Genomic DNA, 56,203 nt, shown 5'->3' on the forward strand with positions numbered 1-56,203 from the left:
GCCCACGCTCTAGCGTCTCCCGAACCACCCGAGGCGAGGAGAGGCATGTGAACTGGCTCATCCATGACTACCGTGAGGACGACCTGGCGGCGGTCGTTCATCTCATCGACACGACCGCGGATCTCGGCCAGGAGTCCGTCTTCTCTCTGGCCGAGTGCATCAGCGCCCTGACGTCCCGCCAGCCCGCGGTGGTCGCCGTCCACCGCGGCGAGCCCATCGGCGCGGCCCTCGCCCAGGTGTCCGAGGGCCGGGCCTGGGTGATGCGGATCGCCATTTCACCGACCTGGCGCGGCCGGGGCCTGGCCAGCGCGCTGTTGATGGAGCTGGAACGCCGGCTGATCGCGGCCCGGGTGCGTCGCATCGCCTACGTCCTGCCGGAGGAGGAACTGCTCGGCGAGGGCCTGCAGAAAGCCGGTTACACGCGGAGGCCGGCCGTCGCCTACTTCGAGAAGACCGAATCGGCCATCGGCGCCGCGGCGAACCTCCTGGAGGAGCTGGGTGGCCGGGTGCTGTCCGGTGATCTGTGGGGCAAGGTCGCCGGTATGGAGGCGGAGAAGAACCTGATCGAGCGTCGCATCGTGCTGCCGCTGGCCGAACCCGAGCGTGCCGCCCGGCACGGGGTCATACCGCCGCGCGCCATCACGCTGTTCGGTCCGCCCGGGACGGGCAAGACCACCTTCGCCCGAGCCATCGCCTCGCGCCTCGGCTGGCCCTTCGTCGAACTGCTGCCGTCCCGGCTGGCGGACGAAGGGAATCTCGCAGCCGCTCTGCGCACGGCCTTCGCCCGGATCGGGGAACTGGAGCGGGTGCTGGTCTTCATCGACGAGGTCGAGGAGATCGCCCCCGAACGCGGCGCACGCCCGGAGCCCGGGATGCACGGCGTCACCAACGAACTTCTCAAGCTCATCCCCGGCTTCCGCGAGCGCGACGAGCGGCTGCTGGTCTGCGCCACCAACTCCATCCGCTCCCTCGACCCGGCCTTCCTGCGTCCCGGACGGTTCGACTACCTGATCCCCATCGGCACCCCGGACCCGGCCGCCCGCGCGGCGATCTGGTCGCGCCACTCCGCCCGGCGTGACGATGTCGACCTGGACGCGCTCGTCGCGGCCAGCGAGCTGTTCACCCCGGCCGACATCGAGCACGCGGCCCGGATCGCGGCCCAGGCTGCCTTCGAACGCGACGTCGCCGAGGCGGGCGCGCACACCGACGACTACCTCGCCGCGCTCCGCCAGTGCCGTCCGACAGTGACCCCCGCCGTCATCGCCGAGTTCACCGCCGACATCACCACGCACGCCCGAGTCTGAACCCGTAGCGCCCCGTCGAAGCGCTTCTGCCGGGAAGAGCGCCTTCCCGGCCCCGCTTCACCGTGCACCGTCGCGGCGTGGCGTGGATCTCCGACCCTGGCGTCCTCAGTACGCGTGCCGGTCCGGCTTGTTCGTCCACGAGTCGTAGGCTTGGGCGCCGATTTCGGGATGGATCTGCTCGATCCTGATCCTTCGCTGGTCGAGCGGCTTCTTGAAGTCCTCGTACTGGTAGACGTCGTCGAAGCCGATCCGGCGTGTGTCGTCCAGGCCGCAGCTGAAGTACACCGCATCGATCCGGGACCAGTAGATGGCGCTCATGCACATCGGGCAGGGAGCGCCGCTGATGTAGATCGAGCAGCCCTGAAGCATCCGGGCCCGCTCGGGCACGGGATCCGGTGACCCGTCAGCACGGGGCACGTATTCCAGAGTGCTCTCGTTCTGGTGCTCTTCGGAGATCGACGGAGCCTCGGGGTTGAGACACTGCACGGCCTTGCGGATCGATTCGACCTCGGCGTGGGCCGTGGGGTCGCCGGTGAGAAGCACTCGGTTCTGTCCGCGGGCGATGATGTCCCCATTGCGGGTGATCACCGCGCCGAAGGGGCCGCCCCAGCCCTTTTCCACCGACTCGGTGGCCAGTCGGACCGCCTCCGTGATGAGCTCCTTGTGTTCCATCACTACGTCTCCGATCGACATCGACAGCCCCCGACGAAACAAGCGTGCGGAAGGGCAATCGACTGTCCGATTTGCCCATAAAATGACGCATCCACTAAACTACTGTCCGTGAGCCTCCGCGCAAGCCGTGAGCCGCCGGCCGAGAACGCAACCGTTGTGACCTCGCAGAAGGTGCGCGCAGGTCGCGCCGAGGAGTACCAGCGCTGGCAGCACAGGATGAACGAAGCGGCCCGTGAATTCGACGGGTTCGAGGGTGCCGAGGTGTACCCGCCCGCAGCCGACGACGAGAATGAATGGGTGGCGGTATTCCGTTTCGCCGGCGTGGACTACTTGACCGCCTGGCTGGATTCGGGCAGACGGCGGGAATTGCTCGACGAAGGGCGGGAATTCTTCGAGGAATCCCCGACGCAGGAGGTTCTTCGTGGCGGCGCCCCTGCCGAACAGGCGCCGGAGATGGTCACGGCCGTCGTCTCCCACGAGGTGAAGCCAGGGCGGGAAGAGGGTTTTCTGCGCTGGCAGGAGAAGGCCTTCAAGGCACAGGCGAAGTCACCCGGATTCATGGGGTCCGAGCTGTTCAAGCCCGTGGAGGGCGTGCAGGAGCACTGGGTCGTCGTCTTCCGGTTCGACTCCCGCGAGCACCTCGACGACTGGCTCGCATCCGATGTCCGCCAGAAACTGCTGGAGGAGGGCCGCACCTATTTCACCTCCTACGACGTACGCAAGGTCGGCTCGGCGTTCAGCGGTTGGTTCCGCTTCGGCGAGGGCGAGCAGGACAACGCACCGCCCAACTGGAAGCAGGCCATGACCGTGATCCTGGCGCTCTATCCCACGGTGACGGTTCTGAACCTGACCGAGGGGCGCTGGCTGGACGGACTCGGTGTCCCCGGATACATCGGCCTCTTCATCGGGAACGTGCTGAGTGTCAGCGTATTGACCTGGCTGCTGATGCCACTGGTGAACAAAGCACTCGCCTTTTGGCTGGTGCCCGGCCGCGCGAGCAACTACCGCGTGCACCTGGCCGGTGCCGCGGTGGTGGTGCTCTGCTATGCGCTGTTCCTCGTCATCTTCGGCCTGACCACCCACTGACCGATCCCACCAGCCGGTTCCAGCCGGGTCATGCGAGGAGGTCGTGATGCCTGAACGGACGCCCGCAGGCCCCATCGAGGGGGCACTGATCCGGCGGGGCGACCCCGGCTACGACCGCGCCCGGACCGACGCGGTGTGGAACGGGCTTCTGCCGGAACGTTTTCCCGAGGTCATCCTGCAGGCCGCCGCCGAAGGGGACATCCCCCCGGCCCTGGCCTGGGCACGCGCCCAGGGGCTGCAGGTCTCCACGCGCTCCGGCGGGCACAACTGGTCCGGCTCCCAACTCCGCGAGGGGGGCATGCTGATCGACCTGTCGCGGCTACGGCACTGCAGCGTCGACCCGGCGTCGGCGACGGCCGAGGTGGGGCCCGCCGTCACCGGGCGGGACCTCGTCGAGGCCCTCGCCCCGCATGACCTGGCCTTTCCCGTGGGGCACTGCTCCTCCGTCGCGGTGGGCGGCTTCCTGCTGAGCGGCGGACTCGGCTGGAACTCCCGTGCGTGGGGACCGGCATGCGCCGATGTCCTGGAGATCCGGGCTGTCACCGCCGACGGCCGGACGGTCATCTGCAGCGAAACCGAGAACGCCGACCTCTTCTGGGCCGCCCGCGGTGCGGGGCCGGGTTTCTTCGCCGTCGTCACCGGCTTCCGGCTCGGTCTGCACCCTCATCCCGCGGCCATCACCACCACCAGCCTCACCTTCCCGTCGGCCGATCTCGAGCGCGTGACGGGATGGGCCGTCCGGACCGCGCGTGACCTGCCGTCGAACGTCGAGACGGCTTTCGTCCTGGCAGCCTCCGGCGAGGCGACGGCCACGGCGTCGCCGGGACCGCGGATCACCGTCGGCGCCACTGCCTTCGCCGCGACGCGGGACGAGGCGCTCGCTGCTCTCGAACCCCTGGACGCCTGCCCGTTCGCCGAGCGGGCCCTCTCCCGGCCACCCGAGCCGACGTCCTTCGCCGCGCTGCACGACGGCGCCGGTCAGCTGTGGCCGCGAGCGCATCGCTATGCGGCGGACACGCTGTGGTCGGCGGAGAGCTACGAGACTCTGATGGCCCGCATCGCCGGCGCCGTCGCCCGGGCCCCCTCCGGCAGATCCCTGGTGCTCGTGCCGGTGCAGCCCGTCTCCACCGAACCGGCGCTGCTGCGGAACATGGCCTTCTCGGCGCTCGGCGAGTCCTACCTCGTCTGTTACGCGATCTGGGACGATCCGGCCGCGGACGGAGCGAACAGCGGGTGGCTGCGCGAGACGATGGCCGCGGCGGACCCGTCGGGGCGCGGTGGCCACTACATCGCCGAAACAGACCTGGAAGCCGATGCCGCCCGGGCCCGGCGCTCGTACGCCCCCGCCGACTGGGACCGCCTGCAGGAACTCAAGCTCACGTGGGACCCGGACAACGTCTTCCACTCCTACCTCGCGCCCGTGACATGAGGTGCCTTGCGCGGGCGCCCTTGATTCCTGTCCGGCCGCCGGGGGCGCGGCCGGGGAAATGACCGGGACGGCGTGTCGGTGGGAGGGGTTCGATGTCCGGGAACACCGGCGATCCTCCATGAGAGCCTCGACAGAGCGACAGAGATCGTCACGGAAGGCGGCCCCGGGGCGCACGGATCGGCCGTGGGCCGGAGACCGCATCCGGTGTGTCGCTGCCCCGGAGCGCGCCTGGCCCCACTGGCCGACCGTCTCGTCGGGCAGGGTGTGTTGCACACAGGGGCACAGAAAAACCGCCCCCGACCTGCTTTCACAGGATCAGAGGCGGTCTTCTGAAGCGGTAGCGGAGGGATTTGAACCCTCGGTGAGTTTCCCCACACTCGCTTTCGAGGCGAGCTCCTTCGGCCGCTCGGACACGCTACCGAGAGAGAGCTTAGACCATCCAGGCCGTGGGTTGAAATCCGATTCTCCCGTGTGCGCGGAAGCCGGGGTGGAGGCCGGGCGCGCCGCCGGGTCAGCGGTCGCGGAAGAAGGCCGTCAACTGGGTGGAACAGGCGTCCTCCAGAACTCCGTGGATCACTTCGGGGCGGTGGTTGAGCCGCCGGTCCCGTACGAGGTCCCACAGCGAACCGGCCGCGCCCGCCTTCTCGTCCCGTGCCCCGTAGACGACCCGGGCCACCCGGGACTGCACGAGTGCGCCCGCGCACATGGTGCACGGCTCCAGGGTGACCACCAGCGTGCAGCCGGTCAGCCGCCATGCGCCGAGCGCCTCGGCTGCCCGGCGGACGGCAAGGATCTCGGCGTGCGCGGTCGGGTCGCCGGTCGCCTCGCGTTCGTTGTGTCCCGTGGCGAGCAGGGTGCCGTCCGGGCCGAGGACGACGGCGCCGACCGGCACATCACCGGCCTGCGCCGCGTGTGCGGCCTCGTCCAGGGCGCGGCGCATGGCCGCCCGCCATGGGTCCCGTACGGGATCGTTCGTCGGGTCGTGGGGTTCGTGCGGTCCGTGCGGGCCCGGTGGTGCGGTCACCCGCGGACCCTAACGGACGGTCTCCAGGACCTCGGCCGCGCCCAGCGCGTCCGCGATCTCCACCAGGGCCTCCGTGCGCAGCATCAGCAGCTCCTTCTCGGGGAGTCCGAGATCGGACAGGATCCCGGTGTCTCCGAGCGGACCCGTCGGTACGGCGTCGGCGTCGAGCCCGTCGTCGTCGTTGTCGTCGTGGTCGGTCTGATTGTCGGTGGCGTGGTCCGGCTCGCCGTCCTCCGTACCGTCGAGGCTGACGAGCTCTTCGAGGGCGGCAATCGAGTCCTCGGCCCCGGGTTCGCGGCCGAGCAGTTCATCGGTGAGCAGGATCTCCCCGTAGGAGGAGCGGGCGGCGGCGGACGCGTCCGAGATGTAGATACGGGGGTCCTCCTCACCGTCCACCCGGATGACGCCGAACCAGGCGTCCTCCTGCTCGATGAAGACGAGCACCGTGTCCTCGTCCACCGAGGCCTCACGGGCCAGATCCGTCAGATCGGACAGGGTTTCCACATCGTCGAGCTCCGTGTCGCTCGCTTCCCACCCGTCTTCGGTGCGCGCGAGCAGTGCGGCGAAGTACACCGTGACTCTCCCACTGGTCATAGGGGTGTCGGTCCGGCGGGAGGGCATCCGGTGATCCGGATGTCCTGCTTCCCGCCCATCGGAATCGTGGCAGAAACCGAGCGTTTGCGAGAGTAGTTCGACCGTTGCGTCGTGGATCAGTTGTCACGGACACCGCTCCGAAGGGGTCGTCCCGCTGCTCGGAGCGCTACCAGCGGAAGGTTCGCATCCGCATGGCTTGGCGCATTCGGGCGGCCCGGGCGCGGCGCGGCTGGACCCGGTCGCGCAGCGCCTTCGCCTCATGAAGCTCGCGGAGGAAGTGGGCGCGCCGTCTGCGGCGCTCCGCTTCGGTCTCGGTCCCCGGCGCGTCCTGCGCGTCCTGCGGGGCCGACTGGTCCCGCTTCTGCTGCTCCCCGTCCGCCATCCGCACATCACCCCAAGGCTGGCTCCGTATGCCCCCACCTTCCCTCCGAACGTGCGATTGATGCCAGCGCACAGGTGCGGGAGAGCCCGGTTACTGTTGAACCCATGCGGATCCACGTCGTCGACCACCCGCTGGTCGCGCACAAACTCACCACTCTGCGCGACAAGCGCACCGACTCCCCGACCTTCCGGCGGCTCGCCGACGAGCTGGTCACCCTGCTCGCGTACGAGGCCACCCGGGACGTGCGCACCGAGCAGGTCGACATCGAGACTCCGGTCACACCGACGACCGGGGTCAAGCTGTCGCACCCGCGGCCCCTGGTCGTGCCGATCCTGCGAGCCGGTCTCGGCATGCTCGACGGCATGGTGCGGCTGCTGCCGACCGCCGAGGTGGGCTTCCTGGGCATGATCCGCGACGAGGAGACGCTTCAGGCGTCCACGTACGCGACGCGCATGCCGGAGGACCTCTCGGGCCGACAGGTCTACGTCCTGGACCCGATGCTGGCCACCGGCGGCACGCTGGTCGCGGCGATTCAGGAGCTGATCAAGCGCGGTGCGGACGATGTCACCGCCGTCGTGCTGCTCGCGGCGCCCGAGGGCGTCGAGGTGATGGAGCGCGAGCTGGCGGGCACGCCGGTGACCGTGGTGACCGCCTCGGTCGACGAGCGGCTGAACGAGAACGGCTACATCGTGCCGGGGCTCGGCGACGCGGGCGACCGGATGTACGGAACCGTCGACTGAGTCCCGGTTCCGACCAGGGCTTTCGGCCTCTGCGCCCCGAGGTCCTGTCGTCGAACCGGCATCTGCTGCGCGGCGTGACGACAGGGCAGCCCTCAGCGGCAGGAGGAGGGCGCCGGGGCCGGCTTGTTGAGGGCGGCGAGGGCCGCGGCGGCGGCCTTCGGTGTGTTCAGCTTCGTGAACGCCGTGCCGAGGATCAGATCGACGTCCGCCGTCCTGCGCGCGTCGGTCTTCGGCGTGGCGCCCGTCAGCTGCGTACCGAGGACCGGGAACGCGCCGTTCATGGCCGTCGGCGCGCCCAGCAGTACCCCGGGCCCCGGGACCTTCTTGTCGTACGCGGCTGAGGCATTGCCCACCTCGCCGATGCGGAAGCCGCGCTTCTTCAGCTCGTCGGCGGCGGCCTTCGCCAGTCCGCCGCGCGGCGTCGCGTTGTAGACGTTGACGGTGATCTTCGCCGGTGCCGGCAGTGCCTTGGCGGGTGTGGACGGCTTGGGCGTGGGGCAGTCGGCCCTGCGGTCCGCGGCGCTGGCCTGCTTGTCGCCGCCCGTGAAGACGTCGATGAGCTGCATCGTGCCCCAACCGGCCAGCCCTAGGGCCACCACGGAGGCAATGGACACGAGGACCAGTGTGCGGCGGTGCCGGGGGCGGCGCATGCGCGGGTACTTGTCGCCCGTGATGCGGTACTTTCCGCCCATGCCGGGGGGAGTGAGCATGCTCATGGGGCGCAGCGTAGTGCGACCCGGTGAAGATGCGTACTAAATGATCAGCGGATGGCGCCCGTCCGGGTGTGAATGCACCCGAAAGCACCCGGCGCGGCGACGTGCACGGACCGTCGGCTCACCGAGCCGCTGGACTGTCAGCCGAGTTCGAGGACGCGGGCGTGCAGCACCTGGCGCTGCTGGAGCGCCGCGCGGACCGCGCGGTGCAGCCCGTCCTCCAGATAGAGGTCGCCCTGCCACTTCACGACGTGGGCGAACAGGTCGCCGTAGAACGTCGAGTCCTCGGCGAGGAGGGTTTCGAGGTCCAGCTGACCCTTGGTCGTCACCAGCTGGTCGAGGCGGACCGGGCGCGGCGCGACATCCGCCCACTGCCGGGTGCTTTCCCGGCCGTGGTCGGGATATGGCCGCCCATTTCCGATGCGCTTGAAGATCACACGGAAAGCCTACCGGTCAAGAGCCTCCGGGCGCAGCCATGGGGCGGTACTGCGATGCTGACCAAAACGGCATGAATGCAGGCATTTCGGAATAGGGGCCGTGATGAGTGACAGCGGCAGCACGGGCGGGGGTACCGAAGCGGGCACGGGAGCCGGCGCCGTCGAGGGTGCCGGCGTAGTGCCGCAACAGGCCCGGGAGATCGCCGACGGGTACGTCGTCGGCGGGGCCGCGCTCGATCTGGGTGCGCTGCTCTGGGCCGGTGCATGTCTGCCCGGCGCGCAGATCCGGATCCCGCTGGGGATGCTCAACCGGCACGGACTCGTCGCGGGTGGTCACCGAACGCGCCGGGCAGGTCGGGCAGCAGTGGGAAGCCAGGGAATTCCCGTGCGAGTTCTACGCGCTCGGCGGCATCGGCCCCGGCATCCCGCTGCGGGCGACGGTGAAGGGGTCCTCGTTGTGCGGGCGTTACGCACGCGGTGGACCGGGAGTCGGCGTACGAGAAGCTCACCGCCGAGCGCGAGGCCGAGCAGCGGGCCGCCGCGGAGGCGGCAACGGTGGATACGGCGGTGAAGGCCGGGAAGCAGCCGAAGGCGGCGAAGGACGACGAGTCGCTGGTGGAGCAGGTGGTGGGTAGCGGGGTGTTCCGGTCGTCGGCACGGTCGGTGGGGACGCAGCTCGGGCGGGAGATCTCGCGATCACTGTTCGGTACGGCACGCCGCGGGCGGTAAGGGGGAGGGAGCGGGCACCGCAGTCGGGTGCCCGCCCCGGCAGGGCTACGGGACAACCCTTAGGCGGTGGCGTCGGAGTGACCCTCGCGCAGACCGCCGACGCTGCCGGTCCGTCCCACGGTGGCGGCGGACATGACCGGGCGGGTGAGGGAGCGCAGGTCGTACGCGTACGTGCCGACCGCGTTCGCGATCACATCGATATTGGCGTCGAAGTACGCCATGTCGATGTTGGCCAGCGTGTCACACGCGGAGTGGTAGCAGGGGTCGAACGCGATCCCCGCCTCACCGCCGAACTTCTTCGCCTGGGCGGGCGACTTGATGACCTCGGCGCCGGTGTCCGTACCACCCGCGGGGATGCCGACGTCGATGAACGGTCCGTAGTCGGAGCGGCCGGTGAAGTCCGTGCCCTCGTGCGGCGTGCCCGTCCGGTCGAGGAAGTCCGTTATGTCGCGCTCCAGTCGGGCGGATCCCTCGGGGCCGGGGCCCGAGCCGCCCCCGTCCGAGTCGTCACCGTCGAAGACGAACTGGGCGCCGTTCGGCGAGGCGATCATGTCGAAGTTGAGGTAGAGCGCGATCTGCTTCTGCTGGGCCGCGTCGAGCTTCGCGACGTATGCCTCCGATCCCTTGAGCCCGTTCTCCTCCGCCGACCACCAGGCGAAACGCACCTTGTTGGTCGGGGTGCGGTGGGTCTTGGCGAGCTCCAGGGCGACTTCGAGGAGACCGGCCGAGCCGGAGCCGTTGTCGTTGATTCCGGGGCCTTCGGTGACCGAGTCCAGGTGCGCGCCGAGCATGACGGTTCTCGCCGCGTTGCCGCCGCGGGTCTCGGCGATCACATTGCGTGTGGTGCGCGGCTCCTGGAACTCCCGGATCTCGAAGGAGACCGTCACCCCGTCCCCCTTGGCCAGGTCGGCGGCGAGCCGCTCGCCGTCGGCCTGGGTGACTCCGCCGGTGGATATCCGCCCGGACGCGACGTCGCCGAGGGTGCCGGAGAGGACTCCGTCGACGTTGTTGTAGATCACCGCGCCGACCGCGCCCGCCGCGCCCGCTGCCTCTTGCTTGATGGCGAAGGAGCAGCCGCCGCGCTTGATCAGCGCGATCTTGCCGGTGAAGGTGGCGGAGGAGTAGTCGGCCGCCTCGCATCCGGTGGTGGCGTCGACGGGCACTGCGGCGAGTGCGGCCGTGATCCCGCCCGTCTTCGTGGACGTGGTGTACGTCATCGCCCTGATCGTGACGTCGCGGGGCGTCGGGGAGACCACGGAGAGCTTCTCGGCGAGCGTCTCGGTGTGGACGAAGTCGAAGGTGTCGTACGCGACCCGGTAACCGGCGTGCCGGAGCTGCTGATAGACGTACGCGGCGGAGGCGTCGTGGCCCGGTGAACCGGCCGCGCGATGTCCGTCGGCGGAGTCGGCTATCGCCTGGAACCGCTGCAGATGGCGGTACGCGTCCTTGCCGGACGACGCCCTCACGAGCTGACGCGACAGCTTGGCCGCGTCCTTCGCGGGGTCGTGCCCGGACGGGAGTCCGTGGTTCGGGGAGGCGGCCAGGAGGAGGGGCGTGGCCAGAACGGTGGTGGCCACAACAGCCGTGGCCCTGCGACGGGTTGCGTGCACAAGAGTCCTTCCGGTGCGAACGGTTGTGCAGGAAAGCCAGCGATCGCATTGACTCTGTGAACAGCTGCGGGCCCCGCTCCGTCATCTCGTCTTCGCCGCGGCCGCCTTGGCGGCCGCCTTCGCTTCCTGCTTGTGCGCGCGGACGAGGGCGAGCGAGTCGGGGCCGGTGATGTCGGCGACCGACCGGTGCGAGCCCGCCTCCCCGTACGGACCCGCCGCGGCGCGCCAGCCGGTCGGCCGGACATTCAGCTGCTTGCCCAGCAGCGCGAGGAAGATCTGCGCCTTCTGGACACCGAACCCCGGCAGAGCCTTCAGCCGTTTCAGCAGTTCGGCACCGGTCCCGACATCACTCCAGACGGCACTCGCGTCCCCGTCGTACTCCGCGACCAGGAATTGGCACAGTTGCTGCACCCGTTTGGCCATGGAGCCGGGATAGCGGTGCAGAGCGGGTTTGGCGGTGAAGAGTTCGGTGAACGCCTCCGGGGCGTAGACGGCGATCTCATGGGCGTCCAGATCGTCGGAGCCCATCCGCTGCGCCAGGGTGTACGGGCCGGAGAACGCCCACTCCATAGGAACCTGCTGGTCGAGCAGCATGCCGACCATGGCGGCGAGCGGACTGCGGCCGAGCAGCTCGTCCGCCTCCGGCTGCTGAGCGATCTGCAGGGCGATCGGCCCGCCCTTGCTGTTCGGTTTGCTCTGTGTCATGCCTCCGATCATCGCGACAGTCACAGGGGACGGCGAGTCCAGGAGCCGCCGATGGCGTACGCGAAGGTGCCTGCCTGCCCGGGCCTGTACACGGAGAGACCGTGCGGTGTCTGTCAGTGGCGCACATCGGGATCGGAGACGTGGACATCGACAACATGGCGCGGTGCGCCAGCCGGCGGACGGCGGCGGGGCTGCGGCCGAGGGTCTCCGCCGTCTCGGTGCGGGCGTAACCGAAGACCTCGTGCAGGACGAAGACCGCGCGCTCCAGCGGGGTGAGCGTCTCCAGGACGACCAGCATCGCCATCGACACGGACTCGGAACGCTCGGCCCGTTCGGCCGCCTCGTCCTCGAGTGGCGGAGGGGTGCCGGTGCCCGGGCCTGCGTCCCGGCCCGGGTCTGCGTCTGCGTCCGGGCCTGCGCCGGTGGCGCGGCCGGTGTCCGGTTCGTCGGCGGGCTCGGACATCAGGCGTCTCCTTCGGCTCATGCACTCCTGGAGCTGTGCAGGCGGTCGGAGTGTGACATCGGCAGCCGCGGCGCGCCTCGCAGCAGGTGGAGGGCCGTACGTACCGGGAGGGTGCCCGAAGAGGCAGCACCGGTTGCCCTTCGCAGGCGGGGCGCGGGCTGGACGGGGCGGGGGCGGTGCGGTGAAGGTGGAAGTCCGAGGCCAGGAGCAGCGACGTCTTCGACCGGTGCGGTCAGGGGAGTTGACGGATGAACGCACACGAGCAGCAGTACGAGTGGGACCACGGTCACGACCACGATCGCGATGACGACCACGGACGGCATGAGCACGACGAGGTGTTCGTCCCCTCGCGGACGGCGGAAGCCCATGAGGCGTCCTCCGGCGCGCCCCACCTCTACCGGGCAGGGGCCACCGGCCGGGCCGACGTGGTCGGGGCGTCCGGCATGGGTGTGCTCCAGCGGACGGTGGGGAACAGCGCCGTGGGGGCGATGGTGCAGCGGGCCGGGAGCGGACCCGAGGAGCACGCCGAAGAGGATGCGCGATCCCCGGTCCACCACGTCGTCTCGTCGGGTGGTGGCAGCCCCCTCGACACCGAGACCCGCTCCGACATGGAAAGCCGGATGGGCGCGGACTTCTCCGACGTACGCATCCATACGGATTCCGCGGCGCACGAGTCGGCGAAGGGTGTCGGCGCGCACGCGTACACCGTCGGCAACAACGTGGTGTTCCAGCGGGACGCGTACGACCCGTCCTCGCCGCAGGGCCGCACCACCCTGGCCCATGAGCTGACGCATGTGATCCAGCAGCGCAACGGGCCGGTGGAGGGCACGGAGGCGCCGGGCGGGATCCGGGTGAGCGACCCCTCGGACCGGTTCGAGCAGGAGGCCGTCGCCAACGCCGACCGGGTGCTGTCGGCTCCCTCCCCGGCCGCCGACCCGGTCCCCGCGGCCGCCCCCGCCCTCACACACACGTCCGCTCCCTCCGTCCAGCGCGCGGAGACGGAGGACGAGGACGAGCAGCCGGCGGACGTGCAGGGCTCCTTCGTCCAACGGGATGCGGAGGCAGGCGCGGAGGAGGAGGAAGAGGCTCCGCAGGCGTGAACGCGCACGCGAAAGGCCCCGCCGATCCGGCGGGGCCTTTCCTTTGCTGCTGCCGGTTCCGCCGCCACCCGTACGGCGGGGCGCCGTTTCAGCTTCCGTCGGCCTGCATCGTGCCGCCGAGCAGCAGCGACTCCGCGCACCGGGAGGGCGCAGGGGCGTTCACCGGCTTGCCGACCTTGCGGCAGTCGACGGTCATGGTGACCTTGCCGCCCGCGGGCACCAGGATCGGGGTGACGAAGTGGTAGTCGGAGTCCCGGAAGTTCTCCAGCGCGAGGCGGAGGATGGGTGAGTCCTGACCCGAGGAGACGGTGATCGTCCCCGCGTCGCCCTGCGGGTTCTGGACGACGATGTCGGTCAGCCGGAAGGTGTGCCCGGACGGCACCTGGAGCGCGGTCCCCGTGTTCGCGCCGCCGCCCAGTGAGTCCCGGACCTGCACATGGGCGCTCGTCGGCTCGGCGGGTCCGGCCGCCCCGGCGGACGGGGAGGGGTTCGGCGAGGCGCTGGGCTGCCCGGACACTCCGGCGTCGGAACCGTTCTCCCCGGACCCGCCGCCCGACGCGGCACCACCGTTCTCCTTGCCGTTCGGCGACTTGCTCTCCTCGGCGGCGGCCGACGCCACCGCCTCCGGCGTGATCGCTTCCCGGGCCGCCGACTTCACGGCCGGCCGCAGCAGCCCGTACCAGAGCCCGACCAGGGCGAGGATCAGTACCGCGGCGAGGATGAGCGCCCGGGGCAGCCAGCGCGGCAGGATCGCTTCCTGCTGGTACGAGCCGTCCAGGACGACCGGTTCGAGCGGCTCCTCACCCTCCGGCACGGCGGGCGTGGCGACCGCCTGGAACGGGTGCGTGACCGGCGTACCGCGCCACAGCCGTTTGGCAGGCCGGACCCGCAGCTTGCCGAACCCGGCGTGGCCCGGTTCGATCCGAAGCTCGGGTTCGGTGAACGAGATCCGGGCACGTTCGGTGCCGGACCGGGCGTCGAGGCGCACGGCGATCGGTGCGTTGCCCCGGTTGTCCACGGCGAGCTGGTGCGCGCCGCGCCTGGCACCGTGCGAACTGCGCGGCACCAGCTCGGCGGTCACCTCGGCGAACGGCAGCACGGTCACCCGGCCCTCGGGCACCACGGCGTCGCCCTGCTCGCTCGTCGGCACCACCCGTACCCCGAAGTGCGTCTCGCCCGCGGGCACGGACGGGTCGCGGGGCGGGGTGAACGTGACCGATACGGCCTCCGAGCTGCCCGGATAGAGGGACAGCACCGGAGGTTCCACGGTCGTCCAGGCGGCACACGCGCCGACCACCTCGAAGCGGTACTCCTCCACGGTGGAGCCGGAGTTGAGGATCTGCAGGGGAAGGCTCGTCCCCTCGCCCGGTACGGCGGTGACGGACGATGCGTCGAGGCTTGCCGTGAGACTCATACCGCGCACCGTAGGATCGCCGCCGCTTCACGACATCGACCGCGAAGGAACACTTTCGGGCAGATTCGGTGCCCCCAACGGCGTTTTAGTTTCCTTGTCGGTAAACACGGGAATCTTTTGACCGCCTCAAGACCTATGAGGTACATGACTGCAGCCGTGATGGTTGCGCCCGCTGTGACGCGACCCGGCTGTTTCCCAGGGGGAGCCTTGCCATGGAGCGCACCACCGTCGCCTTACGTGCCCAGGACCCGATCTCGCAGGCGGGTGTAGCGAGTCAGCTGCGTGCCCGTCCCGAAGTGAGCATGACCGAATGGGGTGCGGAGGATCTCCCGCCCCAGGTCACCGTGGTGGTCGTCGACGCGGTCGACGAGGAGGTGCTGCGGATGCTGCGCAACATCCAGCGCACCAGCACCTCCCGCACCGTACTGGTCACGACCGACATCGACGAACAGAAGCTGGTGAGCGCGGCGGAGTGCGGTGTGGCCGGGGTCGTACGACGCTCCGAGGCGACGCCCGAACACCTGGTGCACGTCATAGGGACGGTGGCGCGCGGCGAAGGTCATCTCCCCTCCGATCTGCTGGGGCGCCTCCTCCAGGAGGTCGGCCGGCTGCAGGGACAGGTACTGGGACCGCGAGGTCTGCACTTCACCGGGCTTGCCGCCCGCGAGGTGGACGTGCTGCGACTGGTGGCGGAGGGATATGACACCGCCGACATCGCGACGAAGCTGGCCTACTCCGAGCGCACGATCAAGAATGTGCTGCATTCGGTCATGACGCGGCTTCAGCTCCGGAACCGGTCGCACGCGGTGGCGTACGCGATGCGGCAGGGGCTGATCTGAGCCGGCACGCCGTACGCCCGGTGACCGCTGCCCGAAAGGGCAGCGGCGGCTTCCCGAGGATGTGACTCGTCTACCGCTGCGCGTCGGCAGCGTGTACGGGACCGTGGGGCCGGTATGCCGGATCGGTAGGCCGGCCGAGGGCGGGGGAGGACTTCCGTGCGCTGGTTCCAGCGACGTGAGCGGGCGCCGTGGTCACGGAAGGGCCGCTCGAACGGGCCCAGGACCCCGGCCTCCCGCCGCGCAGTCACCGCGCTCCGCATCCCGGTTCTGGCTCTCCTCCTCGTGGCCACCGGCATGGCCCCCGGATCGGCCGCCGGTGCGCGCCCCCCGGCCGTAGCGGTGCCCGAACCATGGGTGACGCCCGCCGAGTTCACGGACGCGGTCGACCCCGGCGGCTCCACGGGGGTGGACAAGCAGGTGCGTACACCGGTCATCCCGCCGAGGCCGGACGTGGTCCTGCTGGTGGACGGAACGGCAAGCATGGCGGAGCCGATCAAGAGTGTGCGGGAGAACCTGCCCGACATCACCGCCGCGATCCGGGCCGAGCAGCCGGACTCCCGGTTCGCCGTGGCCACCTTCGGCGACCAGGAAGGCGATGTGAACGCCGGATTCCAGGTGCTGACCGAGCTCACGGACGACGACACCAAGGTGCAGGAGGGCGTCGACAAGCTCGGCACCGGACTGGGCGGTCAGAGCCGTGGTCCGTCCGAGGACTGGATCAACGGACTGTGGCAGATCGCCGACGGCGCCGGTGGGAAGACCGTGTTCCGCGAAGGGGCCAGCCCCGTCATCGTGGTGGTCAGCGACGCCTCCAGCCACTCGCCCAGCAACGGCCACTCCATCGACGACACGATCTTCGCCCTTCAGGACAAGAACGTCCGGGTGATCGGCGTGGACGTGGAGAGCAGGATCGGCGACGGGATGAACGGCAACGGTGACGCCCACAATCCCGACAACCCCGACTACGTGGAGAACCCGCCCACCACGCCCGGTCAGGCGACGCGCATCGTCAACGCCACCAACGGCCGCCTGCTGGAAGGCATCGATGGGAAGCAGGTGTCGGACGCGATCATCGAGGGCTTCCACAACCTGCCCACCAGCGTCGGCTACCGCCTCGACAAGTGCGACCCGCACCTGTCCGTCAGCCTCGACCCGCCCACCCAGCAGGTCACCAGCGGCGACACCGCGCACTTCGCCGAGAACATCGACGTCTCCGCGGACGCACCCCAGGGAACCCGGCTGACCTGCACCGTCCAGTTCCTGCTCGGCACCCAGGTCCCCGGTGCGGACACGCTCGGACCCGCCGCTGCGGCCGATCCGGACTTCCAGGAACAGATCGGCATCGACGTGAACGACATCGACGCCCCTGTTGTCACCGTGGACGATCTGACCGTCCGGACCAAGGACAAGAACGGCGCCCGGGTGGACTACAGCGCGACCGCCGAGGACGCCCACGACGGCCCGCTCCCGGTGACCTGCACCCCGCCCGCCGGCTCCCTCTTCCCGCTGGGCAGCACGACGGTGACCTGTTCGGCGACCGATTCTGCGGGCAACACCGGCACGGACACGGCGGAGATCGTGGTGCTCAAGGCGCCGGTGCCGCCCTCGGCCGACGTGGCGATGAAGGTCAGCGTCACGCCGGACCGCACGTACACGGGGCGTCCGGCCCGCGCCCGCTACATCGTCACCAATGCGGGTCCCGACAAGGCGACGGGTATCGTCATCGGCTCCAGCTGGCCCAAGCCGTCCGCCGCGAAGGACCGCAGCCTGCCCGCGCTGACCCGGTGTACCGCGGCGAAACCGTGCACGATTCCGGCCGGCGGGCGTATCGAGGTGACGCAGACGGCGACGTACCGTGCGGCGATCACCGGTGATGTGCGGGCCACGGTGCGCGGCACGCTGCCCGACCGCCGCACGGCCAACAACAAGGAAACGGACCGGCTGCGCGTCCTGAAGCCCTCGCTCACCGTCACTCCGGCGGTCGTCAAGCCGGGCCAGGTGGTCCTGGCCCGCGGCAAGGACTACCCGCCTGGTCAGACCGTACGTTTCACGTGGAACATCGGGATCACCGCGGATCAGGGCGGCGTGACCGTGGGCCGCGACGGCACCTTCGAGGTTCAGGTCCCAGTTCTGCGCAAGGACCGGCTCGGTCCGAGGAAGCTGCGGGCGGACACGAGAGGCATCGACCGACTGCAGAAGCCGGTTCTCGTCGTCCAACGCAACCTGCAGCCACCGGACTTCGCGGGCCGCGCGTGAACGTCCGAGCTCATGGGAACGTCCGCGCTCATACGGGAGTGATCAGGTGATCCACGAGGTCGACGACGTACTTCGCGCCCTGATCCGGGCGGAGGTGCTCGAAGGCGGCCAGATCACGGTGGTCTTCGACGCCCCGACCAGGGAGTGGGCGGCGAAGGTCAACGCCCCCATGGTCAACCTCTACCTCTACGACATCCGCGAGGACATGCGGCGGCGTGAACGCGGTCTGCACAACGAGTACGACGAGCGTGGCACGATCGTCGCGCGCCGCCGCCCGCCCCGCTTCTTCAAGTTGTCGTACCTGATCACGGCGTGGACGAAGCGCCCGGAGGACGAACATCGCCTGCTGTCCTCGCTCCTGGCCTGCCTCCTCCGCTACGAGGCGCTCCCGCCGGACCGCCTCACCGGTTCGCTCGCCGACATCGGGGCCTCGGTCCCGATGTCGATCGCGCTGCCGCCGCCGGAGGACCGCTCCTTCGCCGACGTATGGAGCGCGCTCGGCGGCGAACTGAAACCGTCACTGGACCTGGTCGTCAGCGTCCCGGTCACCGCCGCGCCCACGTACCCGGCGGGCCCGCCGGTGGAGGACGAGGGCCTGCAGACCCGGTTCGGAGGCGTACCCGCGCGGCCCGAGGGCGAGACACAGCCGCAGCCGGGCCGCAAGGGTCTCCCGGTGTACGGAAGCCGCCCCGGCCGCCCGGCCCGGGACCCGGCACCGCAGTCCTCCGGCAACGGCACGACGGACCGTGGACGCGCGATGTCCTTCCGTATCACCGAAACGCATGGCACCCCACTGGAGGAAACAGACGCATGACGACCCCGGGCGACCCGAACCTGCGGCATCTCCTCGCCCGGGCGGTCGCGGTGGAACAGCGCATCCGTGCCGCGGTGGAGGCACGGCAGCTCACGGACCCGAACCCGGACGACGCCTTCCGGGGCCTGTACCTGACGGACGAGAACATCGCCCGTCTGCTGAACGACGAGACGGCCCGGGCGTTTCCCACCCCGCCCCCTGGGGACGCCGCGCCGGCCGATTCCCGACTGGCGTCACTGACGCGGGAGTTCCAGCTCACCGCGCTCGACATCGAGATCCTGCTGATCGCCCTCGTGCCGGACCTGGACGACCGCTTCGAGGCGTTCTACGGCTACCTCAACGACGACGTCACCCGCCGCCGCCCGTCCATCGGCCTGGCCCTGGGCCTCTGCGGTCTGACCCCCGCCGACCCGGCAGCGCGGTCCCGACTGTCCGCCCGGTCCCCTCTCCGCGAGGGCCGACTCCTCCTGGTAGAGGACCTGGACCGTCCGTTCCTGAGCCGCGCTCTCCGCGTCCCGGACCGGGTCACCGCCCACCTCCTCGGAGACAACACACCGGACCCACGGCTGGCGGACCTCCTGGCTCCTTGGCGAGCGGTACCAGGAGTCGGCGACCCATCCCCTCTCGCCTCCGTCCTGTCCGACGGCGTCCCGCTCGCCTACCTCCGCGAGGACCAGGGCGGTGCGGGCACCGCGCTCGCCGCCTCCGCGCTCACCCTCGCGGGTCGGCAGGTCCTGGGCCTGGACCTGGCAAGGCTGGCCGAGGACCCCGCACCGGCCGAGGCGGTACGTTCCCTGGTCCGCGAGGCCCGCCTCACGAACGCGGGTCTGGTCGGCGCCCCGTTGGACGCGGTGTCTCGGGAGCATCCGGCCCTCCTCCGCCTGCTCACGGCCACCCCGGTCCCGATGATCCTGGTGGGAAGGGCGCCGTGGGACGCGTCCTGGTCCACGGTCCCGCCCCTGCTCCTGCACGCCCCCAGGGTGGAACCGGAGGCCCGCGCCGCCCTCTGGACGGACGCGTACAGACAACTGGCCGCAGCCGCGATCCCGCCCTCCATCGACGCGGACCGTCTGCTCTCCCCGTTCCTCCTGACCCCGGAACAGATCACCGGAGCAGCCCACAGCGCTGCCCAGACGGCCCGGCTGCACGGCGGAACCCTCACCCCCGACCACGTACGCCAAGGCGCCCGCGCCCAGAACGCGGCAGGCCTGGACCGCCTGGCCCGCCGCATCGAACCCACGGTGACCTGGAACGACCTGGTCCTGCCCCCCGACGCCCACGCCCAACTCCGCGAACTCACCGCCCGCGCCCGCCACCGCGACCGCGTCCTGGGGGAGTGGGGCATGCGCCCGGGAGGCGGCAGGGGCCGCGGCGTATCGGCGCTCTTCGCAGGCGACTCGGGTACCGGCAAGACCATGTCCGCGGAGGTCATCGCCGCAGACCTGGGCCTGGACCTCTACACGGTCGACCTGGCCACGGTGATCGACAAATACGTGGGCGAGACGGAGAAGAACCTGGAACGGATCTTCTCCGAAGCAGCGGGTGTGAACGGGGTCCTCCTCTTCGACGAGGCTGACGCGATCTTCGGCAAGCGCTCGGATGTGAAGGACGCCCACGACCGCTACGCGAACGTGGAGAGCGCGTATCTCCTTCAACGCATGGAGTCCTTCGACGGCCTGGCCATCCTGGCCACGAACCTCCGCGCCAACCTGGACGACGCCTTCACCCGCCGCCTGGACCTGGTCATCGACTTCCCGGTCCCGGACCCCGACCAACGCCTGGTCCTCTGGGAACGCTGCCTGGGCCCCCAACTCCCGCGCTCAGCGGACCTGGACCTGGCTTTCTGCGCCGAGAACTTCGAGCTGGCGGGCGGCAACATCCGCTCGATCGCGGTGACGGCTGCGTACCTGGCGGCGGACACGGGGGAGCCGGTGACGATGCCGACGCTGATCCACGCGATTCAGCGCGAGTACCAGAAACTGGGCCGGCTGACGCTGGCGTCGGAGTTCGGGCCGTACCTGGGGCTGCTGGCGTGAGGTGCGGACGCCTCTCAGACCTTGACGATCCGTACCCGGTCACCGCACTTTGCGCGGTCCCTCGTGTGGACCCTTGCGTGGAACGGGAGTTGCCGCCACCGTGGACTGGGTCGGGCCTACGGCCGACCGGGTCATATCCGTACGGTGACGGGAGTCAGCATGACCTCATTGCCTCTTCTGCCCCATGGACTGCACGGCGACGGCCCGCACAAGGTGATCGCGGTGCACGGCTGGTTCGCCGACCGCTCCGCCTATGACCCGGTGCTCCCGGATCTCGACCTCGGTTCGTTCCAGTACGCGGTGGTGGACCTCCGAGGGTACGGGGAGGCCAGGGACGCGAGTGGTACGTACACCACAGCCGAGGGCGCCGCGGACGTGATCGCGCTGGCCGACCGGCTCGGCTGGGACCGGTTCTCGCTGATCGGCCACTCGATGGGCGGCTGCATCGCTCAGCGGACGCTGGCCATCGCCCCACACCGGGTGCGCAGGATCGTCGGTGTGTCGCCGGTACCCGCATCCGGCCTGCCCCTGCCGCCCGAACAATGGGAGCTCTTCTCTGCTGCGGCGCACACCCCGGAGAACCGTCGGATCATCCTCGACATCACCACCGGAGGCCGACGCCCCGCAGGCTGGCTGGACCGCATGGTGCGTCGTTCGCTGGAACGCAGCGATGCGAAGGCGTTCCGGGCCTGGCTGGATTCCTGGGCGGGCGAGGACTTCCACGACCGGATCGACGGTTCGCCCGTGCCGGCCCTGGCTGTCGTGGGCGCGCTGGACCCGGCGCTGTCGGCCGAGTTGCAGCGCGCCACCTGGATGCGCTGGTTCACGCGGGCCGAACTGGTGGAGCTGCCCTCGTGCGGCCACTACGCGATGGACGAGGCCCCTCTCGACCTGATCCGTGTGGTGGAGGATTTCCTACGAGCCGATACGGAGGACGGCGAGGCGAAGGCATGAGGGGGCCCGCCCCCGAGGCACCGGAGCAAGCGCCCGTACCGGACGTCTTCGACCCGAGGCAGTACGCGCAGGGCATCCCCCATGACCGTTACCGCCACCTGCGCGATCACCACCCCGTGGCGTGGCAGGAGGAGCCGGAGGTCCTCGGCTGGCCGGCGGGCCCCGGCTTCTGGGCGGTCACCCGGCATGCGGACGTCGTCCACGTACTGAAGGACTCCGCGACGTACTCCTCGTACCTGGGCGCCACCCAGATCCGCGACCCGGACCCCGCCGACCTGCCGTTCATCCGCCGCATGATGCTCAACCAGGACCCACCGCACCATCGGCGACTGCGCGTGCTCGTCAGCCGTGCGTTCACCCCCAAACGCGTGGATCGTTTCGCCGCGGTCGTACGCGAACGAGCCCGCTCCCTGCTCACCCGGGCGGTCGCCGAGGCGCGGGCCACCGACGGCACCTGCGACCTCGTCGCCCGCGTCACCGACGATTACGCGCTGCTCAATCTCACCGACCTGCTGGGCGTACCGGACAGCGACCGGGGCCTCCTCCTGCACTGGACCCAACGCGTCATCGGCTACCAGGACCCGGACGAGGCGGGCACTGCGGTACTGGGCCCGGACGGCAAGCCGGTCAACCCACGATCACCGGCAGCACTGCGCGACATGTTCGACTACGCGCACGCACTGGCGGCACACAAGCGGCAGCAGCCGGGCGACGACGTGATGACGGCCCTGGCCACGGACCCCGAACTGACCGAGCCCGAACTGGAGATGTTCTTCTTCCTGCTGGTGGTGGCGGGAAACGACACGGTACGCAGTGCGGCCCCCGGCGGCCTGCACCTGCTGGCCCAACACCCTGACGCGTATTGCCGCCTGCGCATCGGCGAGGTGGGGCTCGCCACCGCTGTGGACGAACTGCTCCGCCGCCACCCACCGGTCCTGACCTTCCGACGCACCGCCACCCAGGACACGGAACTGGCGGGCACGCGGATCCGAACCGGCGACAAGGTGGTCGTCTTCCACGCCTCGGCCAACCACGACGAACGGGTCTTCCCCGACCCGTACGCCCTGGACCTCTCCCGCTCCCCGAACCCCCACATCTCCTTCGGCGACGGCCCCCACGTCTGCCTGGGCGCCCACTTCGCGCGGCTGCAACTGCGGGTCCTGTACGACGAGGCGCGCCGCGCTCTGCCCGCCCCATTCCAACTCGCGGCTCCACCACGCCGCTTGGTGTCGAACTTCATCAACGGTCTGAAGTCGGTGACGGTGCGGGTGGCCGGTGCCTGACGTTCGATCTGTCAGCTAGGGGTTGGGAGCCCGATGGGAGACGAAAACTTGTTACACGGAGTTGATCAGGCACGCGGTGGCGATCACGGGCACTTGGTCCACCGACCATCGCCCGCAAGACGAGTGCATGGCGCTCTTCGCCATATACCTCGGGGCATTCGCCCGCAGCGCCTTCTACGTCGGTGGTGCGAACGGCATCCGCTCATGGGCTTTGCTGCGGTTGGCGGACAGCACCTGTGCGGACATCACCGTCGTCGTTCCGGGCACGGTTGCTCAGCAACCGGAAGAGGCTCGGCAGGCCATCTCCCATGCCCGCAACCGCATCAAGGAGATCGTTCAACTCGGAGCTCCTGCCTTCGAGCACCTCGTAGCGCTTGCGCTGAGCCCGCAGTACTCGGTGGAGATGGTGCAAGAAGTCGCGAAGGAGTACGCGTGAACATCAGACAACAGCGGCTGGATTGAGCTGAGTTGGAGCCATTGGCCTGGCGGAAATCCACCTGCAGTGGCGATCAGGATGCCTGCGTGGAGGCCGCCTCGTTGCCAGACGGTCGCAAAGCCGTATCTAACAGCAACCGCATGTAACAGCAACCGCCCCGATGCAGGGGTCGTGTTCACCGGTGCACAGTTACCCCTTCCCTTTTCTCCATCCACAAGTCGGCCGTCACGTGGTGGATACAGGAGAAACGCCGAAGCGCTCACATGGCCGGCGCAATTCGCTCAGTTAGTTCCCAACGTACGCTGATCATGTCCACACGGCCCATGAGGGTGATGGTGGAAACTCCACTCACCCATTCGACCTCTTCTTCCATGTTCTCCGAGGGGGGCCAGTTCGACGGCTCGCCAAGAATTTCGGAAATAATATTATGAACGTCGGTGAAAAGAATTTCACTGGCCCTGATGGACTCCGATGTGGTTGGTCCTTCATTCCTGCCCAGTGTGAAAAATAGGTGTGTGACGTCGTTTTCCTCGCAGGAGAAAATGGCGACGATGCTGCGATAGTCGATCCCGATATTATAGAAGAGTTGATTCGCGGAGTTTTCGGTCCAGGGGGTCCATCCGAAACGTGCCGCAAGGGCCGGCACCTCTTCCTTCGTCCACCCCCAGTCCTCCAGGTGGATTTTGGCCAACAACTCTCTGACGTTGCCTGTTTCGAGGGCGTGCCAGGTCACGATGGGCTCCTAATTCCTAGACTAGTGGCTGCCGGGTAGCTTTATACTGCTTTGCTTGAACCTCTCCTTGTCGAGGATGAAATCGATCGCAGTGACAGAGCCGTCCGCGTTGGCTTTGATCATTCGATAGCGGACGGTTCCATTGTTTCTCAATATGTTCTCCACCTGACTGTACACGCTGGGATCACTCAAGGCGTCCGCTAGCAGTGGATCTATCTCGATCATTTCACGTCCGTACTCGGGGCTCCCTTGTTCTGCGTACTCCTTGGGGTCTCCCACGAGACGTTTTCCTGTCCCTGCCTGAGGTCCCTTGTCCTCCAGCAGGATTAGGGTTGACCCATCAATGAGTATCCTGTCAAACCTGCCGGATTTGCTTGCCGTGTCCAGGGTGAGTCTCGTCGCGGTGCCAAACTCTCTCTTCTCCACGAAGTCCCCGGCCAGCCCTCCCATCTTTTCGCCGATTTTCCCCACCTTGGTTCGTGCGGCGATGTAGGCGTTTCCTGCCCTCATCAGCTTTTCGAGATCCTGTGATGAAGCCTGGTTGTCAAGCGCCTCGATTTTGAATGCGTCAAGCTTTTTGGAGCCGAGAGTGTTCGGGTTTATCTTAATATTGAGGCGGGTTGCGATGGGCTCGAGTTCTTCCTTCCATATCCTGTCGCGCTCCTTTATTGCTTCATTTCTTTTCTTGACTTCCTTTGCCATGTCGGAGCCTTCGGGGGCTGTCTCGCTGCTGGGATGGGTTCTTTCCGTGCTCTGGTCCACGGTGTTTCTGTGCTTCAGTTCATCGCTCACCGGCTTGTTGTCGTCGTATACGAATATGGTGCGCCCGTTGTTCTTCTCGCAGAGCTTCCCTTGAGTGTTCCTGGATGTTCCGACGCGATCGCCCACGAAGTGATGTTTCCCGAGTCGGCACTTGAGCAGCTCCACGCCGTAAATTGTTGCGATAATTCCTGTGGGTGTCAGTTGCTCAGAGGTATAACGATCCGTATTCGAAGCCTGGTTCTGCGGATTCTGTGCAGCTAACCTGTGCGTCTCTCCTTCGATAGCTTGCACATGAACGCTGACGCTCTGCTGTTCGCGGGAATCTACCACCAATGTGAGTGGGACATTGTGTCGCTTCGAAGTGCGGGAAACGCTGTTCCTTGCGTCCTCCTGTGTTCTGCTGTTGTTCAGTATTCGATCCGCTTCCGCAACTGCGGCGCGCTTTCGAGAAGACTTGCTCTGTGGATTTCCGGTACCAGAATGTTTCTTGTCGCCTCCCTTCTGATCCTTATGTTTCTGCTTCGATTTTTCCCAGAGGGCTTTGCCTTTTTTGACGATGAAGCCCACGATCTTGTCGATCGCCCGGTTGACCGGACGGGCCACCGCGTGGAAAACGCTCTTGACCTTGTTGGCAAGGCCGCCGATGCCCAGCAGTGAGGCCAGGAAGCCGATGAGGAGCGGGACGCTGGCCGCCAGGGCCGCTTCGACCATCTTGGGGACGCCCGCCGAACCGCCGTTGGCGATGGCGATGACCGCGTCCAGGACCGCGTTGACGAACTCCACTATCTGGGCGCCCTGGTTCACGATGAACGTGACGATGTCGATGATTCCCTTGACCGCGCGGACGAAGGCGGAGGCGGGGTTGAGGAGCGAGATGATCCAGGTGATGCCCGCGATGATGACCGTGGGGATCAGGTAGCTGGTCAGTTTCTCCAGGATCGTGGCCTTGAGGTCGCCGGCCTCCTCGGTGATTTCCTTGACCGCGCCTGCCGGGCCCTCGCGGGCGAGGGTCTGGGCGACGGGGACGGATTGTTCGACCGCGCTCATGGCCTGCTCGGGGACGCCCTTGCGGGTCACACGGGCCCGGATGTTCGCCCAGGTCAGGCCGAGCAGAGAGCCGATGATCTGGATGATGCCCTTGAGGTCGAACTTCTGGGGAAGGTCCAGGCCCGCCTTGACCGCGGTGCCCAGGAGCCAGGAGACGACGCCCTTCTTCAGGTGGTCGGCGATGTTGGTGATGAAGAGCTGGAGGCCCGCGCCGACCGCCTTGACCAGGTTGCCCAGGAAGCCGATCGGGTCCTTGATGATCTTCATGATCGCGGAGGCGGCCTTGGCGAGGATGCCGAGAAGGAGGTTCTTCAGCTCGTTGATCGTCTTGATCGCGCCGACGATCGCGTCCTTCGCCTTGTCGATCAGGCCCTTGTTGGCTTCCTGGAGCTTCTTGATCTCCTCGTCGATCTTGTTGAGGGCCGCGGTGTACTTCGTCGCCAGGTCCTGGACGAGCTGTTCGGACTTCTCGTTGACCGTGGCTTCCAGGTCGTCGAACTTGCCGGCGAAGTCCTTGGCCGCGTCCTCACCGAACTGGCGCAGGTCGGCGGGGAGTTTGTCCACCTCGGCCTTGAGCTCGGCGCGGCCCTTCGCGATGCGCGCCTTCGCCTTGCCGAGCTCCGTGCCGATGATGTCGGCCACCGAGGAGATGACCGTCTGCATCTGGGCGACGTAGAGCTTGCGGGCCTCCTGGTAGAGGTTGTTGGCCTCCTGCGGCAGGCCGGCGAACTTGTCCTTGACCCAGCGGGCCTTGCCCGTCCAGCCCGAGTAGCGCTTGTCCTTGTAGGCCTTCATGCGGCGCTTGTGGTCCGCGGTGAACGCGTCGCGGGCTGCCTTCTCGCCCGAGGTGAACTTGTCGTCGACCTTCTTGTCCAGGCCGGACAGGGTCTCCTCGACGTCCTTCTTCGTGGAGTCGTAGACCTTCTGCAGTTTTGCCGTGACCTCGGCGCGCTTCTTCTCGTCCTTCGACTTGGTGTCGCCCTTGCCGCCGTCGACCTCCTTGCCCGCCGCGGCGCGGGTCGCGGTCAGGGCGTTCATCGCCTGGGTGCCGGAGGCCGCGGCGGCCGTCTTCGCCGAGGAGAGTTGCTGGGCTTCTGCCGCCTTGCCCTTGGCGGGGGCCTTTGCCGAATCTGTCTCTGCTGTCTTCTTCGCGGAGAGCGCTTCGTTGAACTCCGGTTCGTTGCCCTTGGCGAGCTGGTCCTCGGTGACCTCGGCGTCCGCCATCGCCTTGTCGTTCTGGGCGGGGCCCTCGGAGAAGTCGGTGACAGCAGCGGGTTGTTGGGCCGGGATTGCATCCGCTGCGGAGGGGGCGCCGGGGTTGGCGGGCGGTTGGTCCGGGGTCATCGGGGTGACCTGTTTGTCCTTGGCCGCCGAGGTATCGGGTGCGGCCTTGGTGGTGGTCTCGATGTCCTTGGCCGACTTCTCCTTGCCGTCCGTGACCTTGCCGTCCACCTCGGACTTGATCTTGTCTGCCTTGCCGGACTTGGAGAACTTGTCGGCGTCGTCGAGGTTCTTCGGCGCCTGCGCCTCGATCGCCTTGTTGACGGCGTCGATGAAGGCTTGTTTGTTGAACTCGCCCGGCTTCGCGGCGTTCATTTTTTCGGCGTTCGCCGCCTTGCCCTGGGCTTCCTTGTCGTCGGGGGGAGCGACCGCCGCGTCCTGCGCGGACTTGGACTCGGTCGCGGCGGGGGCGTGGACGGCGATCCTGGTGCGTTTTGCCGCCACGTCCGCCTTCACCCTGCGGAAGCCGGCCGCCTGGGACGGGGACGGTTTCACCGGGGCGGTGTAGCGCTGCGCCACCAGGCGGGCTACCGCCGCGTTGCCCGCCGAGCCCTGCAGGCGCTGGAGGGAGCGGCGATCGGGTACGGGGCGGTCCGGGGCCGGGCGGTCCACCGGGGCTGCTTCGGGACGGGGGGTCGCCGCGCGGGCGGTGTCGGGGGCGGGGTTCTTCTCCGGAACCGCCTTCATCCGCCCTCCCGGTCACCGCTTCCCCAGCCTCGCCAGCCTGGGTGGCGGACAACGGGGATGCGGAGCGCGCATGGGCGGGGGTGGGGGCAGAGTCGGCCTGGTTGGGCGGATCACGCGGATTGCCTCTTCGGGCAGTCTCCCGTGCACTGCAGGGCGACCGAGTATCCGTTCCCCCTGCACGGGCCCGGTGGTGAGAATGGCCCGCGTTCCCCGGTCGAGGAGAGGTCAAGGAGAGACTTACATGCCGTCGTACCTGTCCCCGGGCGTCTACGTCGAAGAGGTCGATTCCGGTTCCCGGCCGATCGAAGGAGTGGGCACCTCGGTCGCCGCTTTCGTCGGCTTCGCCCAGAAGGGCCCGCTCGACGAGCCGACGCTGATCGCGAACTGGAGCCAGTTCGTCAGCCGCTTCGGTGACTTCGTCGAGGGAACCTATCTCGCCTCCTCCGTCTACGGCTTCTTCGCCAACGGCGGCGGAATCTGCTACGTGGTGCGTATCGGTGACGGCACCGAGGCCGCCGAGCCCGAGAGCGTCGGTGGCGGCGGTGAGCCGGGGCAGCTGCCCGCAGGTACGGAGACCCAGCTCGGCCCGTACGCACTCAAGGCACGTCCCGGTGTGAGCGGGGAGATCACCGTCGAGGTGACGGACGTCGAGGGCGACGACCCGCCGCAGGACGTGTTCCAGCTGCTCGTCCGGCGCGACGGGCAAGTCGTCGAGACCTACCCGGCGGTCACGACGAAGCGCAGCAAGGAGAACGTCGCCACCCGTGTCAACGCGAAGTCCGAGCTGATCGAGGTCCGGGAGTCCGGGCGCGGGGCCGCGCCGGCCAGGCCCGAGCCACAGACGGTCACGCTCGCGCCCGCACCCGCTCTGGGCTCGGCCCCCGGGGCGCTGGGCTCGGAAGCGTACGTAGGCGATCCCGACCAGCGGACCGGTTTCGGCGGTCTGGAAGCGGTCGAGGAGATCACGACCGTTGCCGTTCCCGATCTCATGAGCGCGTACGAACGCGGACTGCTGGACCTGGAGTCCGTCATTGCCGTGCAGCAGGCGCTGATCAGCCACTGCGAGCTGATGGGCGACCGCGTCGCCATCCTCGACCCGCCGCCCGGGCTCTCTCCGCAGCAGATCAGGGCCTGGCGCACCGACCGCGCCAATTTCGACTCGAAGTACGCGACGCTCTACTACCCGTGGATCCGGGTCGCCGACCCGTCGTCCGGGCGGGCGCAGCTCGTACCGCCGAGCGGTCACATCGCCGGCATCTGGGCGCGCAACGACGAGTCGCGTGGTGTGCACAAGGCGCCGGCGAACGAGGTCGTACGGGGCGCCGTCGCGTTGCAGACGCAGCTGACGAAGGGCGAGCACGATCTTCTCAATCCGATCGGGCTGAACTGCATTCGTTCCTTCCCCGGGCGTGGAATCCGGGTATGGGGCGCGCGGACTCTGGCATCGGATCCGGCCTGGCGGTATCTGAATGTCCGGCGGCTCTTCAATTACCTGGAGGAGTCGATTCTCGCCGGTACGCAGTGGGTTGTGTTCGAACCGAACGACGATGCGCTGTGGGCCCGTATCCGGCGTACGGTCTCGGCGTTCCTGGTCAACGAGTGGCGCAGGGGCGCGTTGTTCGGGCTGACGCCGGACGAGGCGTTCTACGTCAAGTGTGACCGCGAGACCAACCCGCCGGAGACCATCGAGGCAGGTCAAGTGGTCTGTGAGATCGGTGTGGCACCGGTCAGGCCGGCCGAGTTCGTGGTGTTCCGGCTCTCTCAGCTGACCAGTGGATCGGGTGAGGTCGATGAGTGACCGCCGTTCTCGGTTCCGAGGGTTCCGGGGGCCCCGTGATTCCGAGGGTTCCGTGGTTCCGGAGTTTCCGTGGTTCCGGGGTTCTGTAACAGGTAGAGGAGTTCGCTGTGCCACTTCCCGATCTCGACAGTTCCGTCGGGCATTCCTTCGGTCTTGAATTCGACAGCGTCGTCATCAAGCAGATCACCGAAGTCAGTGGTCTGAAGATGGAGCAGGACGTCATCGAGCTGAAGCAGAACACCGCCGACGGGCGTTATGCCATCAAGAAGCTCCCCGGCCGTCCGAAGGCGGGGGAGGTCACCGTGACGCGTGGTCTCACCGAGGACAACAGCTTCGAACGGTGGATCAAGGACTCGCGGTTCGGCCGCATGACCGCGGCCCGCCGCAACGGCGCCGTCATCGTGTACGACTACGAAGGCATCGCCATCAAGCGCTACAAGCTCATCAACGCCTGGCCGAAATCCCTTGAAATCGGCACGCTCAAGGCCGGTGACACCTCGGTTCTGACGGAGAAGCTGTCGATCACGTACGAGAGCATGGAACTCGACTGATGCGGCGTACGGCCCAGGCGCCGGCTACGGCCCCCGCCTTCGAGGAACGTTCCGAACGGGACACGCTGCGCACCGAGTTCACCTTCGAGCTCCCGCGCGGATACGTCGACGAGTCCGGCACCGTCCACCGCACCGGAGTCATGCGACTGGCGACCGCCCGCGACGAGCTCGTACCGCTGCGGGACGACCGGGTGCGCGAGAACTCCGCCTATCTGTCGGTCGTGCTGATCTCCCGCGTCGTCACCCGGATCGGCACGCTCGACGACATCCACCCGGGCATCATCGAGGACCTGTTCGCCTCCGACCTGGCCTTTCTGCAGGACTTCTACCGGCGGATCAACGCCGAGGGACACACCCGCGCCGCCGTCACCTGTCCGTCCTGCCAGGAGGAGTTCGCGGTGGATCTCGCCGGTGGCCGCCTGGGGGAATCGTGACGTACGCGGCCGACCAGCTCTACGAGGAAGTCGCGTACCTCGCCTATCACTTCCACTGGCCACTCGATGAACTGCTGGACCTGGAACACCCGGAACGCCTGAGGTTCGTCGCGCAGGTCGCCCGCCTCAACGGGCAGTAACGCAGGGGAGGACGAGAGCCATGGGTCTGATGTCCTGGCTGCGCGGCCGCCGGACGGAGGAGGGCGGCGGCGACGCCGGGCTCCCCGCCGACGCAGTGCGGCGGGAGCGGTTCGATCCGTCCAGGCTGCCGCCCCTGCAGCGGACGGTGACCGGTCAGGATCTCGTCATCGACCCGGGCGGTTTCCAGGGAGCGCTCACCACCCGGCAGGACACCGCCCTCGGCATCCCTCTCGGGCACCTGATCAGCCCGGAGGCGCCCTCCGGCCTGGTGCACGGGATCACCCCGACGAGTGCGGCCCCGGTGGGAGGGCCATCAGCGGTGCAGCGGTCGGTGGAGATGCCGCCGCGCTCCGGCCCGCCGTCACGATCGCTCCCTGTTGCCGTGCAGCGGGCGTCCTACGGAGGTGAGGGGCCCGTCCTGACCACGGCGGGAGCAACCGCGGTGGAGGACCTTCCGGTACGGCAACTGATCGGCGAGCAGCCCCTCGTCACCGACACGGCTACGGTGTCTGCCTCTGCGTCCACTCCTGGATCTGCGCCTGGTCCTGTGCCTGCTCCTGCTCCTGGTCCTGCTTCGGCGCCGGGCGTCGCGCCGGCTGTTCAGCGGACCGACGTACCTCGTCCGGCTGCCGACCGGCCCCGGCGTGCCCCCGGGCTCGGTGCGCCGATGCCCGGCCTGCCGCCGACAGCGCAGCGGGAGGCTGCCGCCACGGTGCCGGGGACGGGGAGCGAGCCGGTTCCGGTGTCCCGGAGTGCGGAGGGTACGGGGCCGGAGGAGGTGCAGCGTGGGCCGGAGGAGGACATCGCGCCGCTTCTCGGGGACGACCCGTTGGTCGCCCCGCCGTCGGAGACAGCTGCTCCTCGGGAACAGGCCGGCAGCAGTGCAGAGCCGATGACGCCCACCGCCGCGCCCGTACAGCCCACCGCCCTCGCCCCCGTACAGCGCACCGCCCTCGCTTCCGCGAACGCACCGACCACGCCGTCCCTGCCCGTGGCCCCGCTGCTCGCCGACCGGCCCCTGCCCATCCACGCGGCGCGGACGGAGACCGGACTCCGGGGCGCCACAGCCACCGCCGCCCCCGTGCAGCGCTCGACCGAGGAAGCGGTGTCCCCCGCCGTGGTGCCGGTCCGCTGGACGTCCGCCGCACCGCGAGCAACCGGAAACGGAACGGGAACGGGAACGGGAACGGGAACGGTGCAGCGTACGGCGGTCCCCGTGCGGGAGGCATGGGGCCCGGTACCGGCACCATCACCGCTCCCTCCACCACCACCCGCCGTGCAGCGGCAGTCCGTAAGCGGGCCTCCCGCGCCCCGTTCCGGTAACCCTGTCGCGCCGGCCATCCCGTCTGCCGGTTCGGTCGCGGTGGCCGCCGGTGTGGCGCAGCGGATGGCCGACGGGAGCGTGGTCTTCGGTACTGCGCCGACCGGCTTCTCGCAGCCCGTCGTCCAGCGCGAGACCGAGACCAGCGAGCCGCCGCCCCCGACGCCCGAACCGGAACCGGATCCGGAACCCGAAGCCGGGCCCGCTCCCGAGCCTGGGGGCGAGGGCGCCGGTGCCGGCTCATCGCCCGTGCCGGGGTCCATGGGCCACACCGGCCAGGGCGGGCCACCCGTCACGGACGAACTCGTGCGCGCCCTGTACGGCCCGCTGAGCCGGCTCCTCAAGGCGGACCTTCGGCTGGAACGCGAACGGGCCGGATTCCTCATCCGCACCAGGCACTGAATCCGCACCAGGCACCGAACCGCCCCACCCAGGAATTGAGAGGTACGTGCCATGGCCACCGCCCCCTCGGACAACGACCCCGCCGTCAGCGTCTGCTTCGTCGTCACGATCGACGACATCGAGCTCGGGTCGTTCAACACCTGCGACGGCCTGGGCTGCGAAGTGGTGCTCGAAACACGGGAGGAGGGCGGCAACAACGGCCACCTGTGGCAGCTGCCGACCCGGCTGAAGTACTCCAACGTGAAGCTGTCCCGGCCGCTCACCCGCGAGACCGAGAAGGTGGCCCGCTGGTTCGCCACCATGACGACCGGGTTCAGCCGCAAGACCGCCCACATCGAGGCGCGGACCGGCGACGGGCAGAAGGTGGCGCAGTGGGGGCTGCTGGAGGTGGTGCCCGTGCGGTGGACCGGGCCGTCCTTCTCCCCGGAGTCGCCCAAGGTCGCGATGGAGACGATCGAGATCGCCCACCACGGCTATGTGATGGAGGGCTGACCGACGTGAGCGGTGCGGGACCCATCGCCTTCAGTGCCGCCGGTACGTCCGGTGCGTCGTCGGCCGCGAAAGGGGCCTCGGCCCGGCCCAAGCTGGAGCATGCCTATCTGGAGCTGCGGACCCCGCCGACCGGCGGCGGTCTCACGCCCGGCGGTCCGTGCGGCCGGATCGACTTCCAGTTCAATCCGAAGGAGCTCAGCCTCACCAAGGCGGCGTCGTGGAAGCGGAGTCCGGCCAAGGGGGCGAAGAGTTCCGGGCCGCCGGAGTACCAGGGGTCGCAGCCCAGCAAGCTCACCGTCGAGATGTTCTTCGACGCCAGTGACACCCAGGACACCCGGGTCGTCACCGCCGTGGAGCAGCTGTTCGCGTGCTGCGTCCCGACGAACGAGACCCGGCAGCAGCAGCGGTCATCTCCGCCGTGGGTGGTCTTCCACTGGGGCGGACTGACCGGGTTCCCCGGTTATGTCAGCCAAGTGCAGGCGAAATACACCCTGTTCACCACATCCGGTGTGCCGATCCGGGCGGTCTGCCAGGTCACGATGGAGGAGATCAGCGGGGACACCCCGGGGCAGAACCCGACCTCGGGTGCGCTGGCGGCCCGGCGGGTGCACCGGGTGGGCGCCGGGGACTCGCTGCCGTCGCTCGCCCAGCGCGAGTACGGGGACCCGGCCGCGTGGCGGGTGATCGCCGAGGCGAACGGGATCGACGACCCGATGCGGCTGGTGCCCGGAACACAGCTGCTGCTGCCCGCCCTCGACGAGCTGAGCCGGCTCGCGGAGCCGGAGAATCCGGTACGGGGGCGGGGCTGATGGCGCAGCAGGGCGTCGCCACCGCGCTGGTGGTGGAGTTCGACGGCACACCGCTTCCCCCGAAGTTCGTGAACACCCTGGTCGAGGGATACGTCGACGACAGCCGCACGCTCCCCGACCTCTTCTTCCTCCGCTTCCGCGACCCCGACCGGGTGCTCCTCGAACAGACCGGGCTGAAGATCGGCAGCGAGGCCCGGCTGCTGGCCCGTGCGGGCGGCGACACGGCCCCGAAGCCGCTGCTCGACGGGGTGGTCACCGCACTCGAGGTGGAGCTCGACGAGACGGGGACGTTCACCGTCGTCCGGGGGCTCGACGAGTCGCACCGGCTGTTCCGGGGGCGCAGGGTGGCGAGCTACCAGAACATGACGCTCGCCGACATCTGCGGCCAGGTCGCCCAGCGCGCCGGGCTGAAGCCGGGAAAGGTCGACATCGCCGGACCCGTGCTCGAACACATCGCCCAGCCCAACATCACCGACTGGGAGTTCGTCCTGGGCCTGGCGGAGGAGGCCGGGGCGCAGGCCTACGTACTCGACGGGGCGCTGCACATCACCCGGCCCGCCGAGGCGAGCGGTGCGCCCGACGGTTCGGCGCGCGCCGACCGCAACCCGCTCGTCCTGGAGATGGGCAGCAATCTGTTGCGCTGCCGGGCGGGGGTGTCGTCAGCCGAGCAGGTCTCCGAGGTCGAGGTGCGCGGCTGGGACGTCAAGGCCAAGCAGCCGCTGGTGGGCAAGGCCCCGGCAGGCACGTCGTCGACGCTGGAACTGGGGGTGACGGCCGCCGAGGTGACCGCACCGTTCGGCGAGGCGCGGTTCGTGGTCACGGACGCGGCGTACGGGGAGCAGGCGCAGGTGGACCAGGCGGCGAAGGCGCTCGCCGAGCGGATCGCCGGGTCATTCGCGGAGCTGGAGGCCGTGATCCGCGGAAACCCGGAGGTCAGGGCGGGCAGCGCGGTGGCGCTCAACGCGGTGGGCAAGCCCTTCGAGGGGCGGTACACGGTCACGTCGTCGCGGCATGTCTTCGACGCCGTGCGCGGCTACGAGACGTGGATCACGGTCTCCGGGCAGCAGGAGCGGTCCTTGTTCGGGCTGACGGGCGGGGGTTCCGGTGCGCAGGGGCCGGGCGGCGGCGCTGGTTCGCGGTGCCACGGGCTGGTCAGCGGGACGGTCACGGACACGCACGACCCCGACGGGTCGGGGCGGGTGAAGGTCCGGTTCCCGTGGCTGTCGGACGAGTACGCGAGCGACTGGGCGCGGACCGCGCAGTCCAACGGGACGAGCGGCGGCGAAGCGTTCATCCCGGAGGTCGGAGACGAGGTGCTGGTGGGCTTCGAGCACGGACATCTGGACCGGCCGTACGTGCTGGCCGGTCTGTACAACGGGAAGGACCGACCGTCGCAGGGCGGCGGCGGAGGCGAGGGCGGAGGTTCCGGCACCGGTGATTCGGGCGGGCCGGGCGCCGGCGGTCTCGTCGACCCGACCAGCGGCGCGGTCAACCGCCGTGCCTTCGCCTCCAAGGGCGGGAACCAGCTGGAGCTGCTCGACGCCGCCAACGGCCCGCAGGGCGTGCGCCTGCTCACCGGCGACGGAAAGCTCAAGATCGACCTGGACCGCAAGGGCACCGTGATCGTGATCGACAGCGACGGCAGCGTGACCATCGAGGCGAAGGAGCAGGTCTCCATCAAGGCGGCCGAGGGCGTATCCCTGGACGCCGGCCGGGGATCGCTCGAACTCTCCGGCGACAGCGTCACGCTGACGTCCCGCTCCGGAGTCGCGGTCGACGGCGGCAACGGCAGGGTCACGCTCGCCACGGGCGGCACCGTCGACGTCCAGGGCGGCCAGGTCGCGGTCAACGGAACCCAGCGCACCGACATCAAGGGCGGCAGTTCGTGCTCCATCAACGCGCCGATGGTCAGGATCAATTGAGAGGAGTGGGTCGACGTGTCCGCAACAGCAGCGGCGGCCGCCCGCGTCGGTGACCCCACGAGTCACCCCGGCACGGTCGGCCCGCCCGGTGTCGCGTCCGTTCTCATCGGCGGGAAGCCCGCCGCCACGGTCGGCACCGCACACACCTGTACCTCCCCGGCCGCCCATCCGCCGTCCACGATCGCGCCACCGGGCAGCTCCTCCGTGCTGATCGGCGGGAAGCCCGCCGCCCGGGTCGGGGACCTGGCCGGCTGTGGTTCGCCCGTCGTGTCCGGCTGCGCGACGGTGCTGATCGGGGGCTGAGCGGAGATGGGCCAGCAGTTCATCGGCGCCGGGTGGGCGTTCCCGCCGCGCACGGACGCCACCGGTTCCATCGCCCTGGTGCGCGGCGAGCACGAGCTGGAGGAGTCGATCCGGCTGATCCTGGCGACCTCGCCCGGGGAGCGGCCGATGCGGCCGGAGTTCGGGTGTGCCGTCAACGACTACGTGTTCGCGCCGGCCGACGCGGGAACGGCGGGCCAGCTCGCCTACGAGGTGCGCCTCGCGCTCGACCGCTGGGAGCCCCGGATCGAGGTGACCGAGGTCGTCGTCCGGTTCGACGAGGCGGACGAGGGGGTGCTCTACATCGACATCGGTTACACGGTGCGGGGCGCCAACGACCCCCGGAATCTTGTCTTCCCGTTCTATGTGATCCCGCAGCACGACGACCCGCACGACCGGCCTGATCGGTACGAGGAGGAGAACGGCGCGTGACGCTGCCCAGTCCCCATCTGGACGACCGCCGCTTCCAGGGCCTGGTGGACGAGGCCAAGCGCCTCGTCCAGCAGCGCTGCCCGGAGTGGACCGACCACAATGTGTCGGACCCCGGGGTGACTCTCATCGAGGCGTTCGCGACCATGGTCGATCAGCTCGTCTACCGGGTGAACCGGGTCCCGGAGAAGAGCTACCTGACCTTCCTCGACCTCATCGGGGTCCGGCTCCACCCGCCGACGGCGGCCCGCACCGATGTGACGTTCCGGCTCTCCGCGCCACAGCCCGAGCCGGTGACCGTGCGCGCCGGTACGGAGGTCGCCACCGTGCGTACCGAGACCGAGGACGCAGTCGTCTTCACGACCGTGGGCGACCTGTCCATCGTGCCGTGCGCGTTCGCGTACCTCGCCACCTGGCCGACGTCCGGGGACGCCGTCGACCGTACCGAGGAGCTCGCGCTCGGCCGCGACGTACCGTGCTTCGACTCGACCCCCGCACCCGGGGACGCCGTGTACATCGGGCTGTCCGGCGCCGTCCCCGCCGGAGTCGTCGTCCTCCGGCTGGACTGCAAGGTCGAGGGTGTCGGTGTCGACCCGCTGCGGCCGCCGCTGGTCTGGGAGGCCTGGGACGGAAACGCGTGGACGGCCTGCGAGATCGAGAAGGACGACACCGGCGGCTTCAACAAGTCCGGTGAGCTGATCCTCCACCTGCCGAAGACGCACGCCCCGGCGGTCGTGGTGCGGCGGACCGGCGGCTGGCTGCGCTGCCGCCTGGTGGAGGCCGCCGCAGGCCAGCCGACCTATGTGGCGCCGCCGGTGGTCCGCAGGATCACGGCGTTCACGATCGGCGCGACCGTCGAGGCCGAGCACGCCGAGACCGTGACCGACGAGGTGCTGGGGGCCGCGGAGGGCGTGCCGGGGCAGGCTCTCACCGTGTCCCGTCCGCCGGTCGTCCCCGGGGATTTCGTGGTCGAGGTCGTGGACCCGGCCGGGAACCCGGGGAACGGCTCCGACGGCACGCAGGACTGGAGCCGCGTCGACGACTTCGCGCACTCCGGAGCCGACGACCGGCACATCACCCTGGACCCCAACTCCGGTCGGGTCGAGTTCGGTCCGGCCGTACGGGAACGCGACGGCAGCATCCGCTACTACGGGGCCGTGCCCCCGAAGGGCGCCACCGTCCGGGTCCGCTCCTACCGCACCGGCGGCGGACTGCGCGGCAATGTGGCCCGCTCCACCCTCCGGGTGCTGCGCAGCGCCATCCCGTACGTGGCCCGCGTGGAGAACCGGAACCCGGCGCTCGGCGGCGTCGACGGCGAGACCGTGGAGAGCGCCCGGGTACGCGGCCCGATGACCCTGCGCACCCTTCACCGGGCCGTCGTCCCGCACGACTACGAACTGCTCGCCCGCGAGGTCTCACCGGACGCCGCCAGGGTGCACTGCATCCCGGCCGGGGAGGACGCGGGCGCCGAGGCGGGCGGGGTGCGGCTGCTCGTCGTGCCGGCCGGGCGCAGCGACGAACAGGGTCGCATCCGGTTCAACGAGCTGATCCCGCCCCCGCACACGCTTGCCCTGGTCGCCCGCCATCTCGACGAACGGCGCCCGATCGGCGCCCGGCTCGTCGTCGAACCGCCCTTCTACCAGGGCGTCACCGTCGTCGCCTCGGTACAGGCGAGCAGGGGAGCGGTCGTCGAGCGGGTACGGGAGCAGGCCCTTGCCGCCCTGTACGGGTACTTCAACCCGCTGACCGGCGGACCTTCCGGGCAGGGCTGGCCGTTCGGCCGGCCGATCCAGTCGGGCGAGGCGTTCGCCGTCCTCCAGCAGGTGCCGGGGCTCGACCTGGTGGAGGACGTACGGCTCTTCCCCGCCGACCCGTTCAGCGGGCAGCGCGGCGAGACGGCCACCACGAAGATCACGCTGGACCGGCACGCACTGGTCTTCAGCTACGAGCACCAGCTCCGGGTACGGGAGGGCTGACCCCATGCGCACCGCCGTGACCGGCCTCCCCACCCCGCACCCGCTGATCGAGCAGCTGCCGGCGGTCTACCTGGAGCAGGACTTTCTCCAGCGCTTCCTCGCGGCGCTCGACGACGTACTCGCACCGGTCCTGCTCACCATCGACAACCTGCCCGCCCACCTCGACCCGCGTAGCGCCCCCGACGACTTCCTCGCCTGGCTGGCCCAGTGGGTGGCGGTCGAACCGCACGAGGAGAGCCCGCTCGAACAGCGCCGGGTGGCGGTACGGGGCGCGGTGTCCGGGCACAGCCGGCGCGGGACGCTGCGCGGTCTTGCGGACGCGGTACGGCTGGAGACCGGCATCGAACCGGAGATCGTCGAGAGCGGCGGTACGGCGTGGTCGACGCGCCCGAACACGGCGCTGCCGGGTCAGGCCGGGCCCTGGGTGACGGTCCGGCTCCGGGTGCCGGATCCGGATCGTCTCGACCGGGTACGGCTGCAGGAGCTGATCGGCGCGGAGGTCCCGGCGCACGTCGGCCGCACGGTGGAGATCCTGCCGTCGGCGCCGCAGCCGGGTGGGACGGAAACCGGGGGTGCGGCGTGATCTGCGACAACTGCGGGCACCGGAATGCTCCGGGGACGGCGTTCTGCACATCCTGCGAGGCGTTCCTGAACTGGGAGGAACCGGAGACGCCGCAGGCACCTGTCCCTGTGCCCCCTCCGGCTCCTTCCCCGACGCCTGCCCCCGTACCGGCTCCCGCACCCACCCCCGTCCCCCCGTCGCCACCCCTCACTCCACCCCCCACTGCGCCCCCCGCTCCCGCACCCGCCGTTTCCCCGCGCCGCCCCGACGAGACGATCGAGCCCGTTCCCGGACCCGAGGCACACCCCGTCCCATCCCCGGGACCGCCGACCACTCCGCCCCCGGCACCGCCCGTTGCGACCGTCCGCTGCCCCAACTGCCGTACGGAGAACGCGGCGGACCGCACCCTGTGCATCCACTGCGCCCTGCTCCTGGACCCGGGACCGGCCCCCGAGCTCCCGCCCCCGTGGTGGCGCCGGATCTTCCGCCGCCGCCCCCGCCGGGCGCCCCTCGCCGGGGCCCGGCCGCGCCGCAGACTGTGGCGGCGCCCGAGTCTCGCGCTTCCGCTGACGCTGATCCTGGTGGCGGCCCTGGTCTGGTTCGGGCTGCCGCATCTCTCCGGGCTGCTGGGCTTCGCGAAGAAGGAGACGGGCAGTCCCGAATCGGTGCCGCCCTCGGCCTTCCGCAGCTCCAGCAGGGCGCCCGGCCACCCGGCCGGTGCCGCGTTCGACGGCTTCAACAACCGTTACTGGGCACCGAAGAACGTCGGTGCGGGCGTCGGCGAGTACCTGGAGTGCGACTTCGACCAGCCGGTACGAGTGATGAAGATGATCGTCTTTCCCGGCACGTCGGCGAAGGCGGACGAGTTCCTCACCCAGGCCCGCCCCGAGAAGATCACGGTGGTGCTGACCTCGGCCGACGGCAGGAAGGTCAGCAAGCGGATCAGGCTCAAGGACCAGGCGGGCCCGCAGACGTTCGACGTGGTGGGTGCGGAGACGGTCAGAGCCCGGCTGACGACGGACGAGGTGTACGGAGCCGGGAACGGCCGCCGCCTGGCCATCGCGGAGATCGAGTTCTTCGGCCGCCGGTCCTGACGGCGCACGTCCGGGGACGCCGTCGGGCCAGGCGGCGGTAGTTCCCGGGCGCCAGACCGTACTCGCGCTTGAACGCCTTTCCGGCGGATCTCGTCCCCGACCCCGTAGCCCGGCACTGACCTCTCGGGGCGCAGCCTGATCTGCCTGTCGGCGACGGGGATCCGCCTGTCACGAGGATGTCCCGTCCCGGGTTCAGGATGTGGCAGGCGCGGCCCCGGCTGCCGTGACCGGCCGCTCGAAGAACGTCTCCAGGACCACCGTGGCCTGGGTGCCGCTGACGCCCTCGATCGCGTACAGCCGCCGCAGCACGTCCTGAAGCTGCTCGGTCGTCGCCGTGCGCACCTTGACCAGGACGGACGCGCTGCCCGCGATGACGTGTGCCTCCTGGATCTCGGGGAGGGCCGCGAACGCCTCGGCCGACTCGCCCATCCAGGCCGTCGACTCGACCATCACGAAGGCGAGCACCCCGCACCCCACGGCCGCCGGGTCGACATCGACGGTGGTGCGGCGGATGACGCCGCGCTCGCGCAGCTTGCGCACGCGTTCGTGGGCTGCGCCCGCCGACAGGCCCACGGCCCGGCCCAGAGCCGCATAGGACCGGGTGGCGTCCTGCTGGAGCAGCGTCAGCAGCTCACGGTCGATGTCATCCACGTTCTTCATACGCACACCATATTCTGTCTGGCTCTTACGGTGATACGTTGAATGATGTTCGGTCTCAGGGGAGTGAGGGGGAATCATGTCCGGTGACGTGGTGAACGGGATCTATGAGGTTCTGGACGGCCGGTTCCGCAGCGGGCGGTGCGCCAACGGGGACATGCGCCTGGAGAAGCTGTACGGCGACTGCCGTTGGGCCGAGGGTCCGCTCTACGTGCCGGCCTGGCGCCAGGTCGTGTGGAGCGACATCCCCAATGACCGGATGCTGCGCTGGGACGAGGTCACCGGGACCGTCGGCGTCTTCCGTGCGCCCGCGGGACACAGCAATGGCAACACCCTGGATCCGCAGGGCCGGCTGATCACCTGCGAGCAGGGGAACCGCCGCGTCACCCGCACCGAGTACGACGGCTCGGTCACCGTCCTCGCCGACCGTTTCGAGGGCAAGCTGCTCAACAGCCCGAACGACGCGGTCGTCCGCAGCGACGGCACGGTCTTCTTCTCCGACCCCGACTTCGGGATCACCAGCGACTACGAGGGGTACCGCGCGCAGAGCGAGATCGGCTCCTGCAACGTGTACCGGGTGGATCCGGTCACGGGCGAAGTCCGCCTGGCCGCCGACGGGTTCCGCGGCCCGAACGGGCTGGTCCTCTCCCCCGACGAACGGCAGTTGTACGTCTCCGACACCCGGCTCAACCAGGTCCGGGTCTTCGACGTCGACGAGCGCGGTGACCTGTCCGACGGCAAGGTCTTCGCCGAGTGCCGGCCCGGCAACGGCGTCTTCGACAACATCCGCTTCGACGACGAGGGCCGCCTCTGGGTGGCGGCCTGCGACGACGGCATCCACTGCTACGACCCGGACGGCTCCCTGATCGGCCGCATCCTGGTTCCCGAGACGGTCTCCAACATCGCCTTCGGCGGCCCCAAGAACAACCGGCTCTTCATCACGGCCACGACGTCCCTGTACTCGGCGGTCGTGGCGGTGACGGGGGCGCCCCGGATCAGGCGCTGAGACCCGCCGCAGCTGGTAGGCATGGCCCGTGCATGTCGACAGCGTCCCGATGCCGCCGGCCGTCCGGGCCAGGCCCCGCGATACCCGCGGCTATCCCGTTCCCGCGATCACCCCGTGGGAAGGGGACGAGCCCCGGTTCGCCCTCACCGACTACGGGCGGAGCGCGGACTGTGCGCACGGGCGGCTGTGCTCGGTCTGCAGCACCCTGATACCTCGGGGCCCGGTGTGGCGGGTGGTGGGCGGCACGGAGGCCGCGGCGATCGGCGCGGCACTGGCCGCGGGCCGCCCGTACCGCAATCTCGCCCCGACCATGGAGGGCCCCGGACACCGGGCGTGCATGCTGTACGCCTCGATGGTCTGCCCCTATCTGGCCCGTCCGAACGCGCGGCGGGGGCTGTCGGCGGACGCCCCGGAGGGCATGGCCGCGCATGTCCTCCGGGGGGCCGTCCGGGGCGGGATCGGCGCGGTGGTGGGGTTCGCCGACTACGAATACGCAGTCACCGGGACTCACGTCCTGTTCCGCTTCCTCGACGTGGTCGAGTTCCGGCCGCACGAGACGGCCGATGCGCAGCTCGACGAGCTGCGCGCCGAGCTGGCCCGGCCGGCCGAGGAGCAGCGGTAGGCCGGCGGACCTGTCCGGGTCGGGACCTGCGTGGGGGCGGCGGAACCGTCGATCGGCAGGGTGCAGATGCCCTCAGGGGTGCGGACGGCGATGGTCCTCCCGTCGCGCGAGATGGCCGGCTCGGTGTCGTCCGTGGTCGCGTTCGGTGTGAGGTCCTTCTCGGACTTCTCGTACCCGGTCTTCTCGTACGGTGGTGCCGAAGTCGACGGAAGTGCCGTTCATCAGCACGGTGTTCGAACCGTTGCTGACGGTCAGCCGGTTGGCCACCGACGTCCCGTTCCGCGGGCCGGCAGGTGAAGCGGGACGAACGGCCTCTTGTCCAGGGCGAAGTGATGGGGCATCAGGTGTGTGGCGAGTGGCAGCGGTCAGGGGCGATCTCGGCGAGACCGCCCCTGACATGCCACTATGTCGCCTGACTCGGAGCCTGGCTCCCGGTGGTGGGTGCCCAGGCCCCAAAGGGTCAGAAGCCGCAGTACACGGAGCTTCCGTAGTCGCTCAGGAGGTCGTCACGGACCCACCCGTAGGTACCCGTGCTGTTGTTCCTGAGGTACGTCCAGGTGTAGTCGCCGGCCACCGTGTAGCAGTGGTAGTCCAGCTTGTGCCCGGAGTACGCGATGCCGTTGATCGCACAGCCGGTGCTGGAGCCGCTGCGCTCGTTGGCTCCGTTGGCCGTGGCGTTCCAGGCGCTGCCGTCCTTGTCCGCGACGGTCTTGCCGCAGGCCGCGGACGCCGCTGCCGGAGTGGTGGAGAGCGCGATCGGGATACTCGCGGCCACCGCCACGAGCGCGGGCAGAACGGCGGCGATTCGACGCTTCATTGAAACCCCCATGGTTGTCCTTTGTTTTCCCTGCTCCCATGTGACAGGTGGTGCTGGAAGAGGAGCAGTGGCCGCTGCATCACTTGGGATGCGATGGCGCTAGTACGATTCCGAGCCGAGCATTCTGAAGAAAGGATTCCGATCGCAGATGTCCAAATTTGATTTCAGCGAGTCCGAAAATGACCAGGGCGAAAATAGGTCATGAGCGGTGCCGAACCAGGCCGACTTGCGGCCTTGTGCGCGACCTTCCCCGTCCTCCGTGTTCGGTGGGGGTGGCGTTCGAAGGGGAGAAATCCCTGGCCGAATCCGGCCTGTGGGGTGGAGCCGAAGCTCGACCTCGGACCGTGCCCTCGTGCGGAATGGGTCATGCCATTTCTGATCCGCCCGTGGATGGTTTCATTCCGTATTGAGGCCTGAGCACGACTCATTCGCCCCGCCGATTACCCAAGTACTCTGTGGAATTCCAGCCGGAGGAGTCTCGTTGAGCGCTCGCATTCTGGTCGCCGAGGATGACGTGAAACAGGCGCGACTGATACGGATCTACCTGGAGCGGGAGGGGAACGAGGTCCAGATCGTCGCCGACGGCCGTTCGGCGGTCGACCGGGCCCGATCCTCCCGGCCCGACCTCATCGTGCTCGACGTGATGATGCCGAACGTCGACGGTCTCGACGTATGCCGCATCCTGCGCGCCGAGTCCCAGGTGCCCATCCTGCTGCTCACCGCGCGCGCCACGGAGGAGGACATGCTCCTCGGCCTCGACCTCGGGGCCGACGACTACATGACCAAGCCGTACAGCCCACGGGAGTTGACCGCGCGGGTCAGGGCTCTGCTGCGGAGGGCGAAGGCGGCCGGGCGCACGGAGTCCGCTGTGCTCACGGTCGGGGACCTGGAGGTCGACACCTCCCGCTTCGAAGTTCGCGTGGCGGGGGAGCCGGTGGTGCTGACCGGCAAGGAGTTCGCGATCCTGACCGTGCTCGCGGGGGAGCCGGGGCGGGCGTTCACCAGGGCGCAGATCATCGACCGGGTCTTCGGGTTCGACCAGAACGTCCTGGAGCGCACGGTCGATGCCCATGTGATGAATCTGCGGCGGAAGCTGGAGAAGGGCCGTGCCGGCGCGCGGTATGTGGAGACCGTCTACGGGCGGGGCTACCGGCTGTCGAACGGGGCCGGTGAGGTGCGGTGAGTTTCCGGCTTCGGGTCCTCGGCCTGCTGATGCTGGTCGCCATGGCGGCCACTGCGGCCACGGCATGGCTGACCCTGCGTCAGATAACCAGTCAGGTACGCGAGTCCGATCGTGCGGGGCGGCAGGAGGTGTCCCGGATCACCGAGGAGCTCCATGCGTACGGATTCGAGCACGGCACCTGGGACGGTGTCGCGCCGACGGTGGGTGAGCTGGAGAGGGGCACCGGGCAGCGCATCCGGGTCACCACGGAGTCCGACGTACTGCTGGCCGATTCCGACGCCCTCGCCGGCCGCGAGCCCCGCGCGGTGAGCAGTCGGCCCCCGGTCCTGGTCGACCCGCGCCCCGCGCTGCGGTTGCCCAAGGGGAAGGTGCCGCTGGCCTCGGTCAAGCTCACCGTGGCCGCGATCGGTGAGTACCGTGCCGTGGCGACGTACCAGGCCTGTCTGACCCGGGCGGGCGTCAAGGTGACGGCCCGGTCGAACAGCATCGGCATCCCCCGGATCATCAGCACGGACCGTCGGTCACCCCAGTGCAAGGAGCCGACAGCGGACGTGGATCCGCGTGCCGCCCAGGATCACGACGCCGCCTCCCGGTGCGTGTCCGAGCAGCGTCTCGCCGCGTGTCTGCAGCGCGTTTTCGACGAGCGGACCGTCGCCGTCGCGCCGTCGCGCCTTCAGGTCCGCCTCGGCGTACGGGACGAGTCGCCGCCCACCTTGGCCGCCGCGCCCACGGTGGTCGTCGCGGTGGGCGTCGGCCTTGCCGTCATCCTCGGCGGGCTGCTCCTGAGCAGGGCCGTGCTGCGCCCGATACGTGCCCTGACCCTGGCCGCCCGGGGGTTGGGGGAAGGAGATCTGGAGCGGCGGGTTCCCGTCTCCGGCCGGGACGAGATCGCCGAACTCGGGCGTGCCTTCAACAGGATGGCCGACTCCGTCCAGGCAGGCGAGGAGCGTCAGCGCCGCCTCACCGGCGACATCGCACACGAGCTGCGTACCCCGCTGGCCAATCTGCGTGGCTATCTGGAAGCGCTGCAGGACGGGTTCGTCGAGCCGACCCCCGAACTGCTCGACTCCCTCCACGAGGAGGCGATGCTGCAGCAGCGGATCGTGGACGATCTGCAGGACCTGGCGCTCGCCGAGGCCGGCGCGCTCACCTACCACCACGCTGTTGTCGATCTGCGCGACGTCCTGGAGACCTGTCGTACGGCCCATCGGGCCCAGGCCGAAACAGCCGGTGTGGTCCTGGAGCTGGAGGCGCCGCAGCAGGTGTTCGTGGACGCCGACACGGACCGGCTGCGTCAGGTCGTCGGCAATCTCGTCGGCAACGCGCTACGGGCCACGGCGCCGGGTGGCACCGTGACGCTGGCTGTGGTCCGGCACGGCGACTCGGCGGTCCTTCAGGTGCGGGACACCGGCAAGGGGATACCGGCTGAGCATCTGCCCCATCTCTTCGACCGGTTCTGGCGGGCGGATGCGGCCCGGGGCCGCGCCACCGGCGGCAGCGGCCTGGGGCTCTCCATCGCCCGGCAGATCGTGACCGATCACCGGGGGACGATCGACGTGGAGAGCACGGTGGGTGTCGGGACGACCTTCACCGTCGTGCTCTCCACGGCTCCGGCAGACGCGCACTGACCTGTCCGGCCAGGGGCGCTGCGGACCGGTCAGGACCCCGCGAGCGCCTGTGTGGGCGCCAGGCGCCCGGCCCGCACCGCCGGGTAGAGCCCGGCGATCGCCCCGATCAGCAGTGTGACGGCGATCCCGGCTGCCGCCGCCCACACCGGTACCTCGGTCGGCCATTGCCGTACGTACGCGTACCCGGCGGTGATGACTGTGCCGAGGACCGTACCGCCGAGCCCGCCCAGTGCGGACAACAGCAGCGATTCGGAGACGAACTGGCCGCGGATCTGACCGCTGGTGGCGCCGAGCGCCCTGCGCAGGCCGATCTCCGGGCGGCGTTCGAGCACTGAGATGACCATGGTGTTGCCGACGCCGACCCCGCCCACCAGGAGCGCGACCCCGCCGAGTCCGAGCAGCAGTCCGGTCAGCGCCGACTCCGTGGCCTCCCGTGCGGCCAGCGCGTCGGAGGGCCGGGAGACCAGCACGCCACTCGGCTTCTCGGGGTTCGCCGTCGCCGCGAGCACACCCCGCACCGCCGCCACCTGGTCGTCCCGAGCGCGCACGTAGACGGTCGACGGGTGGCCGTCGAAGCCCAGATACGTCTCTGCGGCCTTCCAGCCGACCAGTGCCGAGCTGTCGACCTCCGGCGCCAGCGGCATCGGTTCGAGCACTCCGACCAGGGAGAACCACTTTCCGCCCAGCCACAGCCGCGTCCCCGGCGTATAGACGTCGAGTCGCCGGGCCGCCTGAGCGCCGAGCACCACGGCCGGATACTCCTCGGTCGCCGACTCGAGCCACCGGCCGGTACGCACCTTTCCGCCGATCGCCGGCAGCAGCTGCGACCCGGCTGCCGCGACCTCGACACTGCTGGTCCGCCCGACCGGCACATGCTCGTTGCGGTAGACCGCGGCGCCCTTGACCGTGCCGGTCGCCGCCACCTGCTGTACCGGGCCGATACGCCCGATCATGGGCACCGCTTCCTTGGGAAGGCGGGTCGTTTCGCCCTCGGGGGTCTGGCCCGGGGCGACGCGCAGCATGTTGGTGCCCAACTGGTCGAGCTTGCGGTCGACCTCGGCGCGGCTGGAGCTGGAAATGCCGACGACGGCGACCATCGCCGCCACACCGATCGCGATGCCCAGCGCGGACAGGAACACACGCAGCGGCCGGGTCCGCAGCCCGGTCCCGCCGAGCCGGACGATGTCGGCTGGGCGCAGCCGGGCGGGGCGCAGCACGGCTGCCCGGCGCCTGCGGCTCATGTCAGAACTCCCGTGCCGACCACCGGGGGAAGACCGCTGTCGGCCACGATCCGGCCGTCGCGCATTTCCACCTTCCGGTCGAACGCCTCGGCCATCTCCCGGTCGTGCGTGATGACCACCACCGTGGTGCCGGCCGCATGCAACTCCCGCAGCAGCTCCAGGACCGCCGCGCCGGAGGCCGAGTCGAGGTTGCCGGTGGGCTCGTCGGCGAGCAGCAGGGCCGGTTCACCGATCACCGCGCGGGCGACCGCGGCCCGTTGCCGTTCGCCTCCGGAGAGCTGGTGGGGGAGGTGGTCGAGCCGGTGGTCGAGCCCGACCCGGGCCAGTGCCCGTGCGGCCCTGCGCCGGCGTTCCCGCAGGGGCACGCCCGCGTACAGCAGGCCGTCGGCGACCGTGTCCAGCACCGGTACCCCCACGGCCAGGTGGAACTGCTGGAAGACAAAGCCGATCCGCTGTGCACGGAGCGCGGAGACCTCACGGTCGGACAGCTCGGCGATCTCGTGACCGTCTATGGCGATCCGGCCGCTGGACGGCCTGTCCAGGGTGCCCATCAGATGCAGCATCGTCGACTTGCCCGACCCGGAAGGGCCGACGACACAGGCCAGCTCTCCGTACGGGATGGCCAGGTCCACCCCGCTGACCGCTGCGACACGGCCGGGGTAGGTCTTGGACACGGCGGTGAACTCGACGACGGGGGTATCGGGCATGCCGGGAGGCGAGATCACTTGGGGATCCTCACCTTCATGCCTTCGTGGACCCGGGGGCCGCTCACCTCGACCTTGCCTCCCGCGTACAGACCGGTCTTCGCTGGCACGAAGCGGCTGGGCCCGCTGTCTCCGCCACCACCGTTCTCACTTCCTCCGGCGAGCTCCAGGCCGTAGCCGCCCTCGGCCAGAGCCACCAGGGCAGCGACCGGAACGGTCAGCACCCCCTTGCGCTCCTTGACCACATGGCGGACTGTGACCGGGCCGCTCTCCAGGCTGCCCAGCGCGTCCTGGTCATCGAAGGTGATCACCACGGACACGGTGGCCGTCTTGCCCGCCGAGCCGTCGCCACCACCGTCCGCGCCGCCCCCTCCTGCGGCGTCCCCGCCGCCCGAGGCACCGGACGACGACGCGTCCTTGCCCACGCTCGCGATCTCGCCCTTGACCGAACGCCCGTCCGGAAGATCCACCGCGACCTCGCTGCCCCGCTGAGCCCAATTCGTGTCCGTGGCCGGCACGTTCACGGTGACCATGCGCGACGTGGTGGTGTACGTGAGCGGGTTGCCGGAAGCTTCGGCTCCGACCAACGCGCTGGTGCCCGCGATCCGCACAGCGCCGGGCGCGTAGACGATGTCGCCGGCATCGACCCTGCCCGTCTGGGGCAGGCCGAGGTCCTTCTGCCAGCGCTTGACCGCGTTGGCCGTCAGCACGGTGTACGACTCGTCCACGGTGAAGCCCGAGTAGCCGAGGGCGCTGAGGTTGCTCTCGAACTGCTTGACGTCCATGCCGTGCAGCGGCGTCGACTGCCGCGGTGTCCCGGCTCCTTGAACCGTCCCGGCGCTGTCGGCGTTTGCCGCGCCGCCGCCCGTGGCACCGCTGTCGCTGCCGCTGTCCCGGCCGGACCCGGTGCCGCCGTCCTGGCCGCCCTTGCCACCGGTCGCGGCTTCGCCTTCGGGCGCTGCCTCCGTCACTCCCAAGTCCCGGTACATGGGCAGGCTCCCGTAGAGCAGGATCACCGGGCGGTCGTCGACCCGCAGCACTTTCTCCCCGCGCCGCACCGTCCTGCCGGTCGCCGGCAGCCACGTCACCGTGCCCTCCGCCTTGATCTGGAACGGAACCTCCGGGCCATGGCCGAGTTGACCATCGACCTCGGTCTGATCGGTCAGCGTGTCCCGGGTCACCTGCACCACTTCGCTGCTTCTGCCCGGCGACGCGCCGTCGTCGTCCGTACCGCCTCCGCCGAGCCCCAGGGCTCCGACCGTGCTGACCACGGCGACCAGAAAGAAACCGGCCGTTATGAGGAGCGGGCCACGCCTGCGCCCCCCCGTTCTCCTGCCGTCGGCACGGTCGTCCGCCCCGTCTTCACCTTCTGCGCGCCCCTGGCCCGCATCCCTCATGACGTCCACGGTTGCTCGTCCCGTCAGCCCTGGGGCGTGGGCGCGTTGTCCGGGATGCCGATGATCGAGGCGCAGGCGCGTGTGGCCCGCTTGGCACCTGCCGATGTCGAATCCCATGTGACGTCGCGGAAGTGGCCGTCCGCACCGGTGTCGGGGAAGTCGGGGGCGCCGTGCTCCTGCATGCACTTTGCGTACTGCTGGTTCTTCCGGATCTCTTCCTTGGTGAGTTCGGGCTGCTGCGCCTTCTCGACGCTCTCCGGGACGGGCACACTGAGGTCCGCGCACTTCTCCTGTGCCTTGAGGGCCTTCGGATCGCGCTTCCACTTGGACTGGTCGCCGAGTTCGACTTTGCCCTTGGCATCAGGATCGGGAGCGTCGAGCCCCTCGCCACGCAGGCACGTGACCCACTTGCGCTGTGCCTCGACGTACTCGGCCAACTCGCTCGAACTGCTTGTGGACGCCTTGGCGCTGGTCCCGCCGCCTTCCGCGGACGCGACCTCGTCCCCCCCGTTCCCGCCGCCTCCGCAGCCGGTGACCACCAACGCCACCGCCGACGCCATCCCGGCCAGCACCAGCCGGCCCCCGAACCGCCGACGCGAACTCATCCTCATGGGTTCCTCACACTTGGGTCGCCGTCCGGCCCCCGTTGTGGCCGGACGCCAAGGAATGTAGGACCGCTCCTATGAAGGACCTATGAAGAAGCCATCAAGAACCCTTCCCGTGGGCTGCGGTGAACGTCGCAGGGCCCCACCGCCTGCGGTGGGGCCCTGCATGAGGCGTCCGGTCCGCGAGGTGATCGATCCGGACGTGACCGCCTACTTGGAGAAGTACAGGTACTTCCAGGACCCGTACGTCGTCGTGTTCACGGTGTCGCCGGACGACCCGTTGACGTACACCGACCGCATCCGCGCCCTGATGCCGGACTGCCCCGGCGCCTCCAGGGAGACGACCGACTTCCCGTTCGTGCCGATCGGGAAGTACTCCGAGTCGGCGGAGTACCACTTTCCGCCCGAGTAGACCTGCAGGTCGAAGCGCTGCTTACGCCCCTTGTAGTAGGTCATGGTCGTCGTGAGCAGAGGGTCGGTGCTCTTGTGGAACCAGTAGTACGACGTCGAGCCGATCTTGGCCGTCTTGTAGTGCTTGGAGACGGCGGTGGACACCTTGACCCTGGCGTACGCCGTGGACTTCACCGTCCTGGGCGCGGTGCGGGCGTCCCCCTTGAAGACCGCGGTGACATCCGTGTCCCGCGTCATGTCCACCGTCGCGGAGATGTTGCCGCTGGAGTTGACCGTCCCGGTCTTCAGCAGCTTGTTGGGCTTGTCGCTGCCGAAGGGGTTCGCCCAGATCTCGACCGTGCGGTTCTTGTACGTCGAGCCGAGGTGCGCGGTGAAGGAGACGTCGGCGCCGTAGTTGTAGACATTGCCGTTCTTGTTCAGGGTCAGCGTCGGCTTCGTACGGGGAACCGAGACCTTGTCGGACGCGCTGACCGCCGTGTGCCCGGCGTCGCCCGCGTAGGCGACCTTGTACGTGACCGTGCCGCCGGCCGGCGGGGTGTCCGTGAAGGTGTAGGAGCCGTCCGCCTTCACCGCGACGGCGGGCAGCGCCTTGCCGCTGGGGCTCTCCAGGTCGGTGCGGGTGACCTGCAGCTTGGCGCCGCTCGGCAGCGGCACCGTCGCCGACAGCTTCCCGGTCACGGTGAGCTGCTTGCCGCGCGTGGCGGTCGACGGTGCGTTCACCGTCAGGCTCGGGACGTTCAGCGTCGGATCGGTGAGCGCCTTGAGGGTGTAGCCGCCGCTCGTCCCCACGAGCGCGAAGATCCGTGAGGAGTCCGGGGCCCACGTCAGGTCGGCCGTGCCGTACGTGCCGGTGGTGTAGGTGCGGAGCGGCTGCGTGGCGCCGGGCCGGTAGACGGCCACCTTGGTGCCGCCCACCTGGGCGACCAGTCCGTCGGCGGCGATGTCGGCCCGCTGTCCGGAGGGGTAGGCGCCGGCGGCGGTGAACTTCCCGTCCGCGTAGGCGTCCCGCTGCATACCGTTGACCAGCACCTCCGGGGCGCCGGGCACGAGGTCGATGTCTCCGATGCCCTGGTTCAGCGTGTAGTCGCCGGAGTACCAGGCAGTCAACTGCGGCGTGGTGCCGGAGACGTCGACGACGGCCATCGAGTCCGTGGAAATGCCGGTCTGGCCGACGGCCAGCAGGCCGGGCGCGGACGGGTCGGTGTCGAGGAGCGCCGGGCCCCAGATGCCGGGGTACGGCTGCGGGAACTGCCCGAGCGTCACCGCGTCGGTTCCGCTCGCCGGGTCCACCGCCGGGTCGACCGAGCCCAGGTCGCCGTCCCACTGGTCGCCGTAGGTGAACCAGACCTTGCCGCCGGTGAAGGCGACGTGGCGCGGGCCCGTGTCGGTGGCGACGGCGTAGCGGGCCTTGACGTCGAGGGTGGCCGCGTCGAGGGCCACGATCTCGTGGCTGCCCTCCGCGGCCGCATACAGGGTGGCGCCGTCGTCGGACACCGCCAGACCGGAGACCCCGCTGATGCCGCTCACCGAGTCGACGAGGGCGCCGGTGTAGTCGGCGGCCAGGATCTTCCCGGCCGAGCGGTCGCCGACGAAGACCCGCTTGAGGGCGCCGTCCGCGACGATGCCACCGGGCGAGGCGACGGCTGCGGAGGCGGCCGAGGCGGATCCGGCCGCGGTGACGCTCAGTACCGCCGAGCTGAAGAGGACCGCGAGCGCTGTCGCGGTCGAGATGCTGCGCGTGCGCACAGTGTTGTACCCCCACAGGAAAACCCGGTGAATGACCGGGAGTTGAGAGCGCCGCGCAGCACCCGGGCATGACCGCGGACGTGCGGTGACGCGCGGGGCGCGGCTGCTATCGGGCAGCGTATGGCATGAGAGTGACAAATGAGGGGGGAGTTTCCCGCGCGAAGACGGCGCGATCACCCGACGGAGCCGGGCGGCCTGCGAAGATCATTACGCTGGTGCCCGGCCCGGGTCCGAGCCGGGGAGAGCCTGTCCGGGCGGCTGCGGGACGACTGAACGAAACTGAGGGTGGTCTGCGAGTGCTGGTGGCGGATCGATACCGGTTGGAAGCAGAGATCGGCCGTGGAGGGATGGGGGAGGTCTGGCGGGCCACGGACGCCGTGCTGGGCCGCCCGGTAGCGGTGAAGTTGATGCTTGACGGCGGAGCCGACGAGCAGGCGACCGCACGCTTTCGCCTGGAGGCGCAGACAGCCGCAAAGCTCAACCATCCCAACGTTGTCACGGTGTTCGACTTCGGTTCCTGGAACAACCGTCTGTACCTCGTCATGGAACTGGTCGACGGGGAGAGCCTGGCCCAGGTTCTGGCGGCGACCGGGGCGTTCAGTCCGCAACGGGTCGCCGGCGTCGCCGGTCAGATAGCGGCCGGCCTGGCCGCGGCCCACCGGCAGGGTGTGATCCACCGCGACATCAAACCCGGCAACCTGATGCAGGATGCCGGTGGGACGGTCAAGATCGGTGATTTCGGGATCGCCCGGTTCGTCGACGAGGCATCGACCGCCCTCACCGGCGCCGGTCAGATCGTGGGCACCAGCCTCTACCTCGCCCCCGAGCGAGCGCTCGGCCGGCCGGCCGGACCCGCCTCCGACGTCTACGCTCTCGGCTGCGTCCTCTATCAACTGCTGGTGGGTGAACAGCCTTTCCGGGCGGACAACGCGGCGGCCCTGCTCCACCTGCACGTCACCGCTCCACCGCCGCCTCCCTCGCTGCGACGCCCGGAGCTGCCCGGCGCGTTCGAGGAGCAGCTGCTCCGGATGCTGGCCAAGCAGCCTGAGGACCGCCCCAGCGCACGGGATGTCGCCGACTGGTTCACCGATCCGGCCTGGCGCGAGAGCGCGTACCCGATGCCCACCTCCCGTGAGGCGGGTACGGCCACGGGGTACGCGCTGCCCCGCACCACGCATCAGCCGATCACCGCGGACCGACGACACCGGGCCCCGCAGGGGCAGCGGCCCGCGGCGCTTCAGGTCCGATCGATGCCCGTACGCGTGCGGGCGCTCATGCGGCGGCACCGGATGCTGACTGTCGCGATCGCCGGACTCGGTGTCTTCGTTGCCTCCACACTGCTCGGCATGGGGCTGTTCTCCTCCGACGGGAGACAGTCCCAACCCCCAGGCGCCACGACTTCCCCCTCAGAGGACACTTCCACCACCGCCCCTGCCACGACGTCCCCCGAGTTCACCCCGTCCGCATCCCCCGCCGACACCGGGGGCGACGAGCAGGAGGAGGGGCACGGAAAGCGGAAGCATGGTCATGGGGAGGACGACGACTGAGCTCCTCCAAGGGCTGACGGCTGTCGCCCCCGCATCAGCAGGGATACGGGGGCGAGGGGGCCGCCCCGGCTGCCGCGTCGGGCCCGGTCGGCGATCGGGTCGGCCCGCTGCCATACGTTGGGACCCGGTGTACTCCTTCGCGCCCTGTGCACTCCTTCGCTACGTCGACAGCCGGGCGCTGGGCGCGGGACGCCTGGCCGCGGATCGCCGTGTGAACGCCATCGTCACTTCGCCCAGGCCCAGCAGGACGAGCCACAACCCCAGCAGCCTGGCCAGCGCGACCGCGGATTCCACGGGATACGCGAGCACGACGATGCCGGCCACGATCCCGAGGGCGGCCAGGGCGAAGGCCAGCCCCCGATGCGGCATGTCGCGTCCCCAGCCGGCAAGGAAGGCCACAAGCAGGCCCGACACCAGCCAGTAGGCGCCGAGGATGAGCGACAGCAGCGCGGTGGTCTGCAGTGGGTGTCGCAGGCACAGGACGCCCGCCAGGATGGCCAGTACGGCAACCAGCGCCCGCATCGCCGTCCTGCTGCCCTCGCTGTCCCGGGAGAAGGCCGCGACGAAGCGCAAGGCACCCGAGATGAGCAGGTAGAGGCCGAGTACGACCGCCAGGGCGTGCAGTGTCTCGTCCGGCCAGACGAGCACGACGATCCCTGCCGCCAGGGTCACCAGTGCGATCCCGAGTGTCCACGTCCATGAGCCGCCCAGATCGGCCAGCGCGTCATTGGGGTCGGCCGGCCCATGAGGCGTCGCGGAATTGGATGGTGCGTTCATGATGCTTCCCGCCGTACTGCCCGTCGCGCGGGACGCGTGCCCGTCACCCGGGCCGGGAGTCAGGGTGGTTCATCTGCTCCCTGATGCAGGGGGACTCAGCGCAGGATCTGCGCCCCGGCGCGCCGGAACTCCTCCTCGGTGTGGCCGATCGTCCGCCGGTGCTGGTCATGCCCCCTGCTCATCGATGCCCGTGGCGAAGCCGAGAGCGCGCAGAACGCTGCCTGCCGCGTCGACCACCCGCGCACTGCCGACGATCGGTGCGATCGCCACGCAGACGGCCTTGGCGTCCTCGGCGGTCAGGCCGGCATCCTTCGCCACACTGAGATTGGCCAGGTACGAGGCCGGGGCCGCGTCCATGGAGATGAGCGCAGCCAGCCGCACGAGGTGGTAGGTGCGTTCGTCCAGGCCGGAGTTGGGCAGCGTCTCGATGGTCATCTGTGCGAGCTGCTCGAAGACGGGGTGCTCGCCATGCGCGAGGGCGTCCAGGGTGCGCTCGGGTGCTTGTGTTGTTGCCATGACCTGCATCCTTTCTCGCTTGAGGGGAACCGCAGGGGCCGCAGGTGAAGCTGTGCACGGTGAGGCCACGGCGGCTGAATAGTCCTATCCACCTGATTCCTCCACACTGTGCTCGTAAACGGGTCACAGTGGACTTCGGGGATATTCGTGACGGAGGGATGGGCCCAGCAGCGGCGCCGAGAAGGCCGGGAATCCATCCCTCGCAGGCCTCCGGAACGTGCCCCGGACTGGGCGGCGGCCGACCCCCTCGGCCAGGAGTCGGACCCGGGCGCGGGCGGCTTCGCCGACGCCGCAGTGCACCTGGGTGCCAAGCCTGGCGACCGGCCTGTCATCGGCTTCGGGCGGGACGGCAAGCCGTGCGGCTGGTCCCTCCTCCAGGGTCGGTACACCCTGGCGGTGATCTTCGAGTACGCGGCCACGCTCGGCCTCATCGACATCCCCCCGGACCGCGCGCATGTCGGCGTGTGCGCACGCTCCGCCGGGCTTCGCGGCGGCTCCGCACGCCCCGCAGCCTCTGTACGGCGTGAAGACCTCTTCCAGTCGGCGGACGGCTCCGTCGTCACTTAGAGGAGCTCACAAAATGGGCGCCCGGCTCGCGACGCCTGGCACGCACGCTCGCTGCGTTGCCGAAATGCCCTAGTAGCTCCTTCCCCAAGCTCTCGGCTTCGTTCGAGCAGGGGAGACCCCGTCCGAGGACCTTCCAGCGCCTTGCGATCGCACGCACCAGACGCCGCGAGCTGATCGGACTCCCATTGTGTGAGCTCCTCTTGGATGAACACGGGAACGGGAAAGGCCCCGGGCACGATTGCCCGTGCCCGGGGCCCTGGTCGCGCTCATCGCCCGTGCGTCAGGCGACGACCACGGCCGTCGCTTTGCTGTACGCGTAGCCGCTGGAGTGGCCCGTGCGGAGGGCGGTCACCCTGACGGTGATCCGCAGACTGCGCTGTGCCCGGGTGAGGACGAACGTGGACTTCGTCGCGCCCGTGACGGCCTTGCCGTTGGCGTACCACTGATAGCGGTACGACGTCGGCGTGGGCGTCCACGTGCCGCGGTTCGCGGTGAGCGTGCGGCCCACCTTCGCCGTGCCGGAGACCGACGGCAGTGTGGTCGCCTTCGGGGCGACACCACGGGCCACGGCGATCGCCGTCGTCCCGGCCGCGCCGCTCGCATGGCCGGTGCGGTTGGCCTTCACCGTGACCGACAGCTTCTTGCCGAGCTGGGAGGCGGTCGGGACGTACGAGGAGGCGGTGGCGCCCGGGATGGCGACGCCGTCGAGCCTCCACTGGTAGGTGTACGACGTCGGCGTCGGCGTCCAGACGCCGGCCTTGGCGTACACCCGGGTGCCGACCCGGGGGGTCGCGCCGAGCGTCGGCGGTGTCGTGGCCTTCGGCGCGACGCCCAGGGCGACCGTGGTGGTCGCCGAGGTCGCGGTGCGGGACGGGGCCCTGGTGAGGTGCGCGGTGACGGCGACCGACAGCTTCTTGCCGAGCTGGGAGGCGGTCGGGACGTACGAGGAGGCGGTGGCGCCCGGGATGGCGACGCCGTCGAGCCTCCACTGGTAGGT

Annotated in this window: 53 protein-coding genes, 1 tRNA gene and 2 pseudogenes; 33 read left to right on the forward strand and 23 right to left on the reverse strand. The window is 69.6% G+C overall.

Going from position 1 to position 56,203, the window contains the following annotated elements:
• Positions 1–47 precede the first annotated feature (47 nt).
• Positions 48–1,304 carry a bifunctional GNAT family N-acetyltransferase/ATP-binding protein gene (locus tag ACFU8W_RS06610; protein ID WP_345512587.1) on the forward strand — a complete coding sequence of 419 codons (1,257 nt, stop codon included), beginning with the start codon at positions 48–50 and terminating at the stop codon, positions 1,302–1,304.
• A 105-nt stretch (positions 1,305–1,409) separates the two neighbouring features.
• Here ACFU8W_RS06610 and ACFU8W_RS06615 read toward each other — a convergent pair whose 3' ends face one another.
• The gene (locus tag ACFU8W_RS06615) at positions 1,410–1,976 is read right to left on the reverse strand and encodes a nucleoside deaminase (RefSeq protein WP_384032786.1); all 567 of its coding nucleotides are present in this window, start codon (positions 1,974–1,976) and stop codon (positions 1,410–1,412) included.
• A 108-nt stretch (positions 1,977–2,084) separates the two neighbouring features.
• Between ACFU8W_RS06615 and ACFU8W_RS06620 the strand changes: the two genes are divergently transcribed.
• Both ACFU8W_RS06620 and ACFU8W_RS06625 read left to right on the forward strand, forming a co-directional pair.
• Positions 2,085–3,062, forward strand: coding sequence for an antibiotic biosynthesis monooxygenase (locus tag ACFU8W_RS06620; protein ID WP_384032787.1), 978 nt, complete (start codon positions 2,085–2,087; stop codon positions 3,060–3,062).
• Between the two features lie 46 nt (positions 3,063–3,108).
• Positions 3,109–4,491 carry an FAD-binding oxidoreductase gene (locus tag ACFU8W_RS06625; protein ID WP_384032789.1) on the forward strand — a complete coding sequence of 461 codons (1,383 nt, stop codon included), beginning with the start codon at positions 3,109–3,111 and terminating at the stop codon, positions 4,489–4,491.
• Between the two features lie 335 nt (positions 4,492–4,826).
• On the opposite strand, the gene ACFU8W_RS06630 is transcribed toward ACFU8W_RS06625, so the two are convergent.
• The 4 genes from ACFU8W_RS06630 to ACFU8W_RS06645 all read right to left on the reverse strand — a co-directional run bounded on the left by ACFU8W_RS06630 (position 4,827) and on the right by ACFU8W_RS06645 (position 6,491).
• A tRNA-Ser gene (locus ACFU8W_RS06630) sits at positions 4,827–4,911 on the reverse strand.
• Positions 4,912–5,002: 91 nt separating this feature from the next.
• The gene (gene tadA, locus ACFU8W_RS06635) at positions 5,003–5,431 is read right to left on the reverse strand and encodes a tRNA adenosine(34) deaminase TadA (protein ID WP_384033028.1); all 429 of its coding nucleotides are present in this window, start codon (positions 5,429–5,431) and stop codon (positions 5,003–5,005) included.
• Positions 5,432–5,524: 93 nt separating this feature from the next.
• Entirely contained in the window at positions 5,525–6,088 is a 564-nt protein-coding gene (locus ACFU8W_RS06640; protein WP_327249475.1) for a hypothetical protein, read from the reverse strand.
• Between the two features lie 187 nt (positions 6,089–6,275).
• Positions 6,276–6,491 carry a hypothetical protein gene (locus tag ACFU8W_RS06645; RefSeq protein ID WP_384032791.1) on the reverse strand — a complete coding sequence of 72 codons (216 nt, stop codon included), beginning with the start codon at positions 6,489–6,491 and terminating at the stop codon, positions 6,276–6,278.
• A 104-nt stretch (positions 6,492–6,595) separates the two neighbouring features.
• Between ACFU8W_RS06645 and upp the strand changes: the two genes are divergently transcribed.
• Positions 6,596–7,231, forward strand: coding sequence for a uracil phosphoribosyltransferase (upp, locus tag ACFU8W_RS06650; RefSeq protein ID WP_037695091.1), 636 nt, complete (start codon positions 6,596–6,598; stop codon positions 7,229–7,231).
• 92 nt (positions 7,232–7,323) lie between these two features.
• On the opposite strand, the gene ACFU8W_RS06655 is transcribed toward upp, so the two are convergent.
• Both ACFU8W_RS06655 and ACFU8W_RS06660 read right to left on the reverse strand, forming a co-directional pair.
• Positions 7,324–7,923: a LytR C-terminal domain-containing protein gene (locus tag ACFU8W_RS06655; RefSeq protein WP_384033031.1), complete on the reverse strand. Its 600-nt coding sequence runs from the start codon at positions 7,921–7,923 to the stop codon at positions 7,324–7,326.
• Between the two features lie 161 nt (positions 7,924–8,084).
• The gene (locus ACFU8W_RS06660) at positions 8,085–8,381 is read right to left on the reverse strand and encodes a type II toxin-antitoxin system VapB family antitoxin (protein ID WP_003955420.1); all 297 of its coding nucleotides are present in this window, start codon (positions 8,379–8,381) and stop codon (positions 8,085–8,087) included.
• Between the two features lie 477 nt (positions 8,382–8,858).
• Between ACFU8W_RS06660 and ACFU8W_RS06665 the strand changes: the two genes are divergently transcribed.
• Positions 8,859–9,110, forward strand: coding sequence for a helicase HerA-like domain-containing protein (locus tag ACFU8W_RS06665; protein ID WP_384032793.1), 252 nt, complete (start codon positions 8,859–8,861; stop codon positions 9,108–9,110).
• Positions 9,111–9,169: 59 nt separating this feature from the next.
• On the opposite strand, the gene ACFU8W_RS06670 is transcribed toward ACFU8W_RS06665, so the two are convergent.
• From ACFU8W_RS06670 to ACFU8W_RS06680, 3 genes and pseudogenes are all read right to left on the reverse strand, one after another.
• Positions 9,170–10,720 carry a M20/M25/M40 family metallo-hydrolase gene (locus ACFU8W_RS06670; protein WP_384032795.1) on the reverse strand — a complete coding sequence of 517 codons (1,551 nt, stop codon included), beginning with the start codon at positions 10,718–10,720 and terminating at the stop codon, positions 9,170–9,172.
• Between the two features lie 81 nt (positions 10,721–10,801).
• On the reverse strand, positions 10,802–11,437 hold the full coding sequence (locus ACFU8W_RS06675; protein WP_384032797.1) for an HhH-GPD-type base excision DNA repair protein: 636 nt from the start codon (positions 11,435–11,437) through the stop codon (positions 10,802–10,804).
• Positions 11,438–11,582: 145 nt separating this feature from the next.
• Positions 11,583–11,798, reverse strand: a pseudogene (locus ACFU8W_RS06680) (sigma factor-like helix-turn-helix DNA-binding protein); the annotation flags it as partial.
• 338 nt (positions 11,799–12,136) lie between these two features.
• On the opposite strand from ACFU8W_RS06680, the gene ACFU8W_RS06685 reads away from it, so the two are divergent.
• Complete coding sequence (locus ACFU8W_RS06685) at positions 12,137–12,988, forward strand: DUF4157 domain-containing protein (RefSeq protein WP_384032799.1); 852 nt, start codon at positions 12,137–12,139, stop codon at positions 12,986–12,988.
• Positions 12,989–13,076: 88 nt separating this feature from the next.
• Here the strand turns inward: ACFU8W_RS06685 and ACFU8W_RS06690 are convergent, their stop codons facing one another.
• Positions 13,077–14,402 carry a hypothetical protein gene (locus ACFU8W_RS06690; RefSeq protein WP_384032801.1) on the reverse strand — a complete coding sequence of 442 codons (1,326 nt, stop codon included), beginning with the start codon at positions 14,400–14,402 and terminating at the stop codon, positions 13,077–13,079.
• Positions 14,403–14,614: 212 nt separating this feature from the next.
• Here ACFU8W_RS06690 and ACFU8W_RS06695 point away from each other — a divergent pair, with 212 nt between their 5' ends.
• The 8 genes from ACFU8W_RS06695 (at position 14,615) to ACFU8W_RS06730 (ending at position 23,166) form a co-directional block, all read left to right on the forward strand.
• Positions 14,615–15,241, forward strand: a complete 627-nt coding sequence (locus ACFU8W_RS06695) for a response regulator transcription factor (protein ID WP_266983502.1) — start codon at positions 14,615–14,617, stop codon at positions 15,239–15,241.
• A gap of 156 nt (positions 15,242–15,397) precedes the next feature.
• Positions 15,398–17,497, forward strand: coding sequence for a VWA domain-containing protein (locus ACFU8W_RS06700; RefSeq protein ID WP_384032803.1), 2,100 nt, complete (start codon positions 15,398–15,400; stop codon positions 17,495–17,497).
• A gap of 46 nt (positions 17,498–17,543) precedes the next feature.
• Complete coding sequence (locus tag ACFU8W_RS06705) at positions 17,544–18,311, forward strand: DUF4255 domain-containing protein (RefSeq protein WP_384032805.1); 768 nt, start codon at positions 17,544–17,546, stop codon at positions 18,309–18,311.
• Complete coding sequence (locus ACFU8W_RS06710) at positions 18,308–20,347, forward strand: ATP-binding protein (RefSeq protein ID WP_384032807.1); 2,040 nt, start codon at positions 18,308–18,310, stop codon at positions 20,345–20,347. The genes ACFU8W_RS06705 and ACFU8W_RS06710 overlap by 4 nt, the downstream gene beginning before the upstream one ends.
• Positions 20,348–20,506: 159 nt before the next feature.
• Positions 20,507–21,301 (forward strand): alpha/beta fold hydrolase, encoded by a 795-nt coding sequence (locus tag ACFU8W_RS06715; RefSeq protein ID WP_384032809.1) that lies wholly within the window; start codon positions 20,507–20,509, stop codon positions 21,299–21,301.
• Positions 21,298–22,584 carry a cytochrome P450 gene (locus ACFU8W_RS06720; RefSeq protein ID WP_384032811.1) on the forward strand — a complete coding sequence of 429 codons (1,287 nt, stop codon included), beginning with the start codon at positions 21,298–21,300 and terminating at the stop codon, positions 22,582–22,584. Before ACFU8W_RS06715 ends, ACFU8W_RS06720 begins: the two co-directional genes overlap by 4 nt.
• Before the next feature lie 127 nt (positions 22,585–22,711).
• The gene (locus tag ACFU8W_RS06725) at positions 22,712–23,020 is read left to right on the forward strand and encodes a hypothetical protein (protein WP_384032813.1); all 309 of its coding nucleotides are present in this window, start codon (positions 22,712–22,714) and stop codon (positions 23,018–23,020) included.
• Positions 23,021–23,061: 41 nt separating this feature from the next.
• Positions 23,062–23,166 (forward strand): DUF397 domain-containing protein, encoded by a 105-nt coding sequence (locus ACFU8W_RS06730; RefSeq protein ID WP_384033034.1) that lies wholly within the window; start codon positions 23,062–23,064, stop codon positions 23,164–23,166.
• 113 nt (positions 23,167–23,279) lie between these two features.
• On the opposite strand, the gene ACFU8W_RS06735 is transcribed toward ACFU8W_RS06730, so the two are convergent.
• Positions 23,280–23,753: a DUF6301 family protein gene (locus ACFU8W_RS06735; RefSeq protein ID WP_376663734.1), complete on the reverse strand. Its 474-nt coding sequence runs from the start codon at positions 23,751–23,753 to the stop codon at positions 23,280–23,282.
• A gap of 21 nt (positions 23,754–23,774) precedes the next feature.
• The gene (locus ACFU8W_RS06740) at positions 23,775–27,530 is read right to left on the reverse strand and encodes an HPC2 multi-domain protein (RefSeq protein WP_384032815.1); all 3,756 of its coding nucleotides are present in this window, start codon (positions 27,528–27,530) and stop codon (positions 23,775–23,777) included.
• A gap of 241 nt (positions 27,531–27,771) precedes the next feature.
• On the opposite strand from ACFU8W_RS06740, the gene ACFU8W_RS06745 reads away from it, so the two are divergent.
• The 13 genes from ACFU8W_RS06745 to ACFU8W_RS06805 all read left to right on the forward strand — a co-directional run bounded on the left by ACFU8W_RS06745 (position 27,772) and on the right by ACFU8W_RS06805 (position 39,782).
• Positions 27,772–29,328 carry a phage tail sheath family protein gene (locus ACFU8W_RS06745; RefSeq protein WP_384032817.1) on the forward strand — a complete coding sequence of 519 codons (1,557 nt, stop codon included), beginning with the start codon at positions 27,772–27,774 and terminating at the stop codon, positions 29,326–29,328.
• A 107-nt stretch (positions 29,329–29,435) separates the two neighbouring features.
• On the forward strand, positions 29,436–29,879 hold the full coding sequence (locus ACFU8W_RS06750; RefSeq protein WP_327245283.1) for a phage tail protein: 444 nt from the start codon (positions 29,436–29,438) through the stop codon (positions 29,877–29,879).
• Positions 29,879–30,313 carry a hypothetical protein gene (locus tag ACFU8W_RS06755; RefSeq protein ID WP_384032819.1) on the forward strand — a complete coding sequence of 145 codons (435 nt, stop codon included), beginning with the start codon at positions 29,879–29,881 and terminating at the stop codon, positions 30,311–30,313. The genes ACFU8W_RS06750 and ACFU8W_RS06755 overlap by 1 nt, the downstream gene beginning before the upstream one ends.
• Positions 30,310–30,453, forward strand: a complete 144-nt coding sequence (locus ACFU8W_RS06760; RefSeq protein WP_266983482.1) for a DUF6760 family protein — start codon at positions 30,310–30,312, stop codon at positions 30,451–30,453. The genes ACFU8W_RS06755 and ACFU8W_RS06760 overlap by 4 nt, the downstream gene beginning before the upstream one ends.
• 20 nt (positions 30,454–30,473) lie before the next feature.
• Complete coding sequence (locus tag ACFU8W_RS06765; RefSeq protein ID WP_384032821.1) at positions 30,474–32,177, forward strand: hypothetical protein; 1,704 nt, start codon at positions 30,474–30,476, stop codon at positions 32,175–32,177.
• A gap of 51 nt (positions 32,178–32,228) precedes the next feature.
• Positions 32,229–32,669 carry a phage tail protein gene (locus tag ACFU8W_RS06770; protein WP_266983478.1) on the forward strand — a complete coding sequence of 147 codons (441 nt, stop codon included), beginning with the start codon at positions 32,229–32,231 and terminating at the stop codon, positions 32,667–32,669.
• Positions 32,670–32,674: 5 nt separating this feature from the next.
• On the forward strand, positions 32,675–33,478 hold the full coding sequence (locus ACFU8W_RS06775) for a LysM peptidoglycan-binding domain-containing protein (RefSeq protein ID WP_384032824.1): 804 nt from the start codon (positions 32,675–32,677) through the stop codon (positions 33,476–33,478).
• Entirely contained in the window at positions 33,478–35,400 is a 1,923-nt protein-coding gene (locus tag ACFU8W_RS06780; protein ID WP_384032825.1) for a VgrG-related protein, read from the forward strand. Before ACFU8W_RS06775 ends, ACFU8W_RS06780 begins: the two co-directional genes overlap by 1 nt.
• Before the next feature lie 15 nt (positions 35,401–35,415).
• Positions 35,416–35,703, forward strand: coding sequence for a PAAR domain-containing protein (locus ACFU8W_RS06785; RefSeq protein ID WP_384032827.1), 288 nt, complete (start codon positions 35,416–35,418; stop codon positions 35,701–35,703).
• A 6-nt stretch (positions 35,704–35,709) separates the two neighbouring features.
• Positions 35,710–36,153, forward strand: a complete 444-nt coding sequence (locus tag ACFU8W_RS06790; protein ID WP_266983473.1) for a GPW/gp25 family protein — start codon at positions 35,710–35,712, stop codon at positions 36,151–36,153.
• Positions 36,150–38,126, forward strand: coding sequence for a putative baseplate assembly protein (locus tag ACFU8W_RS06795; protein WP_384032830.1), 1,977 nt, complete (start codon positions 36,150–36,152; stop codon positions 38,124–38,126). Before ACFU8W_RS06790 ends, ACFU8W_RS06795 begins: the two co-directional genes overlap by 4 nt.
• A gap of 4 nt (positions 38,127–38,130) precedes the next feature.
• The gene (locus ACFU8W_RS06800) at positions 38,131–38,709 is read left to right on the forward strand and encodes a phage tail protein (RefSeq protein WP_384032832.1); all 579 of its coding nucleotides are present in this window, start codon (positions 38,131–38,133) and stop codon (positions 38,707–38,709) included.
• Between the two features lie 560 nt (positions 38,710–39,269).
• Complete coding sequence (locus tag ACFU8W_RS06805) at positions 39,270–39,782, forward strand: discoidin domain-containing protein (protein ID WP_345512559.1); 513 nt, start codon at positions 39,270–39,272, stop codon at positions 39,780–39,782.
• Between the two features lie 192 nt (positions 39,783–39,974).
• On the opposite strand, the gene ACFU8W_RS06810 is transcribed toward ACFU8W_RS06805, so the two are convergent.
• A complete protein-coding gene (locus ACFU8W_RS06810; RefSeq protein ID WP_384033037.1) occupies positions 39,975–40,433 on the reverse strand; it encodes an Lrp/AsnC family transcriptional regulator in 459 nt (152 codons plus the stop codon).
• A gap of 85 nt (positions 40,434–40,518) precedes the next feature.
• Between ACFU8W_RS06810 and ACFU8W_RS06815 the strand changes: the two genes are divergently transcribed.
• Both ACFU8W_RS06815 and ACFU8W_RS06820 read left to right on the forward strand, forming a co-directional pair.
• Positions 40,519–41,445, forward strand: coding sequence for an SMP-30/gluconolactonase/LRE family protein (locus ACFU8W_RS06815; RefSeq protein ID WP_384032834.1), 927 nt, complete (start codon positions 40,519–40,521; stop codon positions 41,443–41,445).
• 28 nt (positions 41,446–41,473) lie between these two features.
• The gene (locus tag ACFU8W_RS06820) at positions 41,474–42,067 is read left to right on the forward strand and encodes a hypothetical protein (RefSeq protein WP_384032836.1); all 594 of its coding nucleotides are present in this window, start codon (positions 41,474–41,476) and stop codon (positions 42,065–42,067) included.
• Positions 42,068–42,527: 460 nt separating this feature from the next.
• Here the strand turns inward: ACFU8W_RS06820 and ACFU8W_RS06825 are convergent, their stop codons facing one another.
• Positions 42,528–42,884, reverse strand: a complete 357-nt coding sequence (locus ACFU8W_RS06825) for an SH3 domain-containing protein (RefSeq protein WP_384032838.1) — start codon at positions 42,882–42,884, stop codon at positions 42,528–42,530.
• A 481-nt stretch (positions 42,885–43,365) separates the two neighbouring features.
• Here ACFU8W_RS06825 and ACFU8W_RS06830 point away from each other — a divergent pair, with 481 nt between their 5' ends.
• Positions 43,366–44,067, forward strand: coding sequence for a response regulator transcription factor (locus tag ACFU8W_RS06830; protein ID WP_384032840.1), 702 nt, complete (start codon positions 43,366–43,368; stop codon positions 44,065–44,067).
• Entirely contained in the window at positions 44,064–45,695 is a 1,632-nt protein-coding gene (locus ACFU8W_RS06835) for a sensor histidine kinase (protein ID WP_384032842.1), read from the forward strand. Before ACFU8W_RS06830 ends, ACFU8W_RS06835 begins: the two co-directional genes overlap by 4 nt.
• Positions 45,696–45,724: 29 nt before the next feature.
• On the opposite strand, the gene ACFU8W_RS06840 is transcribed toward ACFU8W_RS06835, so the two are convergent.
• The 5 genes from ACFU8W_RS06840 to ACFU8W_RS06860 form a co-directional block, all read right to left on the reverse strand.
• The gene (locus tag ACFU8W_RS06840) at positions 45,725–46,936 is read right to left on the reverse strand and encodes an ABC transporter permease (protein WP_384032844.1); all 1,212 of its coding nucleotides are present in this window, start codon (positions 46,934–46,936) and stop codon (positions 45,725–45,727) included.
• Positions 46,933–47,643, reverse strand: a complete 711-nt coding sequence (locus ACFU8W_RS06845; protein ID WP_345512728.1) for an ABC transporter ATP-binding protein — start codon at positions 47,641–47,643, stop codon at positions 46,933–46,935. The genes ACFU8W_RS06840 and ACFU8W_RS06845 overlap by 4 nt, the downstream gene beginning before the upstream one ends.
• A 14-nt stretch (positions 47,644–47,657) precedes the next feature.
• Complete coding sequence (locus ACFU8W_RS06850) at positions 47,658–48,911, reverse strand: peptidoglycan-binding protein (protein WP_384032846.1); 1,254 nt, start codon at positions 48,909–48,911, stop codon at positions 47,658–47,660.
• Positions 48,912–49,060: 149 nt separating this feature from the next.
• On the reverse strand, positions 49,061–49,642 hold the full coding sequence (locus tag ACFU8W_RS06855) for a hypothetical protein (protein ID WP_384032848.1): 582 nt from the start codon (positions 49,640–49,642) through the stop codon (positions 49,061–49,063).
• Positions 49,643–49,852: 210 nt separating this feature from the next.
• Positions 49,853–51,799 (reverse strand): YncE family protein, encoded by a 1,947-nt coding sequence (locus ACFU8W_RS06860; RefSeq protein WP_384032850.1) that lies wholly within the window; start codon positions 51,797–51,799, stop codon positions 49,853–49,855.
• 302 nt (positions 51,800–52,101) lie between these two features.
• On the opposite strand from ACFU8W_RS06860, the gene ACFU8W_RS06865 reads away from it, so the two are divergent.
• Positions 52,102–53,346, forward strand: a complete 1,245-nt coding sequence (locus tag ACFU8W_RS06865; protein ID WP_384032851.1) for a serine/threonine-protein kinase — start codon at positions 52,102–52,104, stop codon at positions 53,344–53,346.
• 159 nt (positions 53,347–53,505) lie between these two features.
• On the opposite strand, the gene ACFU8W_RS06870 is transcribed toward ACFU8W_RS06865, so the two are convergent.
• Together ACFU8W_RS06870 and ACFU8W_RS06875 are read right to left on the reverse strand one after the other, a co-directional pair.
• On the reverse strand, positions 53,506–54,123 hold the full coding sequence (locus ACFU8W_RS06870; RefSeq protein ID WP_345512549.1) for a DUF308 domain-containing protein: 618 nt from the start codon (positions 54,121–54,123) through the stop codon (positions 53,506–53,508).
• Between the two features lie 165 nt (positions 54,124–54,288).
• Positions 54,289–54,639, reverse strand: a complete 351-nt coding sequence (locus ACFU8W_RS06875; protein ID WP_384032853.1) for a carboxymuconolactone decarboxylase family protein — start codon at positions 54,637–54,639, stop codon at positions 54,289–54,291.
• 147 nt (positions 54,640–54,786) lie between these two features.
• On the opposite strand from ACFU8W_RS06875, the gene ACFU8W_RS06880 reads away from it, so the two are divergent.
• Positions 54,787–55,206, forward strand: a complete 420-nt coding sequence (locus ACFU8W_RS06880) for a hypothetical protein (RefSeq protein WP_384032855.1) — start codon at positions 54,787–54,789, stop codon at positions 55,204–55,206.
• A gap of 280 nt (positions 55,207–55,486) precedes the next feature.
• Here ACFU8W_RS06880 and ACFU8W_RS06885 read toward each other — a convergent pair.
• Positions 55,487–56,203: pseudogene (locus ACFU8W_RS06885) on the reverse strand (hypothetical protein); the annotation flags it as partial.

It is taken from the genome of Streptomyces sp. NPDC057565 (assembly GCF_042801455.1).
GTDB lineage: Bacteria > Actinomycetota > Actinomycetes > Streptomycetales > Streptomycetaceae > Streptomyces > Streptomyces yanii.

Coding starts and splice junctions, on each gene's coding strand:
- ACFU8W_RS06615 (WP_384032786.1), bottom strand. CDS start 1,976: ATGGAACACAAGGAGCTCATCACGGAGGCGGTCCGACTGGCCACCGAG.
- ACFU8W_RS06625 (WP_384032789.1), top strand. CDS start 3,109: ATGCCTGAACGGACGCCCGCAGGCCCCATCGAGGGGGCACTGATCCGG.
- tadA (WP_384033028.1), bottom strand. CDS start 5,431: ATGCGCCGCGCCCTGGACGAGGCCGCACACGCGGCGCAGGCCGGTGAT.
- ACFU8W_RS06645 (WP_384032791.1), bottom strand. CDS start 6,491: ATGGCGGACGGGGAGCAGCAGAAGCGGGACCAGTCGGCCCCGCAGGAC.
- upp (WP_037695091.1), top strand. CDS start 6,596: ATGCGGATCCACGTCGTCGACCACCCGCTGGTCGCGCACAAACTCACC.
- ACFU8W_RS06655 (WP_384033031.1), bottom strand. CDS start 7,923: ATGGGCGGAAAGTACCGCATCACGGGCGACAAGTACCCGCGCATGCGC.
- ACFU8W_RS06675 (WP_384032797.1), bottom strand. CDS start 11,437: ATGATCGGAGGCATGACACAGAGCAAACCGAACAGCAAGGGCGGGCCG.
- ACFU8W_RS06685 (WP_384032799.1), top strand. CDS start 12,137: ATGAACGCACACGAGCAGCAGTACGAGTGGGACCACGGTCACGACCAC.
- ACFU8W_RS06690 (WP_384032801.1), bottom strand. CDS start 14,402: ATGAGTCTCACGGCAAGCCTCGACGCATCGTCCGTCACCGCCGTACCG.
- ACFU8W_RS06695 (WP_266983502.1), top strand. CDS start 14,615: ATGGAGCGCACCACCGTCGCCTTACGTGCCCAGGACCCGATCTCGCAG.
- ACFU8W_RS06710 (WP_384032807.1), top strand. CDS start 18,308: ATGACGACCCCGGGCGACCCGAACCTGCGGCATCTCCTCGCCCGGGCG.
- ACFU8W_RS06715 (WP_384032809.1), top strand. CDS start 20,507: ATGACCTCATTGCCTCTTCTGCCCCATGGACTGCACGGCGACGGCCCG.
- ACFU8W_RS06720 (WP_384032811.1), top strand. CDS start 21,298: ATGAGGGGGCCCGCCCCCGAGGCACCGGAGCAAGCGCCCGTACCGGAC.
- ACFU8W_RS06725 (WP_384032813.1), top strand. CDS start 22,712: ATGGCGCTCTTCGCCATATACCTCGGGGCATTCGCCCGCAGCGCCTTC.
- ACFU8W_RS06740 (WP_384032815.1), bottom strand. CDS start 27,530: ATGAAGGCGGTTCCGGAGAAGAACCCCGCCCCCGACACCGCCCGCGCG.
- ACFU8W_RS06745 (WP_384032817.1), top strand. CDS start 27,772: ATGCCGTCGTACCTGTCCCCGGGCGTCTACGTCGAAGAGGTCGATTCC.
- ACFU8W_RS06755 (WP_384032819.1), top strand. CDS start 29,879: ATGCGGCGTACGGCCCAGGCGCCGGCTACGGCCCCCGCCTTCGAGGAA.
- ACFU8W_RS06765 (WP_384032821.1), top strand. CDS start 30,474: ATGGGTCTGATGTCCTGGCTGCGCGGCCGCCGGACGGAGGAGGGCGGC.
- ACFU8W_RS06770 (WP_266983478.1), top strand. CDS start 32,229: ATGGCCACCGCCCCCTCGGACAACGACCCCGCCGTCAGCGTCTGCTTC.
- ACFU8W_RS06780 (WP_384032825.1), top strand. CDS start 33,478: ATGGCGCAGCAGGGCGTCGCCACCGCGCTGGTGGTGGAGTTCGACGGC.
- ACFU8W_RS06790 (WP_266983473.1), top strand. CDS start 35,710: ATGGGCCAGCAGTTCATCGGCGCCGGGTGGGCGTTCCCGCCGCGCACG.
- ACFU8W_RS06800 (WP_384032832.1), top strand. CDS start 38,131: ATGCGCACCGCCGTGACCGGCCTCCCCACCCCGCACCCGCTGATCGAG.
- ACFU8W_RS06815 (WP_384032834.1), top strand. CDS start 40,519: ATGTCCGGTGACGTGGTGAACGGGATCTATGAGGTTCTGGACGGCCGG.
- ACFU8W_RS06825 (WP_384032838.1), bottom strand. CDS start 42,884: ATGAAGCGTCGAATCGCCGCCGTTCTGCCCGCGCTCGTGGCGGTGGCC.
- ACFU8W_RS06840 (WP_384032844.1), bottom strand. CDS start 46,936: ATGAGCCGCAGGCGCCGGGCAGCCGTGCTGCGCCCCGCCCGGCTGCGC.
- ACFU8W_RS06845 (WP_345512728.1), bottom strand. CDS start 47,643: ATGCCCGATACCCCCGTCGTCGAGTTCACCGCCGTGTCCAAGACCTAC.
- ACFU8W_RS06855 (WP_384032848.1), bottom strand. CDS start 49,642: ATGAGTTCGCGTCGGCGGTTCGGGGGCCGGCTGGTGCTGGCCGGGATG.
- ACFU8W_RS06870 (WP_345512549.1), bottom strand. CDS start 54,123: ATGAACGCACCATCCAATTCCGCGACGCCTCATGGGCCGGCCGACCCC.
- ACFU8W_RS06875 (WP_384032853.1), bottom strand. CDS start 54,639: ATGGCAACAACACAAGCACCCGAGCGCACCCTGGACGCCCTCGCGCAT.